The sequence below is a fragment of the Bradyrhizobium sp. LTSP885 genome, assembly GCF_000938305.1.
Classification (GTDB): Bacteria; Pseudomonadota; Alphaproteobacteria; order Rhizobiales; family Xanthobacteraceae; genus Bradyrhizobium.
On the sequence record NZ_JYMT01000042.1, the window covers coordinates 53,159 to 109,849 of the forward strand.

General features: G+C 64.0%; 52 protein-coding genes. 22 read left to right on the forward strand and 30 right to left on the reverse strand.

The window, feature by feature from the left end:
- Nucleotides 1-270: 270 nt before the first annotated feature.
- Together UP09_RS29330 and UP09_RS29335 are read left to right on the forward strand one after the other, a co-directional pair.
- Nucleotides 271-840: a septal ring lytic transglycosylase RlpA family protein gene (locus UP09_RS29330; protein ID WP_052833247.1), complete on the forward strand. Its 570-nt coding sequence runs from the start codon at nucleotides 271-273 to the stop codon at nucleotides 838-840.
- A 418-nt stretch (nucleotides 841-1,258) separates the two neighbouring features.
- Nucleotides 1,259-1,438: a hypothetical protein gene (locus UP09_RS29335; protein ID WP_044541853.1), complete on the forward strand. Its 180-nt coding sequence runs from the start codon at nucleotides 1,259-1,261 to the stop codon at nucleotides 1,436-1,438.
- A gap of 13 nt (nucleotides 1,439-1,451) precedes the next feature.
- On the opposite strand, the gene UP09_RS29340 is transcribed toward UP09_RS29335, so the two are convergent.
- Nucleotides 1,452-2,180, reverse strand: a complete 729-nt coding sequence (locus tag UP09_RS29340; protein ID WP_044541854.1) for a class I SAM-dependent methyltransferase — start codon at nucleotides 2,178-2,180, stop codon at nucleotides 1,452-1,454.
- 197 nt (nucleotides 2,181-2,377) lie between these two features.
- On the opposite strand from UP09_RS29340, the gene UP09_RS29345 reads away from it, so the two are divergent.
- From UP09_RS29345 to UP09_RS29355, 3 genes are all read left to right on the forward strand, one after another.
- Entirely contained in the window at nucleotides 2,378-2,899 is a 522-nt protein-coding gene (locus UP09_RS29345) for a DUF1993 domain-containing protein (protein ID WP_044541855.1), read from the forward strand.
- Nucleotides 2,900-2,924: 25 nt separating this feature from the next.
- Nucleotides 2,925-3,812: an SDR family oxidoreductase gene (locus UP09_RS29350; RefSeq protein ID WP_044541856.1), complete on the forward strand. Its 888-nt coding sequence runs from the start codon at nucleotides 2,925-2,927 to the stop codon at nucleotides 3,810-3,812.
- Between the two features lie 254 nt (nucleotides 3,813-4,066).
- Entirely contained in the window at nucleotides 4,067-5,659 is a 1,593-nt protein-coding gene (locus UP09_RS29355; protein ID WP_052833248.1) for a hypothetical protein, read from the forward strand.
- Nucleotides 5,660-5,679: 20 nt separating this feature from the next.
- Here UP09_RS29355 and UP09_RS29360 read toward each other — a convergent pair whose 3' ends face one another.
- The 7 genes from UP09_RS29360 to UP09_RS38235 all read right to left on the reverse strand — a co-directional run bounded on the left by UP09_RS29360 (nucleotide 5,680) and on the right by UP09_RS38235 (nucleotide 8,670).
- The gene (locus tag UP09_RS29360; protein ID WP_044541857.1) at nucleotides 5,680-5,925 is read right to left on the reverse strand and encodes a DUF6894 family protein; all 246 of its coding nucleotides are present in this window, start codon (nucleotides 5,923-5,925) and stop codon (nucleotides 5,680-5,682) included.
- 192 nt (nucleotides 5,926-6,117) lie between these two features.
- The gene (locus UP09_RS38230; RefSeq protein ID WP_197082759.1) at nucleotides 6,118-6,258 is read right to left on the reverse strand and encodes a hypothetical protein; all 141 of its coding nucleotides are present in this window, start codon (nucleotides 6,256-6,258) and stop codon (nucleotides 6,118-6,120) included.
- Nucleotides 6,259-6,267: 9 nt separating this feature from the next.
- Entirely contained in the window at nucleotides 6,268-6,498 is a 231-nt protein-coding gene (locus tag UP09_RS29365; RefSeq protein ID WP_044541858.1) for a DUF6894 family protein, read from the reverse strand.
- Between the two features lie 137 nt (nucleotides 6,499-6,635).
- The gene (locus UP09_RS29370; RefSeq protein ID WP_044541859.1) at nucleotides 6,636-6,980 is read right to left on the reverse strand and encodes a tRNA-binding protein; all 345 of its coding nucleotides are present in this window, start codon (nucleotides 6,978-6,980) and stop codon (nucleotides 6,636-6,638) included.
- A 2-nt stretch (nucleotides 6,981-6,982) separates the two neighbouring features.
- On the reverse strand, nucleotides 6,983-7,609 hold the full coding sequence (locus UP09_RS29375) for a LysE family translocator (protein ID WP_044541860.1): 627 nt from the start codon (nucleotides 7,607-7,609) through the stop codon (nucleotides 6,983-6,985).
- Complete coding sequence (pdxY, locus tag UP09_RS29380) at nucleotides 7,606-8,484, reverse strand: pyridoxal kinase PdxY (protein ID WP_044541861.1); 879 nt, start codon at nucleotides 8,482-8,484, stop codon at nucleotides 7,606-7,608. Before pdxY ends, UP09_RS29375 begins: the two co-directional genes overlap by 4 nt.
- 12 nt (nucleotides 8,485-8,496) lie before the next feature.
- Nucleotides 8,497-8,670: a hypothetical protein gene (locus UP09_RS38235; RefSeq protein WP_197082760.1), complete on the reverse strand. Its 174-nt coding sequence runs from the start codon at nucleotides 8,668-8,670 to the stop codon at nucleotides 8,497-8,499.
- A 139-nt stretch (nucleotides 8,671-8,809) separates the two neighbouring features.
- On the opposite strand from UP09_RS38235, the gene UP09_RS29385 reads away from it, so the two are divergent.
- The 6 genes from UP09_RS29385 to UP09_RS29410 all read left to right on the forward strand — a co-directional run bounded on the left by UP09_RS29385 (nucleotide 8,810) and on the right by UP09_RS29410 (nucleotide 14,880).
- Nucleotides 8,810-9,727, forward strand: a complete 918-nt coding sequence (locus UP09_RS29385; RefSeq protein WP_044541862.1) for a DMT family transporter — start codon at nucleotides 8,810-8,812, stop codon at nucleotides 9,725-9,727.
- Between the two features lie 136 nt (nucleotides 9,728-9,863).
- Nucleotides 9,864-11,270: an adenylate/guanylate cyclase domain-containing protein gene (locus UP09_RS29390; protein ID WP_044541863.1), complete on the forward strand. Its 1,407-nt coding sequence runs from the start codon at nucleotides 9,864-9,866 to the stop codon at nucleotides 11,268-11,270.
- A gap of 20 nt (nucleotides 11,271-11,290) precedes the next feature.
- Nucleotides 11,291-11,941: an FMN-binding negative transcriptional regulator gene (locus UP09_RS29395; RefSeq protein ID WP_044541864.1), complete on the forward strand. Its 651-nt coding sequence runs from the start codon at nucleotides 11,291-11,293 to the stop codon at nucleotides 11,939-11,941.
- 489 nt (nucleotides 11,942-12,430) lie between these two features.
- Complete coding sequence (locus UP09_RS29400; RefSeq protein WP_044541865.1) at nucleotides 12,431-12,691, forward strand: PepSY domain-containing protein; 261 nt, start codon at nucleotides 12,431-12,433, stop codon at nucleotides 12,689-12,691.
- 85 nt (nucleotides 12,692-12,776) lie between these two features.
- Nucleotides 12,777-13,499, forward strand: a complete 723-nt coding sequence (locus UP09_RS29405; protein WP_044542627.1) for an ROK family protein — start codon at nucleotides 12,777-12,779, stop codon at nucleotides 13,497-13,499.
- Nucleotides 13,500-13,596: 97 nt separating this feature from the next.
- Nucleotides 13,597-14,880: a cystathionine gamma-synthase family protein gene (locus tag UP09_RS29410; protein WP_044541866.1), complete on the forward strand. Its 1,284-nt coding sequence runs from the start codon at nucleotides 13,597-13,599 to the stop codon at nucleotides 14,878-14,880.
- 500 nt (nucleotides 14,881-15,380) lie between these two features.
- On the opposite strand, the gene UP09_RS38860 is transcribed toward UP09_RS29410, so the two are convergent.
- From UP09_RS38860 to UP09_RS29430, 4 genes are all read right to left on the reverse strand, one after another.
- On the reverse strand, nucleotides 15,381-15,530 hold the full coding sequence (locus tag UP09_RS38860; RefSeq protein WP_156164836.1) for a hypothetical protein: 150 nt from the start codon (nucleotides 15,528-15,530) through the stop codon (nucleotides 15,381-15,383).
- Nucleotides 15,531-15,884: 354 nt separating this feature from the next.
- On the reverse strand, nucleotides 15,885-16,790 hold the full coding sequence (locus tag UP09_RS29420; RefSeq protein WP_156164837.1) for a DUF2971 domain-containing protein: 906 nt from the start codon (nucleotides 16,788-16,790) through the stop codon (nucleotides 15,885-15,887).
- Between the two features lie 275 nt (nucleotides 16,791-17,065).
- Nucleotides 17,066-17,836, reverse strand: coding sequence for a DUF4145 domain-containing protein (locus UP09_RS29425; protein WP_044542628.1), 771 nt, complete (start codon nucleotides 17,834-17,836; stop codon nucleotides 17,066-17,068).
- A gap of 114 nt (nucleotides 17,837-17,950) precedes the next feature.
- On the reverse strand, nucleotides 17,951-21,718 hold the full coding sequence (locus UP09_RS29430) for a vitamin B12-dependent ribonucleotide reductase (RefSeq protein ID WP_044541869.1): 3,768 nt from the start codon (nucleotides 21,716-21,718) through the stop codon (nucleotides 17,951-17,953).
- A gap of 813 nt (nucleotides 21,719-22,531) precedes the next feature.
- Here UP09_RS29430 and UP09_RS29435 point away from each other — a divergent pair.
- Nucleotides 22,532-23,425 carry a DMT family transporter gene (locus UP09_RS29435; protein ID WP_044541870.1) on the forward strand — a complete coding sequence of 298 codons (894 nt, stop codon included), beginning with the start codon at nucleotides 22,532-22,534 and terminating at the stop codon, nucleotides 23,423-23,425.
- Nucleotides 23,426-23,641: 216 nt separating this feature from the next.
- Here the strand turns inward: UP09_RS29435 and UP09_RS29440 are convergent, their stop codons facing one another.
- The 3 genes from UP09_RS29440 to UP09_RS29450 form a co-directional block, all read right to left on the reverse strand.
- Nucleotides 23,642-25,879: a CHASE3 domain-containing protein gene (locus UP09_RS29440; RefSeq protein ID WP_044541871.1), complete on the reverse strand. Its 2,238-nt coding sequence runs from the start codon at nucleotides 25,877-25,879 to the stop codon at nucleotides 23,642-23,644.
- A gap of 17 nt (nucleotides 25,880-25,896) precedes the next feature.
- Nucleotides 25,897-26,301, reverse strand: coding sequence for a response regulator (locus UP09_RS29445; RefSeq protein WP_044541872.1), 405 nt, complete (start codon nucleotides 26,299-26,301; stop codon nucleotides 25,897-25,899).
- Between the two features lie 367 nt (nucleotides 26,302-26,668).
- Entirely contained in the window at nucleotides 26,669-27,205 is a 537-nt protein-coding gene (locus tag UP09_RS29450) for a BA14K family protein (RefSeq protein WP_044541873.1), read from the reverse strand.
- Between the two features lie 277 nt (nucleotides 27,206-27,482).
- On the opposite strand from UP09_RS29450, the gene UP09_RS29455 reads away from it, so the two are divergent.
- The gene (locus UP09_RS29455; RefSeq protein WP_044541874.1) at nucleotides 27,483-27,893 is read left to right on the forward strand and encodes an NADH:ubiquinone oxidoreductase subunit NDUFA12; all 411 of its coding nucleotides are present in this window, start codon (nucleotides 27,483-27,485) and stop codon (nucleotides 27,891-27,893) included.
- Between the two features lie 579 nt (nucleotides 27,894-28,472).
- Here the strand turns inward: UP09_RS29455 and UP09_RS29460 are convergent.
- Complete coding sequence (locus tag UP09_RS29460; protein WP_044541875.1) at nucleotides 28,473-29,162, reverse strand: DJ-1/PfpI family protein; 690 nt, start codon at nucleotides 29,160-29,162, stop codon at nucleotides 28,473-28,475.
- Nucleotides 29,163-29,274: 112 nt separating this feature from the next.
- On the opposite strand from UP09_RS29460, the gene UP09_RS29465 reads away from it, so the two are divergent.
- Entirely contained in the window at nucleotides 29,275-30,213 is a 939-nt protein-coding gene (locus UP09_RS29465; RefSeq protein WP_044542629.1) for a GlxA family transcriptional regulator, read from the forward strand.
- Between the two features lie 36 nt (nucleotides 30,214-30,249).
- Here UP09_RS29465 and UP09_RS29470 read toward each other — a convergent pair whose 3' ends face one another.
- The 4 genes from UP09_RS29470 to UP09_RS29485 all read right to left on the reverse strand — a co-directional run bounded on the left by UP09_RS29470 (nucleotide 30,250) and on the right by UP09_RS29485 (nucleotide 33,939).
- A complete protein-coding gene (locus UP09_RS29470) occupies nucleotides 30,250-30,843 on the reverse strand; it encodes an amino acid synthesis family protein (RefSeq protein ID WP_044541876.1) in 594 nt (197 codons plus the stop codon).
- 22 nt (nucleotides 30,844-30,865) lie between these two features.
- Nucleotides 30,866-32,101, reverse strand: a complete 1,236-nt coding sequence (locus UP09_RS29475) for a cation:proton antiporter (protein WP_044541877.1) — start codon at nucleotides 32,099-32,101, stop codon at nucleotides 30,866-30,868.
- A gap of 2 nt (nucleotides 32,102-32,103) precedes the next feature.
- Nucleotides 32,104-33,045, reverse strand: a complete 942-nt coding sequence (lipP1, locus tag UP09_RS29480; RefSeq protein ID WP_044541878.1) for a LipP1 family hormone-sensitive lipase — start codon at nucleotides 33,043-33,045, stop codon at nucleotides 32,104-32,106.
- Nucleotides 33,046-33,159: 114 nt separating this feature from the next.
- Nucleotides 33,160-33,939: an SDR family NAD(P)-dependent oxidoreductase gene (locus UP09_RS29485; protein ID WP_044541879.1), complete on the reverse strand. Its 780-nt coding sequence runs from the start codon at nucleotides 33,937-33,939 to the stop codon at nucleotides 33,160-33,162.
- Between the two features lie 234 nt (nucleotides 33,940-34,173).
- On the opposite strand from UP09_RS29485, the gene UP09_RS29490 reads away from it, so the two are divergent.
- Nucleotides 34,174-35,187, forward strand: a complete 1,014-nt coding sequence (locus UP09_RS29490; RefSeq protein WP_044541880.1) for a DUF2155 domain-containing protein — start codon at nucleotides 34,174-34,176, stop codon at nucleotides 35,185-35,187.
- Here UP09_RS29490 and aat read toward each other — a convergent pair.
- Nucleotides 35,184-35,864: a leucyl/phenylalanyl-tRNA--protein transferase gene (gene aat / locus UP09_RS29495; protein ID WP_044542630.1), complete on the reverse strand. Its 681-nt coding sequence runs from the start codon at nucleotides 35,862-35,864 to the stop codon at nucleotides 35,184-35,186. The genes UP09_RS29490 and aat overlap by 4 nt on opposite strands.
- Before the next feature lie 231 nt (nucleotides 35,865-36,095).
- Here aat and UP09_RS29500 point away from each other — a divergent pair, with 231 nt between their 5' ends.
- The 7 genes from UP09_RS29500 (at nucleotide 36,096) to UP09_RS29530 (ending at nucleotide 47,575) form a co-directional block, all read left to right on the forward strand.
- A complete protein-coding gene (locus UP09_RS29500; protein ID WP_044541881.1) occupies nucleotides 36,096-37,541 on the forward strand; it encodes a DASS family sodium-coupled anion symporter in 1,446 nt (481 codons plus the stop codon).
- Between the two features lie 191 nt (nucleotides 37,542-37,732).
- On the forward strand, nucleotides 37,733-39,034 hold the full coding sequence (locus UP09_RS29505; RefSeq protein WP_044541882.1) for an efflux RND transporter periplasmic adaptor subunit: 1,302 nt from the start codon (nucleotides 37,733-37,735) through the stop codon (nucleotides 39,032-39,034).
- Nucleotides 39,031-42,138, forward strand: coding sequence for an MdtB/MuxB family multidrug efflux RND transporter permease subunit (locus UP09_RS29510; protein WP_044541883.1), 3,108 nt, complete (start codon nucleotides 39,031-39,033; stop codon nucleotides 42,136-42,138). The genes UP09_RS29505 and UP09_RS29510 overlap by 4 nt, the downstream gene beginning before the upstream one ends.
- A gap of 3 nt (nucleotides 42,139-42,141) precedes the next feature.
- Nucleotides 42,142-45,426, forward strand: coding sequence for an efflux RND transporter permease subunit (locus UP09_RS29515; protein ID WP_044541884.1), 3,285 nt, complete (start codon nucleotides 42,142-42,144; stop codon nucleotides 45,424-45,426).
- Between the two features lie 33 nt (nucleotides 45,427-45,459).
- Complete coding sequence (locus UP09_RS29520; protein ID WP_082070336.1) at nucleotides 45,460-46,914, forward strand: efflux transporter outer membrane subunit; 1,455 nt, start codon at nucleotides 45,460-45,462, stop codon at nucleotides 46,912-46,914.
- Between the two features lie 8 nt (nucleotides 46,915-46,922).
- Nucleotides 46,923-47,237, forward strand: coding sequence for a hypothetical protein (locus UP09_RS29525; protein WP_044541885.1), 315 nt, complete (start codon nucleotides 46,923-46,925; stop codon nucleotides 47,235-47,237).
- Nucleotides 47,238-47,248: 11 nt separating this feature from the next.
- Nucleotides 47,249-47,575, forward strand: a complete 327-nt coding sequence (locus UP09_RS29530; protein ID WP_245302266.1) for a BA14K family protein — start codon at nucleotides 47,249-47,251, stop codon at nucleotides 47,573-47,575.
- A 22-nt stretch (nucleotides 47,576-47,597) separates the two neighbouring features.
- Here the strand turns inward: UP09_RS29530 and UP09_RS29535 are convergent, their stop codons facing one another.
- The 9 genes from UP09_RS29535 to UP09_RS29575 all read right to left on the reverse strand — a co-directional run bounded on the left by UP09_RS29535 (nucleotide 47,598) and on the right by UP09_RS29575 (nucleotide 56,683).
- Nucleotides 47,598-48,683, reverse strand: a complete 1,086-nt coding sequence (locus tag UP09_RS29535) for a sensor histidine kinase (RefSeq protein WP_044541887.1) — start codon at nucleotides 48,681-48,683, stop codon at nucleotides 47,598-47,600.
- Nucleotides 48,680-49,120 (reverse strand): response regulator, encoded by a 441-nt coding sequence (locus tag UP09_RS29540; protein ID WP_044541888.1) that lies wholly within the window; start codon nucleotides 49,118-49,120, stop codon nucleotides 48,680-48,682. Before UP09_RS29540 ends, UP09_RS29535 begins: the two co-directional genes overlap by 4 nt.
- Entirely contained in the window at nucleotides 49,117-50,646 is a 1,530-nt protein-coding gene (locus UP09_RS29545; protein ID WP_044541889.1) for a sensor histidine kinase, read from the reverse strand. Before UP09_RS29545 ends, UP09_RS29540 begins: the two co-directional genes overlap by 4 nt.
- Nucleotides 50,647-50,746: 100 nt before the next feature.
- On the reverse strand, nucleotides 50,747-52,105 hold the full coding sequence (accC, locus tag UP09_RS29550; RefSeq protein ID WP_044541890.1) for an acetyl-CoA carboxylase biotin carboxylase subunit: 1,359 nt from the start codon (nucleotides 52,103-52,105) through the stop codon (nucleotides 50,747-50,749).
- 24 nt (nucleotides 52,106-52,129) lie between these two features.
- Entirely contained in the window at nucleotides 52,130-52,636 is a 507-nt protein-coding gene (gene accB / locus UP09_RS29555) for an acetyl-CoA carboxylase biotin carboxyl carrier protein (RefSeq protein ID WP_044541891.1), read from the reverse strand.
- Between the two features lie 51 nt (nucleotides 52,637-52,687).
- Nucleotides 52,688-53,161: a type II 3-dehydroquinate dehydratase gene (gene aroQ, locus UP09_RS29560; protein WP_044541892.1), complete on the reverse strand. Its 474-nt coding sequence runs from the start codon at nucleotides 53,159-53,161 to the stop codon at nucleotides 52,688-52,690.
- Nucleotides 53,162-53,458: 297 nt separating this feature from the next.
- The gene (locus UP09_RS29565) at nucleotides 53,459-54,196 is read right to left on the reverse strand and encodes a DUF1236 domain-containing protein (protein ID WP_044542632.1); all 738 of its coding nucleotides are present in this window, start codon (nucleotides 54,194-54,196) and stop codon (nucleotides 53,459-53,461) included.
- A gap of 225 nt (nucleotides 54,197-54,421) precedes the next feature.
- The gene (locus UP09_RS29570) at nucleotides 54,422-55,189 is read right to left on the reverse strand and encodes a DsbA family protein (RefSeq protein ID WP_044541893.1); all 768 of its coding nucleotides are present in this window, start codon (nucleotides 55,187-55,189) and stop codon (nucleotides 54,422-54,424) included.
- Nucleotides 55,190-55,276: 87 nt separating this feature from the next.
- A complete protein-coding gene (locus UP09_RS29575) occupies nucleotides 55,277-56,683 on the reverse strand; it encodes a M48 family metalloprotease (protein ID WP_044541894.1) in 1,407 nt (468 codons plus the stop codon).
- Between the last annotated feature and the right edge of the window lie 8 nt (nucleotides 56,684-56,691).

The following is a 56,691-nucleotide window of genomic DNA, read 5'->3' on the forward strand; positions in this document are numbered from 1 at the left end:
CCAGTCCGGTTTGACCAAAGCATGGCGAGAGGGTGGAGAGCTTGCGGTGTTTCGGGAACCCGATTTGGAGCGAGGGGGCATCTTTCGGCCCCGGAAGGGCGAGGCGGATGACCCGTGGTGGTTGTGGCCCAATCAACACACCCGAACGGAAATCAGACCGCCCGAACTGCGTCTTGCCGCATCACGCCTCCGTTCCGCCCCGATTGGATTCAGCTGATAGGCGGACGTTGGATTTTCGGCTTGGGCTGGGGCGCGAGTTGGGGATGCAACATGTCACGCGACGGTACTGTTTCTTTGGACGTCGGCGTCAAACACAGCGCATACAGCGCTGCAGCTCATGCGCGAACAGCGCTCCGCCTGTTCGCCATCGCGATCGGCGCCGCCTCGCTTGCGGCCTGCGCACAATCCTCCGTTGTCAGCCAGCGCTCGCAGGCGTTCGCGAGCCGCCCAGCGTTGATCGAGCCGACACGAACCGCGGCATCGCCGGCCCGCACGCGCGTCGCGGTCGCGCGCACGCACACGCCTTACGCGTCGCGCAAGAAGCCGGATGACAGCAAGATTGCATCTCAGGGGCTCGCGAGCTTCTACAGTGAGGGGCAGCAGACCGCGAGTGGTGAAAAATTCGACGGCCGTGAACTGACTGCCGCGCATCCGACATTGCCATTCGGGACCAGGCTGCGGGTCACGGACGTCAAGACCGGCCGTTCGGTGACGGTGCGCGTCAATGACCGCGGACCCTACGTGCCCGGGCGGATCGTCGACGTCTCCTATTCGGCGGCGCAATCGCTCGGCATGGTCGGCAAGGGCGTCGCAAACGTCAGGCTTGATGTCGTCGAGTAACCGACAAGGCGATTGCAGGCGGCGGTACCACACTATGGCAAGAGTTCCGGATTCGGGATTTTTGCCGGTGCGATCGGGAAAAAGTCCCGGATCATGCGCGCTTTAATCCTGTTGGTCCGCGCGACCGGCACAAATAGGATGGTCGTCGCTACTTCCCCGCGCTCTCCTTTTACAGGCGCGTGGATTTCTACCCAATGAACCTTTCCCCGCCTTCGCTGTCAGCAGAAGGCGGGGTTTTTCTTTTGGGCGGCAAGTGCCCACCTTGATGAGAAAGACAGCGCAGGCGCGACCGCACGTTGCGCTTTGCTGCATCTCGAACAAACGCTTCCACCAAATTGTCACGCTCCTGGCGAATTGCGGCCCAACGCCGCTGCCAACAGACGGCAGGGATGGGTGCACGTCTGGAGGGGATGCAGCGTTGGCTTACAAGATGGTCGCAGAACGCGACAACGAGACGGTCAGGGTCGAGCGGGAGAGTACCTGGCTCATCGTCGCCAAGGCGAGGGTTTGGGCAAGCGAGGGATGGCAGGTCGTGATCACCGACAAGGACGGCAAATCCTACCCGCCGGAGGAATTCGACAAGCTGCTGGCGGCGTGACGACGATCAGGCGCTAGCGCTGTACCGAGATCAGCATCATCATCGGGCGCTCGAGTTCCTCGGCCAGTTCAGGCACTGCTGCGATCTGCTCCTCGGTCGGCGAGAATTCCTCGACATGACGGATTGAAAAGCTGGCAGCCATCAGCGTGTTGAGCGTCGTGCCGATCGTGCGGTGATATTTGAGAACGCCCTTGACGTACCAATCGGTCTGGCGTTCGCCTTCGCTGAAGTAGCGGTTGACCGGCCAGGTCTTGCGGCCGTCTTCGTCGTGCGACCAACGCGGATGCGCGGCCGCCATGTAGAGGGGATGTTCGATGGTGAACACCAGGAGCGAGCCCGGGGCGAGCGCGCGATACAGCGTGCGCACCAGGCGATCGAAATCCTTGATGTAGTGGAATGCGAGGGCGCTGTAGGCGAGATCGAACGAGGCTTGCGGCAGTTCGAGCGTTTCGAGGTCGGCGATCTCGTATCTGATTGCCGGATCGCGCGTCATGGCAGTTGCGCGGGCGATCATGTTCTGTGAGAGGTCGATGCCGAGCACGGCCGATGCGCCTTGCTCCCGCATCCAGCGCGACGCCCAGCCGAAGCCGCAGCCGAGATCGACCACGCGCTTGCCTGAGACGTCCGGGAACATGGCACGGATCGCGGGCCATTCGGGGGCGCCGACGAGCCCGCGGACCTGCCGCGGTAGCTGGCTGTAGCCGGCAAAGAAGCCGGGATCGTCATAGATGTTTTGCGCCATGGTCGCGGTGTTTGAAGCAGACGGTTGATCCCGCTGTGTGTAGCCCGCCAGCGCGGCAGGTGGAACGGTCGATTTGCGCCGGCGGCAGGAACCAAACATCCCGGCGATGTCTCCAGCGTGGCGGCTTGCGTTCGTCGGAGATTCCGGGAACTCTCCCGCGACAGGCACCAGACAAATTTCATTTGGGAGAATTCGCCATGGCCTTTTCACTCTACGACGCGACCGTCGCGAACTATCTACAGATCCTTGGCGCGGTCTCGACTTTCCTCGACAAGAGTCTTGCGCATTTCAAGGAGAATGGCGTCGATCCTGCCGAGATCGTCGAAACGCGGCTGTTTCCGGACATGCTGCCGTTCCGCTTCCAGGTCATGTCGCTCGCGCATCATTCGCGCGGCGCGATCGAGGCCGCGCGGAACGGCGTGTTTGTGCCACCCTCGGGCCCACGGGACCTCGACTATGCCGCGCTGCAGGCGTTGGTGACGGATGCCCGCAATGAACTTGCTGCATTGGCGCCTGATACGGTCAACGCACTGGTCGGCCGCGACGTCACGTTCAAGGTCGGCGAACGGTCGATGCCGTTCACGGCGGAAGGCTTCCTGATGTCGTTTTCGCTGCCAAACTTCTTCTTCCACTCGACCACGGCCTACGACATCCTCCGCCACAAGGGCGCGCCGCTGGGCAAGCGCGACTTCATGGGCCGGTTGAACCTGAAGAAGTGAGCCCCGCGGGACATCAGCGATTCCGATGAAGCTTCTGATTTTCGGCTTCGGCTATTCGGCGCAGGCAATCGCCGAGCGCTTGCGCGGATCGGGCACCGAGATTGCAGCGACCGTGCGGACGCAAGCAAAGGCCGACCTGCTGGCTCGGAGCGGCATCCGCACAAGGCTGTTGTCGGACGCGCAGCAGGATCCCGCGATCGCGGATGAGATCATCGCGAGCGACGCGATCCTGGTGTCGATCCGGCCGGATCAGGGCGGGGATCGTGTGCTCGCGGCCGTTGGCGAGGCGATCGCCGCGGCGCCGCAGCTGCGCTGGATCGGCTATCTCTCCACCGTCGGCGTCTATGGCGACCACGCCGGCGGCTGGGTCGATGAAACGACGCCGGTTGCGCCACGCGAGGGCCGCTCGCGGATCAGGGCGGAGGCAGAGCAGGCCTGGCTCGGCTTCGGTGCGGCGCACGGCAAGGCCGTGCATCTGTTTCGACTGGCCGGAATCTATGGCCCCGGCCGTAACCAGCTCGTGCAATTGGCAGCGCGCACCGCGCGTCGGATCGTCAAGCCAGGCCAGGTCTTCAACCGCATCCATGTCGCGGACATTGCCGCCGTGATCGAGGCCTCGCTGAAGCGCCCGCGCGCCGGCGCCATCTACAATGTCAGCGACGACGAGCCCGCGCCGCCCCAGGATGTCGTCGGCTTCGCCGCGCAGCTCAGCGGCGTTGCTCCGCCACCCGAGATTCCGTTCGAGCAAGCCGACCTCACGCCGATGGGACGGAGCTTCTATGGCGAGAACAAGCGCGTTCGCAACGGGCTGATCAAGCGCGAGCTCGGTGTTGTGCTGCGCTACCCGAATTATCGGGAGGGGCTGACGGCACTGCGGGCGAGCGGCGAGGGGCCAAGTGGTGCCCTCGGATAGGGGCAACGGTCGCGCGTCAATGATGTTAGGCGCCGGGCGATTCGTTGTCTTCGCGAATCGTCTCGAAGACAATTCAATCATAAATAGAATTATCCCATAGCGGTTGTGAAGCGCGTGGAACGATGGTAGAAAACCTGAAGTAGTTTTTTATTTTTAACGCAACTCAATTGCTGCTGATCGGCGGTGTTGGTCTCGGCCGCGCGTCTCGCTCTTGATGCCTGAATGCATGCGGTCGGGCCTGTTCGGGGGCTCGCATGAAAACCTTGCTGTCTGCAATCCTGCTGCCGCTGTTGATCGCAGTGGCGATCGTGGCGGCACCGCTGCGGCCATTCGCGCAGACAAAGCCGCAATATCAGCCGCAGGCGGTGTTCTGCGCGGACGGGACCGGCACGCTGTGTTCGAATATCCCCGGCTATATCGGTCCGGATTCGCGATTGGGGCTGACCCTCGGCTACGATGGCCTGTTCGGCAAGCTGCCGGGGAATGTATCCGAGGACGTGCAGACGCCGTTCGACAATATGGCCTGGCAGATGTTTGTGGCGCTCAATTGGGCGGCGGACGCGACCTTGAAGCCGGCGGCGCAGGGGCTGACGCAGCCCGGCCCGCGGGTCTGGCAGACCTATCGCAAGGTCAGCGCGCTGTTCGGCAACTCCAAGGTCAGGGCGCCCTGCGCCCAACAGATTGCGCTGCCGACCTTCTATATCGGCTCGGACGGCAAGGGCACGCCGGCGCCGAACAACGAAGAGTATCTGCAGGCTTCGACCAAGCTGCCGCTGATCGACGTCAACGGCAACTGGACGCTGTTCGAACGGCGCGTCAATGAGATCGAGGCGGACTACCTGCGCGCTCCCGGCGGATTGCATGCGGAAACGCTGACCACGCGGAAGGGCCAGCTTGCCTTTATCAAGAACCACCCGCAGGGCGCCGAGTTCACCTCGTCGGGCACGATTCCCGATGGCAAGAACGGATCGATCGAGATCAAGGCGGCCTGGCGCATTCTCGACATTGCCAGCGGCGACGATCCATCGAAGTTTCTGACGCAGAATATCTTGCTCGCGGTCTCCGGAGATCTCGTCGGCAACGGCCGCCCGTTCTGCCGCAGCGAGAAGGTCGCGCTGGTGGGCATGCACATCCTGCAGCGCAATCCGAAGGATCCGAAGAACCCGGCGCTGCTGCCGCAATGGATCTGGGCCACCTTCGAGCATGTCGACAACGCGCCGCAGGCCGCATCGCCCTGCAATGTTGCGAACGGCTGCGGTACCAACAAGGCAACGGACTGGATCAACCAGCCGAGCTGTGGACCAGCCGCAACAGCCCCAGGCGCGCACTATTCGTTCTATGCCTCTCCGCAAGCCGGTCAGGGCACCAACATCGGGCCTCAGGGGCCAAGCGGTGCGAAGACGAAGTTTCCCTGGAATTCGGCCAAGCCCTACGCGCGCGGCGGAACGACGCCGGCATCGGCGATGCCGCAGGTGGTGCGCTGCTGGCAAATCTATCCAACGACGACAGTGCTGAACGAGCAATGGCGGATGGCGCTCGGCTCGCTCAAGAGCGTATTCCAGAACTATATGCTGATCGGCACGCAATGGGGTGGCACTGTCGAGCCCCCCACGCCGCCAAATCCGATGCCGGCCGCTGCGGTGCCGGGCATGCTCTCGAACCTCACGCTGGAAACCTACATCCAGAACTACACCGGCAGCGACAGCAAGCTGCCGGGTCCGGGCACGTGCGTCGGTTGCCACAACTTCGCGACGCTGGTCGACAAGAAGACCAAGGCGAATTTCAGCTTCCTGCCGGGCCTGGCGAACCCGGACACCGCGCGCAGCGAAATCAAGACAGCCGATTGAGGCGGCCTCAGCCGGAAGGCCTAGGCGCGCTCGGGCAATTTGCTCCAGCGCGGTGCTGGATCGAGCGGCGTGCGATAGAGTTCCCTGTTGTCGGCATCGGTGACGCGCACCGCGCAGCCGCGCGCCTTCAGCTCGGGCTTCACCTGCGACAGCTCGTCGGCCAGCTGATCGGCGCGATCGGAGGCGACGCTGATGTCTTCGAGGATGATGGTCCCCTGATTGCGGAACTCTTGTCCCACCACGAGATCGAATTTGTAGTACGGCATTCCGAAATTCTCCGCCGAAGGTCCCTTACTTTCGGTATGCAGCACAGGGTAACACTGAGTCGACGGTTCCCTAAGGCACATCGCGCACAATCATCGGGCGATCGGCGCAAAATCGATGTGCAGCGGGTCGTGTGTGATGCGTGAATGCGCAGCGTGTCCGTAGTTCACCGGAGATTCGCTGCACGCCAAGCGTTAATCCGCCTTGCCCAGTGCGTGCCTGGCGCGCCATTTCGGGCCGGGGCCGCGCATGTAATGCCGCTCGGGCCGGTAGGGATTGCAGACGCTTTCGATCAGCGCGAGCAGTGCATTCAAGCGGCGGCGCAGCGGCGTCATGTCTGCGCCTTAGTGCAGCTGGCCGAGCACGGCCGCAAACGGCAGCTCGAAAACTTCGTCGCCGAGATCGTCGGTGACATGCAGGATCCAGTTGCGCCAATCTTCCGCGCTCGGGATCATGACGTAAGTGCGCACCAGCCGCTCGGCATGCTCGCGCGCTTCCGAAAGGTTCATGGCAGCGCCGGTCCGGTCCACCAGGACGTGTTCGTCGTCGGAGCAGTGGAAATAGAGGGCGGTCATGTTCTGATTCCCATGTGGCGATTCTCGCGCTTGAGATAGCAGCGCGCAGCCTTGCCGAGAATCCGGGTGATACCCCATCGGTAAACTACGGGGAATACAGCACATTTGAATCAACTGGCCGTGATGACACCGTGACGTCAGAAAATCGCCTCACCGATCGCAACCTCGCTGCGCGGGCCGAGCACGATCACCTGTCCCTCTGCATTCTTCGCACCGAGGATCAGGAGTTCCGAGGTGAAACCCGCGATATTCTTCGGACCAAAATTGCAGACGCAGACGACCAGCGAGCCGAGCAGCGCCGCCGGCTCGTAATTGGTGATCTGCGCACTGGACCACATGATCCTGTCAGCGCCGACATCGACGCCGACCTTCCAGGACGGATTGCGCGCGCGCGGAAACGGCTGCACGTCGACGACCTTGCCGATGCGAATATCGAGCCGGGCGAAATCGTCGTAGGCGGCGAGTGGTTTCAGGGGAGACATCCTCACCGCTCCTGAAAGGCGAGGCGGACGCCGAGCGCGATGTAGATCGTGCCGACCACGCGGCCCTGCCATCGCCCGATGCTTCGATTCCGCCTGATCCAGGGGCTGATCTGGCCGGCCGCCAGCGCCAGCAGCGAGGTGTAGGCGGCGCTCATCGCGACGAAGATCAGGCCGAGCGTTGCGAACTGCACGACCGCGGAGCCGTGACCGGGGTGGACGAACTGCGGCAGGAAGGCCAGGAAGAACAGGGCGGTCTTCGGATTGAGCATCTCCGCCAAGATCGCCTGGCGGAACGCGCGCCGCGCATCAACCGGCTGCGCGGCGGGAAGCGACAGGTCGTCGCTCTTCGCGAACAGCGCGCGGATGCCAAGCACTATCAAATAGGCCACGCCGGCATACTTTACGATTGAGAACGCCAACGCCGAGGTCATCAGCACGGCCGACAGGCCGAATGTCGCCATCGCGGTGTGGACGAGATCGCCAAGCGCAATGCCGAACCCGGTCGCGACGCCAACGCGCGGCCCGCCGGTCACGGAGCGCGCGAGCACCAGCAGCACGGCCGGGCCGGGGATCAGGAACAGGCCGAGCACGACCGCGGCGTAGGTGAGCAGAGTAGTAATGTCGATCATGACGTTTGTCCCTGATGTTGAGCTGCGGTGATGGCCTCTGCCTCGAAGCGGCGCGTCGGATGAACCAATTCCGCGGCGCTTTCGACAATGCGCATTTCCTCGGTCCCCCTCAGCGCGGTGCGCTCCAGCACCGCGAAGACGGCTGACGCGGCGTGGCTGAGCGCATCTGGTGTCTCCGATCCCCGAACACGTGCTGAGACGAACAGCGCGGCGAAGAGATCGCCGGTGCCGTTCGGGCTGATCGGCAGTCTTGGCGTGCGCACGCGCCAGGCCTTGGTGCGTTCGATCGCGAGCGTCTCGATCGCGTCGTCAGGCGTGCCGGCGAGCTCGGCGCTGGTGACGATGACCGTCGACGGACCGCGCGCGATCAGCGTGCGGGCCTGCGCGATCACACCATCGATCGTCGTGGCCGGCGTACCGCAGAGCCATTCGAGCTCGAAATGATTGGGAGTGATGATGTCGGCGAGCGGGCACAGCCCGTCGCGCACCAGCGGCGGGATGTCCGGTCGCACGAACAGGCCGCCGTCGCGATCGCCGAGCACGGGATCGCAGCAATAGAGCAGGGCTGGATTAGTCGCCTTGGCGCGGGCGACGAACTCGGCCACTTCAGCGCCGATGTCGGCCGAGCCGAGATAGCCCGACAGGATCACCTTCGCGCCGTCGACCGCGCCGCGCTCCTCGATTCCGCGCAAGAGGTCGGCGACCAGTTGCACATCGAGCACCCGGCCACGGATGGTCTCGTAGCCCGGCCGGTTGCTGAGCAGCGTGGTCGGCACCGCTGTTACGTTGATGCCGTGCGCCTGCATCGGGAACACGGCGGCGCTGTTGCCGACATGGCCCCACGCGACTTGCGACTGGATGGAGATGACGGTCATGCGGCGGCTGCGTCAGCCGAACAGTGCGGCATAGATCACGTAGATCCAGCTCAGGATACCGTGGATGATCGCCCACAGGATCGAGTGGTTCTTGGTGTAGGAAATCGCGATCGCCAGCGCCGAGCCGAACCCCACGCCATATTTCGCGCCCTCGACGCGAACGCCGTAATATCTGCTGCCGTTCATGGTGACCCCTTCGGTTCGTGGCGTACCGTAACCCACCGACCCCTGCGAGTGAACGGCGGATTGCGGCCTGCTCATACGCCCTGCGAGCCCTGCATGCCCGTGGGTTGATCGGTGCCGGGCGCTGACGTAAGCGTCCGTCATGACCAAGCCGGCCGGCGCCGCGATCCCAGCCCAGACATCGGAGACCAAGCCGGCCCTGCTCGGGGTCGCCTGCGGCCTTGGCGCGGCGCTGTTCTGGGCGCTCGGTTTCGTGGCGACGCGGCACGCCCTGAAGGTCGGCTTCACGCCCGCCGACCTCCTGATGCACCGCTTCCTGTGGTCGGGCCTCGCGTTCCTGCCGGTGGTGCTGCGCGCCGGGTTCGGCAATCTCTGCGGCATCGGATGGGGCCGGGGACTGGCGCTGATGGTGCTGGGCGGGCCCGTGATGGCCATCATCAGCTACTCCGGCTTCCTGTTCGTGCCGCTGGGGCACGGCAGCGTCATCCAGCCGTCCTGCGCGACGCTCGGCGGCCTGTTGCTGGCAGCAGTGTTCCTCAAGGAACGCATCTCGCCGTCGCGCCTGATCGGCGCACTCGTCATCATCGGCGGCCTCGTGGTGATCGGGGCCGACTCGATCAGCCATATCGGGGCGAGCGGCGTGCTCGGTGACTTGATCTTCGTGCTGACCGGACTGATGTTCGCGGGCTTCGGCACGCTGCTGCGCTTCTGGCGTGTCTCTCCGTTCTCCGCGGCCGCCGTCATCAACGTGCTGTCGCTCGCGCTGCTGCCGATCTATTTGGCGACCGGCGGGCTCGCCAGGCTGGCAGCGATCGGCTGGCCAGAGAACGCGCTGCAGGCGCTGGCGCAGGGGATCCTTGCCGGCCCCGGGGCGCTCTATCTGTTCGCGGCGTCGATCCAGATCCTCGGCGTCGCGCGTGCCGCGGTCGTTCCTGCGATCGTGCCAGCGCTGACGCTGCTGATCGGCTGGCTTGTGCTCGGCGAGCCGCCAACCGGCTTGCAGGCGGCGGGATTGATCACAGTGCTGGCGGGGTTCTATCTCGCGCAACGGCAGCGATAACAGCCCGGATATACGTCCCATGGCGAGAGCGAAGCATCTTACAAGCGCATGGCGGCAGGTGGCAGCTTGGCGGCGCTACGCATAGTTGATGGCCGCGCAGACTTCCGCCACGTGTTCTTTCATGTCACATTGCTGCATGAGCGAAATCGAAACCTTGTTTGGCGCGCTACGCCAGTCGGCCGACGATGGTGTCGTCGACATGCTCGAGCGCATGGTGCGGGATGCGCCGGATCATGCCCTCAACAGGATGAACGCGCTCGATCTCGCAGGCAAAACCGGCCTCGACGAGGAGCGAGTTATCGCCGGGCTGCTGCATGCCGTCGGGCTCGGCATGCTGGAGATGACGTGGAGCGTGATGTGCCCGAGTTGCGCCGGCGTGCTCTCCGCCAACAAGAGCCTGAAGACGCTCAACAGCGCGCAATACACCTGCGGGTTTTGCGCCGCGGGTTATGAGACGACGCTCGATAATCTGGTTGAGGTGACCTTCACGGTCAGCCCGCGCCTGCGCAAGATCGCGGCGCATCGTCCCGACCTGTTGTCTGTCGCCGACTATTATCGTCAGGTGTTCTGGAGTTCGGCGATCGATCTTCCCGATGATCTGGAGAAGGTGCTGCGCGACGTCACGCTCGAGACCGTCGACCTGCCGCCGGGGGAAAGGGCCATCCTGTCCCTGAACGTGCCTGTTGGCACGCTGATCCTGTTCGACCCGGTGACGCATGCGGCGCAATTCCTTGACGTCAAAGGCGAGGAGGCGCGCGAGCGCCAGAACCTCGCCGTGACCTTCAACAAGATCCAGCTTGCCGTCGACACCGTCGCCTTACGCCCCGGGCCGCTGCGGCTGACCCTGGAAAACCGCACCGACAATCGGGTGTTGCCGGCGGTGTGGGTGGCGAGCCAGGCGCTGGACGACCTGCTGACGCGGCGCAAGCCCTTCCTCACCGCAAAACGCCTGCTCACCAACCAGACCTTCCGCGACCTCTACCGGACCGACACGCTCGCGATCGGCCAGCGGCTCAAGATCCTGAGCCTGACGTTTCTGTTCAGCGACCTCAAGGACTCCACCGCGCTCTATGAGCATGTCGGCGACCTCGTCGCCTTCGATCTCGTCAACGAGCATTTCCGGCTGCTGCAGGAGATCATCGCCTCCGAACGCGGCGCCGTCGTCAAGACCATCGGCGATGCCGTGATGGCGACCTTCGAGACCCCCGACCGTGCCATCGCCGCGGCAATCCGCATGCGCGAGGCGATGAGCGATCTCGGCGCCGAGCGCCAGCATCAAAGCCTGCGGCTGAAGATGGGTATCCACGAAGGCTCATGCCTTGCGGTCACCCTCAACGGCCAGCAGGACTACTTTGGTCAGACCGTCAACGTCGCCTCGCGCGTCCAGGGCCTCGCTGCCTCGCGCTCGATCGTGGTGACGGAATCCGTGGTGGAGAATGCCGAGACCAGGACGCTGCTCGAGGCCAACGGGCTGACACCGACGCGCCGGACTGTGGCGTTGAGCGGCATCGCGGACAAGGTGTCGGTGTACGAAATATCCTGAACCGGTCCGAGCGCCCCGCCATGCACATCCTCCGTCCCCAGTTTCGCATCGAGGAGCAACGCGCACTGGCGTTTGCAGCGGAACGCGGCTTCGGCGTCATCGTCGCTACGGATGTGCGCGGCCCGCGTGCCTCGCATGTGCCGTTCGTGATCGAGCGGCGCGACAGCAGCGTGATCGTGCAGATCCATCTCACCGCCAGGAATCCACTGGTCGAGCTCGCCGACGGCATTAGGCGATTCCTGCTGATCGTCTCCGGTGACGACGCCTATGTCTCCAACGACTGGTACGCCTCGCGCGACAACGTCTCGACCTGGCTCTACGAAGCCGTGCATCTAAACGGCGTCGCGCATCTGCGCGAGCGCGACGAAAACCGTGGCCACGGCGACGCGCTGCTCAGCGCCTCCGAGGCGCGGCTGCCGAAGCAACCCTGGGATCTCGCGCAGATGGAGCCGGAAAAACGCGAGAGCATGCTGTCGGCGATCCGGGTGATCGATCTCGTCGTCGACGAGATCGAGGGGCAGTCAAAACTCAATCAGCACAAGAGCGATGCGGATCACGTCGCGGTCGCCGATCAATTGGCCCGCGCGGTGGAGACGGGACACCGGCGGCTCGCGGACAAGATGCGGGCGCTGCGGCCGGGGCTTGGGTATGAGTCGCGGCGCGATGACTAGGTCGATGAGTCCTATGCAAACGCGCTGTTAAGAATTGCCTCGCGCTGATTTTCTCGATTCCGATTCGTTCTTTGCGAACAAAATGGAGTCGTATGGAGAACGTGTCGTGCTCCGCAATCAGAATCCTGTAGCCCGGATGCAGCCAACGGGTCGCGCGAATGCGCGCCCGATGACAGGCTCCACGAAATCCGGGACCCTCAACGCGTGGTGTCCCCGGATTGCGCTGCGCTCCATCCGGGCTACGAACCTCGTCCGTGTTAAGAACTGCGCGACATCAGAACGTGCGCAAACTTGTTGTTAAGAATCAATCCGCGCCGATTTGTCCGATTCCGATTCGTTCTTTGCGAACAAAGTGGAGTCGGACGGGGAACAAAGCTGCGGCGATACCGCGTCAGGATCGCCACCAAATCGCCGCAACATCCGATCTGCTTTGCCGGAACGGATTGCCCCGCTCGCTCGTTCTTTACGGCTGACAGACAGGAGTGATCCATGCGAAAATTCATCCTTCCCATCGTCGCAGTGCTGGCGTTTGGCGCGGCGACGCCGGCCATGGCGTATGATTCCGGTGACCAGATGTCGATGCAGGCTGCGATCGGCGTTGCCAACCAGCTCGGCATCATGACGGTGTCCCACACCGAGTTCCTTGGCGACGAATGGGAGATCGAGGGCCGCGACGGCCTCGGCCGCTGGATGAAGGTCGATGTCGACGCGCAGACCGGTGAGGTGCGCAATGTCGATCGCAGCTGGTAATCGCGTTCGTTAAGCCCGCGTTTTTCGCTTGCTATGACGAGGGGGCGCATCTTTGATGCGCTCCCTCGATCAGCGGCGTGAAACCATGGCCAAGAAAACGAAGAAGACCAGGAAGCGGACATCCCGGCGAACCGTCCTGTCGATCGACATCGGCGGCTCCCACGTCAAGGTCATGACCGACAAGGAGCGTGTCAGGCGCGAGTTCGAGTCCGGCCCGGATCTCACGGCCAAGGCGATGGTGAAGAAGGTCCAGGAACTCACAAAAGACTGGTCCTACGACGTCATCTCGATCGGCTATCCCGGGCCTGTGGTCCACAACCGTCCCTTAAGGGAGCCCTATAATCTGGGCCGCGGCTGGGCTGGCTTCGACTTCGAGGAGGCGTTCGGCCGCCCGACCAAGGCCGTCAACGACGCGCTGATGCAGGCGATCGGCAGCTACCAGGGCGGCCGCATGCTGTTCCTCGGCCTCGGCACTGGCCTCGGATCAGCGATGATCGTGGACGGCATCTTCGAGCCGATGGAACTCGGCCATCTGCCGTACCGCAAGGGCAAGACATTCGAGGATGATGTCGGCGCCGCCGGCCTCAAGCGCCTCGGCAAGACAAAATGGCGCAAGGTGGTCGACGACGTCATTGCGCGCCTGTTCGCCGCACTGGAGCCCGACTACGTCGTGCTCGGCGGCGGCAATGCCGAGAAGGTCGACAAGCCGCCGAAGAAGGTGCGGTTTGGCGACAATGCGAACGCGTTCGAAGGCGGGTTTCGGTTGTGGGCGAGGGAAGGGACTAAATCGACCCGCCTGCGCCAATAACGCGTCAAGCGGATCGGACAAAGCTGGACTATGCTTGCGCTGACGAGTCCGGGAATCGCCGCGCATGCGGTGGTCCCTCAAGCCAAGGAGACCAGCCGTGGTGAAACCGTTTCCATCAAAGACCCACATCGGCAATCACACGCTGCATCCGGAAACCCTGATGCTGAACTACGGCTACGATCCGCAATTGTCTGAAGGAGCCGTCAAGCCGCCGGTGTTCCTGACCTCGACCTTCGTGTTCCGGACCGCGGAGGACGGCAAGGACTTCTTCGACTTCGTCTCGGGCCGTCGCGAGCCTCCGGAAGGGATGGGGGCTGGCCTGGTCTATTCGCGCTTCAATCATCCCAATAGCGAGATCGTCGAGGATCGGCTCGCGATCTATGAGCGCACCGAGAGCTGCGCATTGTTCTCCTCAGGCATGTCGGCGATCTCGACGGCAGTGCTGGCGTTTGTGCGGCCGGGCGACGTGATCCTGCATTCCCAGCCGCTCTACGGCGGAACCGAAACGCTGTTCGCCAGGACGCTCGCGGGTTTCTCGATTGGCGCGGTGGGCTTTGCCGACGGCATTGACGAGGCCGTCATTCGCGCGGCCGCGGAGGAGGCGATGGGCAAGGGCCGTGTTGCGATGATCTTCATCGAAACGCCGGCCAATCCGACCAACGGCCTGGTCGATATCGCGCTGGTCAGGCGCGTCGCCGACATGATCGGCAAGGCGCAAGGGCATACGCCTGTGATCGCCTGCGACAACACGCTGCTCGGGCCGGTGTTTCAGCGGCCGATCGAACATGGCGCCGATCTGTCGCTGTACTCGCTCACAAAGTATGTCGGCGGCCATTCCGACCTGATTGCCGGCGCCGCGCTCGGCTCGAAGAAGCTGATGAAGGACGTCAAGGCCCTGCGCGGCGCGATCGGCACGCAGCTCGATCCGCATACCTGCTGGATGATCAGCCGTTCGCTCGAAACGCTCAGCCTGCGCATGGAACGGGCCGATCGCAACGCGCGGATCGTGGCCGACTATCTGCGCGACCATCCCAAGGTGGCGAAGGTCCATGATCTGGCCCACCACGACCCGGCGTCCCCCGCCGGCCGCGTGTTCGCGAGCCAATGCAGCGGCGCCGGCTCGACCTTCTCGTTCGACATCGTCGGCGGTCAGCCTGCCGCCGAAAAATTCCTCAACAGCTTGCAGATCTTCAAGTTGGCGGTGAGCCTCGGTGGCACCGAATCGCTCGCGAGCCTGCCCGCGACGATGACGCATTCCGGCGTGCCTGCGGATATCCGGCAGCGGATTGGCGTGCTCGACACCACGATCCGGCTGTCGATCGGCATCGAGCATCCGTCGGATCTGGTGGCCGATATCGCGCAGGCGTTGAGCGCGGTGTAGGCAAATGCGTAGGGCGGGTTAGCGCAGCGTAACCCGCCGGCTGGATCGCGAAGAACGGCGGATTACGCCTTCGGCTAATTCGCCCTACGCTCGCTATTTTGATACGATCTGTATCTGACGCTGAAACAGCAACAGACTGAAAACATCGGATGCCGGCCGGGAAGGTTTGGTTAACGTGACTCACCTCCACTCCTCGCGGGGCTTAAAATCGCGAAGGGGCATCAGATGAGCATCTCATCAGCCACAACGGCATCTAATTCTTATTCACCGCTCGACCGACTCCAGCAGGAGCTTGCAAAGGAAGTCTCGAGCGGCCAGATCTCCTCGACCGACGCAACCGCGTTGTCGTCGGCACTCGACGATATCGACTCTGCGATGAAGAGTGGCGCGAGCAGCGCGTCGTCGGGCAGCGGCGGAAGCCCTCCGTCGCCCGACGCCATGCAGTCCAAGATCGATGACCTGATTCAGAATGAAGTTTCGAGCGGGAAGCTGACGTCCGATCAGGCCAGCGAGTTGAAGAACGTCTTTGCCAACGCCTTCTCCGGCGGCCCCGGATCGTCGGCAGACAGCAGCGGCAGCTCAAGCAGCAGCGGCACGTCAACCAGCAGCGATTCCTCGTCAAGCACGTCATCGTCGGCGTCGTCAGACACCGACAAATTGCTTCAGGAGCTTCTCCAGGCCCTCCAGAGCTCGATGGGCCAGGGTGCTTCGTCGTACAACGGGAGCGGGTCCTCGTCGTCGTCAAGTGCGGCGAATACGTCGCTTGTGGTCAATTACACGACGTAGGCTCAGTGAGTAGGGCGGGTTAGCGTAGCGTAACCCACCGACTCGCGGAGTTGGCGGATTACGCCTTCGGCTAATCCGCCGTACGCTTGCTGACCACACGAGGTAAGTAGCCCGCATGAGCGAAGCGACATGCGGGGGAGTTATGGTCAGCTGGCGGAGCAATCCCGGATATCGCTGCGCTCATCCGGGCTACGCTCGCTTGCCAACGTCATTTGCGATCAAAAGCGGAGCGACGACTTAGTTTCCCCAACCAGAATTTCAAAGCCATTGTGAGCGAAGAGTTCGTACGTATGAGACGAACGCGTCAACTCGTCGGTTTCATTGCCGGGGCCGATGGTAACTCTAGGAATGAGGGGGTTGGAGCCCGGTTTGCTCGGCGCTTCGCCATCCAAGCGAGGAGCCAGGTTGAACTTACAATAGGCAACCAATCCAAAAGGGCTCTTTGAACGAAATTCCATTTGCCCATCGCCTTCAATGCCAGTTGCTCGAACCAACCGCCATTCTCGCTCAAGCTGGAACGAGCCGGACTTGAAGAACGGGGCGTAGCTAAGAATCAGTCGACAGAGGAAGTTGACGACATTTCTCAAATCGTCTTGGTTCAGAGGTTTCCGGAGAGTGCTCAGTTTGTGAAGGTTATCCCTCAGCACTGCGGTCGCGATCGCTAATGTTCGCTCCTCGCCGTATAGTACCGGGCCGAGTGTGAAACCTTGAGCGAGGGCAATTTCCCGAAGTTTGCGGGTGTCAAACCCTAGCGAATAGCCGGCTCTACCAGCGTATTGAAACCAATGCTCGTTCCGATCTTCGTCGACGCAAAACGAACAGATGAAGACATTCCATGTATTATAAAGGCCTGACACAAGGTCGGCTATTCGATCGCTCTCATCCTGCCCGAAGAGCTGTTTAAGTTCCTCGCGCATACGCGCGATCAAATGGGTCGCGAAAGTAGATATCTCCCGCTTATCGTTAAGGTATCTGTATTCGGTACACCAAATGGCCTTGTTTTTCACGATCCCAATTACAGACTCGGCGTTAGTGTAATGCCATAGAAAATCGGGGGGAGCTGTCTCTTCCCACATAAAGTCAGGGATTGGGCTCGTCTTGATGCCTGAATCCGTCCTCGCCACGATTTCTATCCCCCGGGGCGTTGAGTGTTTGGTGCCGACCGATCTTTACGTTGCTTGGATAACACGCGCATTGGTTGTGGATGGTCCCCGAATAGCCAAAGTGCAACAGTAATAGCAAGTAGCGCGCATGAGTGATGTGCGAATGTCATTCGGCGCTATCCCGCCTAGCAGCCCCGGATATCGCTACGCTCATCCGGACTTCGCTCATCCCGACTACGCTAGTTAGTCTGCCTCATGGGCTCAGTCTTTATGACAGACTAGCCGTTCCGGATGGCTTACTCTCGCGTAGGTTCTCTTGCGGCGTTCTTAGTTAGCTCTGCCTTCCCCTCCGCAATCTTGGCTTTCTTGTCGGCAGCTATCGCAGCTATTTTGGCCAATCTGTGCCGTCTATTGTGCCGAGCGACATACCATTCCTCGAACAGCATCTCGATCAACTCGATCAAAGCTTGCGCCTCACCGGGATCAACTTCAACGATTAGGTTGATATCCCTTTCCATGTGAGCACCGATATTGCCGATCGATCTTACCTGGTCGATGGCTTCTGCGCTTTCGTGAGTTACTCCCGCGGGTGCTTGGCCAGAATCTATCTTTGTTCTGAGCTCCTTGATCTCAGCGTCCAACGTGCCCTTGGCTATGCCGCAGAAATCTCGAATCATCCCCTGCAAGCAACGACGTGCGAGTGTAGCGCTTGCTTTCGGACTCAGGTCCCGGATTCGGCAAGCTTCGTAATAGTCTGCGACCAGTGGCCGCGGAATGCAGTCGGGCTGTGGGATAGCGCTAGACTCGGGAAGGAGGCGCCACTCCCTAATCTGGTCTCCGAACTTGTTTTGACCTGGGCCGGCGCGATTTATCCACTCGTGAAGATAAGCGTACAGCGTAAGCTTTTTGCAATTGTTGTTGAGACAAGAGTAGGCGACGAGTTTGACACCGACGTCGCCAAGATCAAGTGGTGTCAAATAGAGGTAGTTTAGATCGGCATGGCGATTGGCTTCCGTAGCGATTTGACGTCGCGAGCAATGAGGGCATGTCCAATTAAACTGGGTCATGAAACAGCCGCCAATAACGGACGCCAAGGCTAGCGCACTGCTGAAGAACGGTAAGGGCAGCCATTTGGGCCGCCCCTCCGCGCCATTGTCGCTCCTTCAAACAAACCGAAGGGCTCACGAACACCCCGTCGTGCTTCCACACGTATCGCACTTCATGCACGTCCCATTCCGCACGAGCGTGAAGTTGCCGCACTCTGAGCACATCTCGCCTTCGTAGCCCTTGGCTTTCGCCTCGGCGCGACGTTCGGCCTTGCTGGGTGCGGCGGCGGCCGCGGCTCCCGCCTTGCTCCACTGTAGCGCCTCGAGCTTCTCGGTCGGCGAGAGGTCGTGGTTGGCTTCCTGCTTCAGCGCGACTGCCCCTTCCAATGTGTCGGAGACCCGCGAGGTGGCGCTGTGCGAGGCCAGCGACGTGACGCGGGAGCCGCCGGCAGGGGCACTGTCGGAGTTCGCGCTCACTGCCGTCGAGCCGCCGCGCATCACCACGAGGTTGTCGGTGCGCGAGCGGGTCAGGCCCTTCGACAGATACTTCGTCGCCTGGTGGTTCTGGGTCTCCGGGTCCTTGCCTTCCTCGACGCCCTTGCCGAGCGCGTCGAAATTGCTCTCGCGGGGATCGACATGGGCGAGGTCGAAGCGGCTCATGTAGCTGACCGCGAGCTCGCGGAAGACATAGTCGAGGATCGAGGTCGCGTACTTGATCGAGTCGTTGCCCTGCACCGGGCCCGCCGGCTCGAAGCGGGTGAAGGTGAAGGCGTCGACATATTCCTCCAGCGGCACGCCGTACTGGAGGCCGAGCGAGACCGCGATCGCAAAGTTGTTGATGAAGGAGCGCAGTGCGGCGCCTTCCTTGTGCATGTCGATGAAGATCTCGCCGATCCGGCCGTCGTCATATTCGCCGGTTCGCAGATACACCTTGTGGCCGCCGACAACCGCCTTCTGGGTGTAGCCCTTGCGTCTATCAGGCATCTTCTCGCGTTCGCGCATCACGACGATGCGCTCGACCAGCTTCTCGACGATCTTCTCCGAGACCTGGGCGGTACGCGCCGCCATCGGCTTCTCGTAGAACGCATCCACCGCATCGTCCTCGTCCTCATCGTCGGAGATGAGCTGCGAGTTGAGTGGCTGCGACAGCTTTGAGCCGTCACGATAGAGTGCGTTGGCCTTCAGCGCGAGCTTCCACGACAGCAGATAGGCGGACTTGCAGTCCTCCACCGTGGCGTCGTTCGGCATGTTGATGGTCTTCGAGATCGCGCCCGAGATGAACGGTTGCGACGCCGCCATCATGCGGATGTGGCTCTCGACCGAGAGGTAGCGCTTGCCAATTTTGCCGCAGGGATTGGCGCAGTCGAATACCGCATAATGTTCTGGTTTGAGGTGCGGCGCTGATTCCACCGTCATCGCGCCGCAGATGTGGACGTTGGCGGCCTCGATCTCGCGCTTGGAGAAGCCGACGGCCGCGAGCAGGTCGAAGCCGGGGGCGGCGATCGCCTCGGCTGAGATGCCGAGCGTGTTGCGGATGAAGTCCTCGCCAAAGGTCCATTTGTTGAAGGCGAACTTGATGTCGAACGCGGTCGGCAGCGCCTTCTCGACTTTTGCGATGGCTTCGTCGGTGAAGCCTTTTGTCTTCAGGGTCGTGGCGTTGATGCCGGGGGCGTTCGACAGCGAGCCGTGGCCGACGGCGTAGGCCTCGATCTCCGCGATCTCGCTCTCGCGATAGCCGAGTACGCGGAGCGCTGCCGGCACCGCCTGGTTGATGATCTTCCAGTAGCCGCCGCCGGCGAGCTTCTTGAACTTGACCAGCGCGAAATCAGGCTCGATGCCGGTGGTGTCGCAATCCATCACGAGGCCGATGGTGCCGGTCGGCGCCACCACGGTGGTCTGGGCGTTGCGATAGCCGTTGACTTCGCCGAGCGCGAGCGCGTCGTCCCAGGCGAGCTTGGCGTGCGCGACGATGTCGGCCTGCGGGCAGGAGGCATGGTCGAGCGCCACCGGATTGACGGCGAGCCCCTCATAGCCGCGGCTTTCACCGTGCGCGGCGCGGCGGTGGTTGCGGATCACGCGCAGCATATGGCCGGCGTTCTTCTTGTAGCCGGGGAAGGTGCCCAATTCCGCGGCCATCTCCGCCGAGGTCTTGTAGGCGATGCCGGTCATCACGGCGGTCAGTGCGCCGCAGAGCGAACGGCCTTCCTTCGAGTCATACGGCAGGCCCATGGTCATCAGGAGGCCACCGATGTTTGCAAAGCCGAGGCCGAGGGTACGGAACTCGTAGGAGAGTTCGGCGATCGCCTTCGACGGGAACTGGGCCATCATGACCGAGATTTCCAGCACGATGGTCCAGAGCCGGCACAGATGCTCGTAGGATTCGATGTCGAAGCGCTTGGCTTCGACATTGTAGAAGGTGAGCAGGTTGGCGGAGGCGAGGTTGCACGCCGTGTCGTCCAGGAACATGTATTCCGAGCACGGATTGGACGCGCGGATGTCGCCTGACGATTTGCAGGTGTGCCAGTCGTTCATCGTGGTGTTGAAGTGCAGGCCCGGATCGGCGGAGGCCCAGGCGGCGTGGCCGATCTTTTCCCAGAGGTCGCGCGCCTTGAGCGTTTTCGTGACCTTCTTGGTGGTGCGGCCGATCAGGTTCCAGTCGCCGTCGGTCTCGACAGCGCGCAGGAAATCGTCCTTCAGCGAGACCGAGTTGTTGGAGTTCTGGCCGGAGACGGTCAGATACGCCTCCGAATCCCAGTCGGTGTCGTAGATGTCGAACTGGATGTCCTTGTAGCCCTGCTTGGCGAACTGGATGACACGCTTGATGTAATTGTCGGGCACGAGGCTGCGGCGCGCGAGTTTGATCTCGCGGCGGAGCGCAGGATTCTTCTCGGGATCGAAGCAGTCGTCGCCACTGCCTTCGCAGTTGACGCAGGCCTTCATCACGGCCTTGAGGTGCTTCTGGTTGATCTTGGATCCCGTGACGAGCGCTGCAACCTTCTGCTCCTCCTTCACCTTCCAGTCGATATAGGTCTCGATGTCGGGGTGATCGACGTCGACCACCACCATCTTGGCGGCGCGGCGCGTGGTGCCGCCACTCTTGATGGCGCCCGCCGCGCGGTCGCCGATCTTGAGGAAGCTCATCAGGCCGCTCGAGCGGCCGCCGCCGGACAGGCGCTCGCCTTCGCCGCGCAGGCGGGAGAAGTTGGAGCCGGTGCCGGAGCCGTATTTGAACAGGCGCGCCTCACGGACCCAGAGGTCCATGATGCCGCCCTCGTTGACGAGGTCGTCACTGACGCCCTGGATGAAGCAGGCGTGCGGCTGCGGATGCTCATAGGCCGACTTGGACTTCGTGAGCTTGCCCGTGAAGGGATCGACGTAATAGTGGCCCTGGCCGGGACCATCGACGCCGTAGGCCCAGTGGAGACCGGTGTTGAACCATTGCGGCGAGTTCGGCGCGACCATCTGTTTTGCCAGCTGGAAGCGGATCTCGTCGAAGAAGGCGAGGGCATCTTCTTCGTTCGAGAAGTATTTGCCCTTCCAGCCCCAATAGGTCCAGCAGCCGGCGAGGCGGTCGAACACCTGCCTGGCGGAGGTCTCGCCGACGATGCGCTCGTTCTCGGGCAGCAGGCTCAGCGCCTCGGTGTCGGGCACCGAGCGCCACAGCCAGGACGGCACGGTCTCTTCCTCGACCTTCTTCAGCTTTGCTGCGACGCCGGCCTTGCGAAAGTACTTCTGCGCCAGCACGTCGGAGGCGACCTGCGACCAGAAGTCGGGAACCTCGACATTCTCGGCCCGGAACACGACCGAGCCGTCGGGATTGCGGATTTCCGATGTCGTCAGCCTGAAATTGATCCCGGCATAGGGAGATTGTCCGCTGGTGGTGTTGCGTCGTTCAATGCGCATGGTCGGCCCCGTCTCTTCTTCTGACCGGTCCCGCGTTTCCCGCAGGTTTGCCGGTAATGTTATCCTTGAGCGAACTTTCGGAACACGCGAGATCGACCCGCTCTCCCGTCATTCGCAGCTCAGCCGGTAGACCCGGCCTGTTTCTCTCATCCGCGGGGAAGCCGGCTTTCACCGGCCCTGCGGCGGCACGTCCTCGGTCGGTCCGGAGATCCGGGCCTGCCAGGCCATGCATTCAACGCCCCAACACGTCACACGACACGCCACTTGCACGCATCTTTGCGGGCCGGTTCCGGCCTCTGATTTTTCGAGCCTTGCGGCCCGTCTAGGCGCCCCTGAGATGGTCCAAAATCAGGGCAGACAAACCCTTCACCCGCGGCCCAAAGGGCCTGGCGGAGTGGTCATTTTGGAACCCTTGTGGGAGCGACCGGCGGGGACCCAAACACACTCGCGCCGAACAGGCAGAAAGCTAGGCCATGTCTGTTGCGCCCGTCAAGGACTAGTACGAGTTTCTGAATCAAACACTAAATATGGTGGACAGTGGGGGATAACAGGGGGCAATGCCGCGCCTGTGATGGCTCCAAGTATCGGTGAGTCCTCAGGGATTCCCAAGCCAAAAAAATCTCATTTGGGCTGTGGATCGGAGCTTCGCCCCGCTGTTCACAGGCGAACTATTTATCGGCGCCTGCGGATTGATTTTTAGGGACTCACGTAAGCCTACGGGCAAAGCATGGATCAGGCATGTCAGGCGCGTGATGGTCGGGCGACAAAATCGCAGGCAAGGTGACCTCTGATTCCACACCCCTGCCGGGTCCCATGACAGTTCCGACACCGCCTGCGCGGGCGCGCCTTGCGCCCGCTGGCCTGATGTTCCTCGCCATCACCTCGGTGGGCTGGGGCTTCAACTGGCCGGTCACAAAATTCCTGATCGGCGAGCTGCCGCCGCTCACCTTGCGCGGGGCGACCGGCGTGATCGGCGCCGCACTTCTCGCACTCCTGGCGCTGCTTCGGTCGCAGAGCCTTAAGGTCGAGGCACGGCTCTGGCCGCGGCTCGTGCTGTATGCGGTGCTCAACGTCACCGGCTGGATGGTGCTGATGGGGCTCGCGCTGCTTTGGCTGCCGGCGAGCGAGGCCGCGCTGATCGCCTACACGATGCCGGTCTGGGCCTCGCTGCTGGCCTGGCCGGTGCTCGGCGAGCGGCCGACGCTGTTGCGCACGATTGCGCTGGTGATGGCATTCGCCGGGCTCGCCGCGATCATGGGCGGCAACGGCGTCAGCGCCAGCGAGGAGAAGCTGCCCGGCATCATCATGGCGCTGTGCGGCGCCATCGCCTTTGCGCTCGGCACGGTGCTGGCGAAGAAATATCCGCTCTCGATGCCGCCGATCCCGGCCGCAGCCTGGCAGATCGGGCTCGGCTGCGTCCCGATCGCGATCGTGGGCGCGTTGATGGAGACCACACATCTCGATCGGGTGACAACGCTGGGCTGGTGGCTGCTGGTTTACTCGACCGTGATCCAGTTCTGCGTCGCCTATGTCGCCTGGTTTGCCGCGCTCGCCCGCCTGCCGGCCTCGGTGGCGGCGATCGGCACCATGGCGGTGCCGGTCATCGGCGTGGTGGCGTCAGCGATCGCGCTGCACGAGCCGCTCGGCCCGACCCAGATCGTGGCGTTGGTCTTCACGCTGTTCGGCGTGGTGCTGGCGACGCGCTAGACTAGCGGCGCGCGAGCTGGGGCGAGGGGCGCTTGCGTGATTTCGGAATAATGGAATAATGCCGCTGAGTTGCCCGACATGTCAAGGTGTCGTGTCGCGCGCCGGCAGCCGCCGGCTACTTTGCATGGGGTTGTTTTCGATATTTTGGCAGTACGCTCCTGCGGCAGGCGGGCTCCGCAGGCGGGGAGAGGTTAAGCAAGCGAGGCTCGAGACCAATCATTCCGTCAGCGCCTGCTGGATCATCCGCGCGAGCTGCGACTTGCGATAGGGCTTGGCCAGCAGCAGCACGCCGGCATCGAGCCGGCCGTGATGCACGATCGCGTTCTCGGTATAGCCTGACGTGTAGAGCACTTTCATGCCGGGGCGCCGTTTGGCGACCTCGTCGGCGAGCTGCCGGCCGTTCATGCCGCCGGGCATGATGACGTCGGTGAACAAAAGATCGAATGTCTCTCCCTTGTCGACCAGCGCGAGCGCGGCGCGGCTGTCGGGGGCCGCGATCGTCTTGTAGCCGAGGCTTGCGAGCTGCGTGGTGACGTAATTGCGCACCAGCGCGTCGTCCTCCACGATCAGGATGGTCTCGCTGCCGCGTGGCACCGGCGCCAGCGCTGATGGCTCCACCGCGATCTGGCCGCGGGCGGGCTGCAGATAGAGCTTGATCGTGGTGCCGTGGCCTTGCTCGCTGTAGATCTTGATGTGGCCGCCGGATTGCTTGACGAAGCCGTAGACCATGCTCATGCCGAGGCCGGAGCCCTTGCCGACCTCCTTGGTGGTGAAGAACGGATCGAACACCTTGTCCTGCACCGCCTGCGACATGCCGGTGCCGGTGTCGCTGACCGCAAGCAGCACATAGCGGCCCGGCGCGACGTCGGGATTGGCCGTCGCGTAAGCCTCGTCCAGCACGATGTTGCTGGTCTCGAACAACAGCTTGCCGCCCTCGGGCATCGCGTCGCGCGCGTTGATCGCCATGTTGAGCAGCGAGTTGGCGAGCTGCGACGGATCGATATGGGCGTTGGCGACGTCGGGGGCCAGCACCGAATTGATCTCGATCTGCTCGCCGAGCGTCGGGCGCAGCAGCTTGGCGATGTCCTGCACGGTGCCGTTGATGTCGACGGTGCGCGGCTCCAGCGGCTGGCGGCGGGCAAAGGCGAGCAGATGCTGGATCAGCTCGCGGCAGCGCTCGGCGGCGCGGTCGATCAGCTCGGCGGTCCTTGCGAGCGTCGGCTGGCCGCGCAGGCTTTCGACCAGCGTCTCGGTGGTGCCGGTGATGATCGTCAGCATGTTGTTGAAGTCGTGCGCGACGCCGCCGGTCAGCTTGCCGATGGCGTCGAGCTTCTGCGACTGTTGCAGCTTGTGCTCGGTTTCGCGCGAGGCGGTGATGTCGTGATAGACCAGCGCCGCACCGGTGATCTGACCTTCGCCATCGCGCAGCGGACGGCCGGAGACCACGAGGTGGATCTGCGGTGCGCCGCGGACGGGACGGGCAATGAACTCCAATCCGTCGAATTCCTCGCCGCGCAGCGCCTTGGCCGACGGCATGTCCTCGACCTTCATGGTTGTGACGCCGTCGGACTGGAACACGTTGCTGAGCGCGCGCAGCAGTTGGACTGTCATGCCCGGCTTGTAGCGCAGCATCTTCGAGGCGGCCGGGTTGGCGAGCAGCACAGTGCCTGATGTGTCGATCACCAGCACCGCCTCGGCCATGCTGCGGAAGGTGGTTTCCATGACAGCGGTGGAGCGGCGAAGCTCTTCGAGGGCGGCGGCGAGATCCTTGGTGCGTTCGGCGACCTTGGCCTCGAGCGACAGGTTGGTCGCCTGCGTCGCGGTCAGCGAGTCCTGGAGCACGCGCCGCGAGCGCCGGGTCGTCAGCGTCAGCACGGTCGCCAATAACAGGATCAGCGCGACGCCGGCGAGGTCGATCGCCAGCAGCAGGCGGCCATAGGTCTTCGATTGCTCGGTGCGGACCGCGAGCAGGCGGCGCTCTTCGGTGACCAGACGCTCGAGCTCCGCACCGACCTTGTCCATCAGCGCGCGGCTCTCGCCCGCGGAGATCAGCGCTGCAGCGCCGGCGGTGTCCCCGGCGCTGCGCAGCCTGATCAGTTCGGCGCCGAGCGCAATGCCGTGGTCGACTTGCGTCTTGGCTTCCGCGAGCAGTTGCGTTTCCTCGGGCGCTGCCTTCACCGCCGCGATCAGGCTGTCGAATGCGGAGGTGAGAGCTTTGCTCTGTTCGCGAAATTCGTCGGCGAAGGACGGGTCTCCGGTCAGCGCGTAGGCGCGCGCCGCGCTCTCCACGCCGCGTGGCAATGGCCGCGTGTCCGATATCCGCTTGAGGATGCTGAGCGTGCGATCGGCCGATTCGATCTCGCTGCGTGACTTGACGTCGAGCCCGATCGACGCCGCACTGATGACGAGGAGGATCGCGAGGCCGCTGCCGAGGATGAGACGCTGGGAAGCCATGACGCCGGGATGAGCGGTTATTTCGAGAGGCGAGCGGACGAGGGCGACTTCGCGAGGCAATCGTTGATGGCGGCGATCAGCGCCTGCGGCGTGAACGGCTTGCGCAGGCAGGCCGCCGCGCCGAGCTCGATCGTCATCCGCAGGAAATCCGGCGCCCGGTCGGCATTGGCGAAAGCATAGCCAGACATCGCGATGATGGGGATATCGGGCGCACGTTCATGGAACACGCGGACCGCCTCGAAGCCACGCATATGCGGCATGAAGACGTCGACCAGCATCACATCGAAGGTCGCACTTTCCAGCGCGCGCATGCCGGTCTCACCGCCATCGGCGACGGTGACCTCGAAGCCCTGGCGCTGCAGGCAGACCTCGATGGCAACGCAGACCATCGGGTCGTCATCGACCACGAGAATGCGCGGCACGGTGCTTCCTCTTCAGTGGGCTTCGCGTGCCGGCGACTCGCTTGGCCCGTTGCGTGATTAAGTCGGAACGGAGACGGGTAGTCTGTATGATAGAGTGCATATGTCGTTTGATGACAAGCATAATCCCAGCTAGTCGTGACACATCACCTGCATTTGTCCACCCGTTGATTGCAGGCCCGGATTACAATTCCATGACCGCAGTTCCCGTCGCCGGCCGCGCCCCGATGTTGCCGCTCGGCGTCACACTCGCCGTGATCGACAATTGATTCTGCCGCACGCGTCTCGCGCCCCCGCGTCAGCCGACTCGCACGCATGAAAAAGGGCGGCGTTGCCGCCGCCCTTTGATCATCACGAATTCAGGCCGGCATTACGGGCAGGGATGCCGCAGGCCGTCATTGCCGAGATACGTGCCCGAAGCCGGGTCGTAGGACCTGAAGCGCTGCACGCAGTAGCTCGCATCGCCGTCCGGCGCCGCTTCGACTGCGACAGGGGCGCTGTCGTCATCGTAGTAGCCGTTGCTGTTGTCATAGTAACCGGGGCCGTAGCCATAGCCGGGGCCGTAATAGCCGTTGGCAGCGATCGCGCCGCCGACCACTCCGCCGACAACCGCACCGGGCCAGAAGCCGCCGCCGCCATGACGATAGCCGCCACCGCCGCCGTTCCAGCCGACCCGGCCACCGCCTCCGCCGCCCATCCGCTGGCCGCCGCCGATCGCTCCGCCGCCCGGACGCGCGCCGACACCGGGCCGAAGATAGGCGCCCGCGCCAGCGCCGCCGCCCGGCCTGGCGACAGCGCCACCGCCGTGGCCGGCTCCGCGAGCCGGGGCTTGGGCAAAGCTTTGAGTTGGCAGCACCAGCGGCAGCGCAAGCGCCGCGGCAGTGCCCAGAACCTTCAGATTGATCATTTCAGACTCCATGAAACCAGATGATGTCTAACCTTTGCTGAGGTCAGACGTTCCCGCGCGGCACATTGATTGTCCGTTATCTTTGCTTCGCAGCCGGCGCATGTATGGTGCGTGAATGCGAAAGCCTCCTGCCGCGTCATTTGGTCGCCGTCAGGGGTATCCTGGCCCGGTCCGACCGGGCGGCAGGCCGGCCGGCGGCTGGACATTTGGGGGTTCAGGTGGCATCAGAGCCTGACTGTCTCGAACCCAAGACTTGTCTCGAACCGACCGGCCGCGCATGAAACAATTCCTGCTCAAAGTCTTCACCTGGTGGAACGGCCAGACCTTTGGCACGCAATTGTGGACCTCGCGCTACGGCGAGCTGGTCGGCACCGACGAGCAGGGCAATCGCTACTATCGCACCAAGGGCGGCAAGATCGACCCGACGCTGCTCTTTGAGCGCCGCTGGGTGGTCTACAACGGCTATGCCGAAGCAACACGGGTACCGCCCGGCTGGCACGGCTGGATGCATCACACTGTCGACGTCCCGCCGACCGAGCAGAACTACACGGCGCGGGAATGGGAGAAGCCGCACGTGCCGAACATGACCGGCACGCCGCAGGCCTACCGCCCGTCCGGCTCGACGCTGGCGAGCGGCCGCCGTCCCAAGGCGACTGGCGACTACCAAGCCTGGACGCCCGGTAACTGATTCATCTTCCTGGAAGATTTTCACGAACGCGTCTGGGTGCAACGCAAGCGTGCCTGTGAACAGCGGTAACAGCGGGGACAGCCGCGCCCGGGCGAGCTTCTGCGCTTGCGCCAGTCCCGGGTTAGCGGCTCAATAAGGACATCTTACGGAGATGGGAGACCATCGCGTCGGATCGGGCTCCAGATCGCGACTGTCCCGATGAGCAGCGGCTTCCGAGTAGGACACGGCCAGGAGATAGGCCCTTGGTGCAGATGTTCTGAAATCGCCCGCTAATGTGAGGCCACCGTGAGACAGGAAAGGCCGCCCGGGAAACCAGGCGGCCTTTTTCTGTTGGCGATGACTGCCGACTTTTGCTTCGAGCGGTCTGTCCAGGAGCTCGGTTCACCACTCCCGCTTGCGGGCAGGGCTATCACTGCCAAAATATCGAAAACAACCCCATGCAAAGTAGCCGGCCGGTGCCAGCGCTCGACATGACAACTTGACATGTCGGGCAACTCAGCGGCATAATTCCATTATTCCGAAGTCGCGCAAGCGCCCCTTGCTCCCGACGATCGCATATGGCGTTTGCGGACTTCCTTGCTACTGCGCGAGCCGCGCCGCGGCACGCTCCATCTGTTCCGTGCGGCGCACCTGCGAAGGCGCGATCCGCTCTTTCACCGAAGCGAGCACCTCCGCCGGCGCGGTGTCGGGCGAGCCCGCATTGAATGGGGGTGCCGGATTGTATTCGATCCCGAGCTGGATCGCTTCCGCCATCCTGCGGTCGACCAGCTCCGACACCAACGTCAGCGCAAAATCGATTCCGGCGGTGACGCCGCCACCGGTGAAACGGTTGCGGTCGACACAAACGCGCGTCTTGGTCGGGATCGCGCCGAAGCCTGCGAGGAAATCGATCGCGCTCCAATGCGTGGTGGCACGATAGCCCTTCAAGAGACCGGCGGCGCCGAGCACCAGCGATCCCGTGCAGACCGAGGTGATGTACTTCGCGCCGGCGGCCTGTTTGCGCAGGAAGGCGAGCATCTCCTCGTCGCCCACCATGTCGTTGGTGCCAGCCCCGCCGGGCACGCAGATCACGTCGAGCTGCGGGCAATCGGCAAAGGTCGTGGTCGGTGTCAGCACCATCACGGAATCGGTCGGGACGGGCTCGATGCGCTTCCAGATCAGATGTACCTTGGCACCGGGAACTGCGGAGAACACCTGCAGCGGACCGGTAAGGTCGAGCTGGGTCACCTTGGGGAATACGAGCAGTCCGATCTGCAGCGACGTCGACATCGATAGCCTCCAAATTGCGCTTGACGGGACCACCATGGCATGGTGGCCTTTCGTCCAAAATGCCATATATCCCTCATTTCAGGACATGGCACTTCTGCGAAAGGATTTGACGATGATCGGCGTCCTGATCTTTCCCGACTTTCAGTTGCTCGACGCGGCCGGTCCGATCGCAGCATTCGAGATCGCCGCGCGCTTTGCCAACGATACGCCCGCGATCCGAACGCTCGCGGTGAAGGCCGGGCCGGTGCGCAGCTCATCCGGCGTCGAGATGCTGGCGCGCGGGCTGAAGCCATCGGCGGCGATCACGACGCTGATCATCGCCGGCGGCAATGGCGTGCGGACGCCGGCCACATGTCCGACCACGCTTTCGTTCGTGCGGCGCCTGGCAGGGCGCGGCGTTCGTATCGCCAGCGTCTGCTCGGGCGCCTATGTGCTGGCGGAAGCGGGTCTGCTTGACGGCCGCCGCGCCACCACGCACTGGCAGCGCACGCCGCATTTCGTGAAGGCCTATCCGAACATCAAGCTCGAGCCCGACCAGATCTACGTCCGCGACGGCAACATATGGAGTTCGGCCGGCATCTCTGCCGGAATCGACCTGTCGCTGGCGATGATCGCGGAGGATTATGGCGAAGAGGTCGCGCAGAACACCGCGCGGCAGCTCGTGCTGTATCATCGGCGCAGTGGCGGGCAGTCGCAATTCTCCTCGCTCTTGGAATTGAAGGCGCCGAACGGCCGCTTCGGGCCGCTGCTCGCCTGGGCGCGCGAAAACCTCGATGCGCCGCTGACGGTCGAGGACCTCGCCGACAAGGCCGGCATGAGCTCGCGGCATTTCACCCGGGCCTTCATCGCCGAGACCGGCACCACGCCGTCGAAGGCGGTGGAGCGGCTGCGGATCGAGGTGGCGCGACAGCGCGTGCAATCGTCGGGCGAAGCGATCGAGCGCGTCGCCGAGATCACCGGCTTTCGCGATCCCGAACGGATGCGCCGGGCCTTCATCCGCGCCTTCGGCCAGCCGCCGCAATCGCTGCGCCGCGCGGCGCGGGCCGGATAGGGCGGCGATCCATAGTCCCGATTTGCGGGAGTCGCTTTACTTGCCGCTGGCGAAGGACGCGACGAGTGCATCGACTTCCTTCTGATCTGGACCCTTGCAGCGGGCGTTGACGCGCGGACCGGTGGCGTAGCCGATCCATAGGACGATCTCGTGCGGCCGCGGCGCGTCGTGGATCTGCGCCGGGGTCGAATCAAAGGCATCGAGATCCCAACCCTCGTCGAGGGGCCCATAGATCAGATCGACCGTCGTGCCCGGCGGGCCCACCTTGGCGTGGCCCGGAATGATAACGCGACCACGCTTGATCGCGCTGCGCATCGCCATGCCCAGTCTCGGATGGATCATCGCAGCGCCATGCTCGAGGTCGCCTCCGATGCCTACCACCGCCGCCTTGGTGTAGGCGCGCAGCTGCGCCGGGCTCGCGCCAAGCGTCGCCAGCGCCGTCTTGGTGAGCGAAGCCCCGAGCTCGAGCGAATAGTCGATCAGGGGCTTGAGGTCGGTACCGGCGGCCTTACCGGCGAGCGGGTTCTCGAACACCGCGGCAATTGCGATGCGTCGCAGCGGGGGGCTGGCGGCCGCGCCGTACTCGCTATTGATCTCTTCGACGAGAGCAACGGTCTTGCGGATGATCATGATGTGTTTCCTCCTCTAGCGTTTAGTGCGGCTTCGTCTCAAGCAGGCCCAACCGTTGCGCGAGCCAGCGCGTGGTGGAAGCCTGGATCAGGATCGTCATCAGGATCGCGATGAAGGTGACGGAGGCGATCATCTCGGCGCCCGGCGCCTTCATGCCGAGCAGCAATCCGGCGAGGGCGGCCGGAATGACGCCGGTTTCGCGGGTCCAGCACATGAACAGCATTTCGGCAAAGCTCCAGCGCGCGCGGCGATCCGGCAGCGCGCAGAGGAACACGGTGGCGGGCCGCGCCACGAACATCAGCACCAGCGTGACCGCGACGCCGTCGAGCCAGTATTGCTTCATCAGCGCGAAATCGACCTGTGCACCAAGCAGGATGAAGATGAACAGGCGCAGGATGAACGCCGTGGTGAGTACGAACTCGTCGAGCCTCTCGGCTTCGCCGGGTTCCATCCTGAAGCCGAAGCTTTCCTTGTTGCCGAGCACGATGCCGAACACGAACACCGCCATGAAGCCGGAGGCATGCATGCCTTCGGCAGCAAAGTACGCACCGATCACCGCGACGACGGTGACGACGGGGGCGTATTCGGCGAGGAAGGCCCATTTCTCGTGCGCGATCAGCAGCGCCGCGAGAGTGCCGAGCACGATGCCGGCGACGATGCCGATGACGGAATGCTCGATCAGTCCGAACAGCGAGGCGGAGAGCGAGAACGTGCTACCGGTTGCCACGCCGAGGATGCTGAAGGTGATGATCGCGCCCATGGCGTCGTTGAAGGCGGACTCGCTCATCACGGTCTGCGCGACGCGATCACGGATATGGACCTGGCGGAAGATCGGCACCAGCGTCGCGGGGTCGGTGGAGGCGATGGTCGCCGCGAGCAGGAAAGCCACGATAAGGGGAATGCCGAGGATGACATGCGCGGCAAATCCCGTGATCGCGGCTGTTATCACGATGCCAACGGTTGCGATAACCAGGATGGTGATCCAGACCTGCTTCAACACCGCAAGCCGCAGCGTCGCGCCGCCGTCGAACAGGATGTAGCTTGCACCGAACAGCAGGATGATCTGGTTCAGCGCGGAATCAGCGCCGATCTGCACGAAGCCGAGCGCATGCGGGCCGATCGCGATGCCCGTGACCAGGAACACCGCGACATCGGGAATCCTGATCTTCTGCGCGACGAACGCAGCAATCGTGCCGATCGCCAGGATCAGGCCGCAGGAAAGCAGCGTGTGTCTGGCGATCTCGATCGAGGAGGACACGTCTAGCCCAGCGCCTTCAGCCAGGCGCTGATTTCTGACACCGCGACATTGGCCTGGTTGAGCAATTTGCCCATGGTGAAGAAGCCGTGGAACTGGCCGGGGAAATGGCGGTAGGTGACGGGTATGCCGACATCCGCGAGGAATTTTGCGTATTCGTCGCCTTCGTCGCGCAGCGGATCGGCGCCGGCGGTCAACACATAGGCCGGCGGTAGTCCGGCGAAGTCTTTCGCGCGCGCGGGCGAGGCGCGCCAGTCGCTGCTATCGGCGCCACCGAGATAATGGTTGGCGCACCAGCCGATCACCGTATGGGTCAGCAGGACGCTGGTCTCGGGCTCCCGGTGCGAGGGATGCTGTCGCGCGAAATCGGTCGCGGGATAGATGAGCAACTGTCCGGCAAGCTTCGGTCCGCCATCGCGTGCCGTGAGCGCAACCACGGCTGCGAGATTGCCCCCCGCGCTGTCGCCCCCGACGATCAGGTGCGACGCGTCGACGCCGAGGTCCTTTGCGTTGGTGGCGACCCATCGGGTCGCTGTGACGACGTCATCAACCGCGGCGGGGAAGCGATGCTCGGGCGCCAGCCGGTAGTCGACCGAGATCACGATCAGTTCGCCCTCATGTGCGAGCTTCTGGCAAACCACCTCATGGGTATCAAGATCGCCGAACACCCAGCCGCCGCCGTGGAAGAACACCAGGCACGGCGCCAGCCCGGCCGTCTTGCGCAGCGTCGTCGGCGCATAGATGCGCGCCGGGATCGTGCCGTGTGACGCTGGGATCGCGAGCGGCTTGCTCGATTCGAGCGCGGGAGGTTCGGGATTACTGACATGGCGCGCGGCCCGATAATATTCGCGCGCTTCCGGTGCGGAGAGCGTTTCATAGGCGGGGCGGCCGGCTTCCTGGACCGCCTTGTAGACGGCGGCGGCATCGGGATCGAGAACGACGGGCATTGCGAGGACCTTCTATTTTGGTGACGTCATTCCGGGATGGTGCGCTAGCACCAGACCCGGAATCTCGAGATTCCGGGTTCGATGCTGCGCATCGCCCCGGAATGACAGCGGACCCTAGGCAGCGGTGCGGCCGCCGTCGACGGTGTAGGCGGAGCCGGAGACATAGCTGGCTTCGTCGGAGGCGAGGAAGGCGACGATGGAGGCGACCTCGGTTGCAAGCCCAAGCCGGCGCGCCGGGATGCGGTCGACGATCTTCTCGACAGGCGGCGGCGCGTTGCCGCCGGAGCGGCCCTGCAGGATCGTGCTCAGCATCCGGCTGTCGATCATGCCGGGGCAGACGCAATTGACGCGGACGCCGGTGCCGGTGCATTCCCAGGCCGCGCTCTTGGTCAGGCCGATCACCGCGTGCTTGCTCGCGCTGTAGACCGCGATCATCGGCGACCCCATCAGGCCGGCGATCGAGGCGGTGTTGATGATGCTGCCCTTGTTCTGCTTCAGCATCACAGGCAGCACATGCTTCATGCCGAGGAAGACGCCGACCACATTGACGTCGAGCACGCGGCGAAAGCTCTCCAGCGAATAGTCCTGGATCGGCTTGATGTCGCCCTCGATGCCGGCGTTGTTGTAGAAGGCGTCGATGGCGCCGAACCGGTCGACGGCGGATCGGACATACTCCTTGACCTCGTCTTCACTTGTGACGTCGGCGGCCACGGCGAGGGCCTCCGCCGAGGCCGGCAGAGCCTTGATCGCGGCCTTGAGGTCAGCCTCGCGGCGGTCGACTGCGACAATCCGCGCACCGCGCGCGGCAAACAGATGCAGCGTCGCGGTTCCGATGACGCCGGCAGCCCCGGTGACGACGGCGACCCGGCCATCGAGACGGATACGATCGGGCATGGTTGGTTTCCTCTGGCTGGTCCGGTTGCGTGCCGGATTTTCCTGGTTTTCGCGCGCGGCCGCGCGGCTTCAGCCCGCGAACTATCCCACGTGTCCCGGAGGCTGACCAGTGCTGGGGAGGGGTGGCAAACCGCCCTTTCCCCGCCGTATTCGGCGTGTTAACCGGTGGTCCTGCGAGCGGCTGATAAAGGTACACTTGTGACGAGCCCGATTCGCCTGATTAAGCCGCACGAGATGTTCCGAACCATTGCCCTGACTGGCTTCGCGGCCATTGTCGCCGCCTCAACCGTCGCGCTTGCGCCGCCCGCGCGCGCGCAGATCGGCACGATTTTCTCCGATCCCGCGCCGCGCCCGCCGGGTTCGATTCCGCGTGGCGGACAGGTGCAGCCGCCCAACGACGACGACGAGGAAGTGCCGGAACTGCCGCGCGGCCGGTTGTTGCCGCCGCCGACCCGGCCGCTGCCGCCGGCCCAGGCCGTGCCGCCGCCCGGCAGTGTGCAATCGCAGCCGTTGGCGCCGCCGCCCGGCGTTCCCCAGAACACCCAGCCCGGGGTTGCGGTTCAGCCGCCGCAGCCCGGCGGCCCCGCCGTCGCCAACACGCCGCCCGGCCAGAACCCGCTGCCGGGCCTGCCGCCAGGGCAGCGCCAGCCCAAGGGCACGCCGCAGCCGTCAGGCGCGCCGCCGGCCGCCGCGACGCTGCAGCCTGGCGATGAGGTCGTGACCGAGCCGCCGTCGACCAAGATCACCAACAAGAAGGCGAGCTTCTCCGGCCTCGACAAGATCACCGGGCGCATCATCAATTTCGACGAGGATATCGGCGAGACCGTGCAGTTCGGCGCGCTGCGGGTGAAGACCGATGCCTGCTACACGCGGCCCTCGACCGAAGCCGCCAACACCGATGCCTTCGTCGAGGTCGACGAGATCACGCTGCAGGGCGAGGTGAAGCGGATTTTCTCGGGCTGGATGTACGCGGCAAGCCCCGGCCTGCACGGCGTCGAGCATCCGATCTACGACATCTGGTTGACCGACTGCAAAGGGCCGGACCAGACCATCGTGACCGCCGCGCCCGATCCGCCGAAGCAGCCGACGACACCGCCGCCGCCAGTGGCGCAGAAGCGCCCGGCTGCGCCGAAGCAGGCGGCGCCGCGGCCGCCGCCGCAACCGCAATTCCAGCAGCAGCCGCCACCTCCGCCGCCCCCGCAACAGCAGCGGCCGGGTGGATTGTTCGGCGGACTGTTCGGGAATTAATTTCGTTGAGCGATGATCGCGAGGGCGTCGGCGCCTTTGACCGGCTGCGTGGCGTCGAGCGTGCGGAACTCGGCCGGTGCGCCCGGGACTGCGCGGTCGAGCAGCGCACGATAGCGCCGCCGCGGGATTTCGATCGCGCCAAAAGTCTTCAGATGCTCGGTGACATATTGCGTGTCGAGTAGTTCGAACCCGCCTGCGATCAGGCGCGCCACGAGATGCACCAGCGCGACCTTCGAGGCGTCGCGCGCGGTGTGGAACATGCTTTCCCCGAAGAAGGCACGGCCGAGGCTGACGCCGTAGAGCCCGCCGACCAGTTCGCCGTCTTGCCAAACCTCGACGCTGTGGCAGTGGCCAAGCGCGTTCAACCCGACATAGAGATCGCGGATGCGCTTGTTGATCCAGGTGTCGTCGCGGCCCGGATGCGGCGCCGCGCAGCCTGCGATCACGGCCTTGAACGCGGTGTCGACGGTGACTGTGAACAGATCGGAGCGCACGGTGCGCGCCAGCCGCGAGGCGACGCGGAAGCCGTCGAGCGGAATCACGCCGCGCAGCTCCGGCTCGACCCAGAACAAGGTCGGATCGTCGGCGCTCTCCGCCATCGGGAAGATGCCGCAGGCATAGGCGCGCAGCAGCACTTCTGGCGTGATCTCGGAAGAGACGGAGTCGCGTGACGTCATGCGGCCGAGGATAGCAAACCGCGGGCGTCCTTGCGATGGGCCGTGTTCGACCATCGCGCGGTGTTGACGGGACGCTCAGGTTCCTCCACAAGCCGCGCCGTTAGGTCGCAGGCGGTCGATCCATGCTGCGACGCTATGCTACGTTGCAACGAAATGGCGGTGGCACCGGGGGCATGGCGGCCGCACGCCCGACAATCAATAATCAAGAAAGATACGTGAGGGGGACGCTGCATGAAGATGTCATGGAGGACGTTTGCACCGCTGGTGGTCTGGCTGGCGATCTATCTGATCCCGGTGCCGGCGGGGCTGAACGTCGATCAGTGGCACTATTTTGCAGTGTTCGCCGCCGTGATCGTTGGCCTGATCCTGGAATCGATGCCGGTCGGCGCGGTCGGCCTGATCGGGCTGACGGTCGCCGGCGTCGGCGGCTATGTCGAGCACGATCCGAACAAGTCGCTGCGCTGGATGCTCAGCGGTTTCTCGGAAAGCACGGTGTGGCTGATCGTCGGCGCGTTCGTGTTCTCGATCGGCTATCGCAAGAGCGGGCTCGGCCGTCGTCTCGCGCTGCTCTTGGTGCGGACGCTCGGCCGCCGCACCATCGGGCTCGGCTATGCGGTGGCGTTCTCCGATCTGCTGCTGGCGCCGGCGACGCCGTCCAATACGGCGCGCTCGGGCGGCACGATCTACCCGATCGTCAGCAACATCCCGCGCATCTATGGGTCCGAACCCGGTCCGACCGCGGGCAAGATCGGCACCTTCGTGATGTGGACGGCGTTTGCCACCACGGCGGTGACGAGTTCGCTGTTCCTCACGGCGCTGGCGCCGAACGCGGCCGCGCTCGCGATCGCCAAGAAGCTCGTCAATGTCGACGTCGGCTGGTCGCAATGGTTCATCGGCTTCGCGCCGCTCGGCCTGCTGTTGCTGCTGCTGGTGCCGCTGCTGAGCTATGCGATCTGCCGGCCCGAGATCAAAGAGAGCCCGGAGATCGTGACGTGGAGCCGGGGCGAGCTCGCCGCGATGGGGCCGCCGTCGCGCCAGGAATGGATCATGGCCGCGCTGGTGCTGCTGGCGATGTTCTTCTGGATCTGCGGCTCCAATCCCAACATCAGCCTGCCGCTGTTCGGCTCCAACTTCATCAACGCGACCACGGTCGTGTTCGTGGTGATCTCGCTGATGCTGGTCACCGGCGTGATCGCGTTCGAGGACATTGTTGCCGAGAAGAGCGCGTGGGAGGTGTTCTTCTACTTCACCTCGCTGCTCACGCTGTCGTCGGGCCTGAACGAGATCGGCTTCATCAAATGGGTGGCGGAGGGTTACGCCAGGCCGCTTGCCGGATTGTCGCCGCTCGCAGGTATGATCCTGCTCGTCTCATTCTTCTTCTGGGTCCACTATTTCTTCTCGAGCATCACCTCGCATGCGGCAGCGGTGCTGCCGGTCGTGCTCGCGGTCGGCTCCAGCATTCCCGGCCTGTCGGTGCCGACTCTGACGTTACTGTGCGTCTATTCGCTCGGGCTGATGGGCGTGATCTCGCCTTACGCGACCGGACCGGCGCCGATGTATTACGGCAGCGGCTATATCGGGAAAGGCGACTTCTGGAGATTCGGGCTGATCTTTGGCGTGATCTACTTTGTCGGATTGTTGCTGATTGTGTTGCCCTGGCTACAGGCGATCGGGTAAACTCCGAACCAATCTGGCGTGAAGAGCGACAGTGGAGTAGGACCTTCGTTTGGAGTAGGACCATCCTTTCCGATTGTTAACGCGCTTTGTGTGCCGGAAGCGTTCAAAATGCTCCCTCGAGTGTGGCGCGCGCGGGTTCAGGGGACACACGGAACCGCGCGAGCTCATTCGTCTTTCTTTGTGGGCAGCTTATGGACCAGCAGACAAAACACCCGTCGATCCTCGTGCCTGAACAGACCAGGCGGTCGTCGCGCGGCCGGGTCATTCTGACCACGCTTGTCGTGTTGCTGTTGCTCGCCGGCATCGTCTGGTGGACGCGGCAGCAGGCTGCGCCGCAGCCGGCCGGCGGCGGGCGCAATTCTGGACCGATGTCGATCGTGCCGGAGACCGTCGGCAAGGGTGACATCGGCATCAATCTCAACGCGCTCGGCACCGTGACGTCGCTCGCGACGGTGACGATCAGAAGCCAGATCAGCGGCTATCTGATGAAGATCGATTTCAAGGAGGGCGACGAGGTCAAGAAAGGCGACCTGATCGCCGAGATCGATTCGCGCCCCTATGAGGCGACGCTGGCGCAGGCCAAGGGAAACCTCGCGCGCGACGAAGCGATCCTGAAGGGCGCCCAGGTCGATCTCACGCGCTACCAGGGCCTCGCCGCGCAGAACGCGGTGCCGCATCAGCAGCTCGACACCCAGATCGCGCTGGTGGCGCAGGACCAAGGCACCGTCGAAGCTGATCGTGCCACTGTGAAATCGGCCGAAGTGAATCTGCAATATTGCCGCATCCTGTCGCCGCTCGACGGGCGGGTCGGGCTGCGCCAGGTCGACCAGGGCAACTACGTCACGCCTGGAGACACCAACGGCCTCGTCGTGATCACGCAGTTGCACCCGATCAGCGTGCTGTTCACCTTGCCGGAGGACAATCTGCAGGCGGTTGCCAAGCGGCTGCGCGACGGCGCGGTGCTGCCGGCGTCGGCCCTCGACCGCAGCGGCAGCAACAAGATCGCAGACGGAACGTTGCAGACCTTCGACAGCTCGATCGATCCGACCACCGGCACGATCAAGCTGCGCGCCCAGTTCGAGAACGACACGCGCACGCTCTATCCGAACCAGTTCGTCAACATCCGTCTGCTGCTCGACACCCACAAGGATGTCACGACGATGTCGACGGCTGGAATCCAGCGCGGCGTTCCCGGCACCTTCGTCTATCTCGTAAATGACGACAGCACCGTCACGGTCAAGCCCGTCAAGCTCGGCGTCACCGACGGCGACCGGGTCGAGGTGGTTTCGGGGATTGCGCCCGGCGATCGCATCGTGATCGATGGAGCCGACAAGCTGCGCGAGGGAGCCAAGGTGATCGTTCGTTCCGCCGCGGACGCTGCAAATCCGGGCGCTGCGGCCAAGGGGACAGTGAACGGGGCAGCGAAGGGGGCTGATCCCGACAAGGCGGGAGGCGGCAAGCGCAAACGCTCCGAGGACGGGCAGAAGCAATGAACCCGTCGCGGCCATTCATCCTGCGGCCGGTGGCGACGACCCTGCTGATGATCGCCATCATGCTGTCCGGCATGCTGGCGTTCAGATTCCTGCCTGTCGCGGCGCTGCCGGAGGTCGATTATCCCACCATCCAGGTGCAGACCTTCTATCCGGGCGCCAGCCCTGACGTGATGACGTCGTCGGTGACGGCGCCGCTTGAGGTGCAGTTCGGCCAGATGCCGAATTTGAACCAGATGAGCTCGGTGAGCTCGGCCGGCTCCTCCGTGATCACGCTGCAGTTCGGACTGTCGATCTCGCTCGATGTCGCCGAGCAGGAGGTGCAGGCCGCGATCAACGCCGCGGGCAATCTGTTGCCGTCGGACCTGCCGGCGCCGCCGATCTACGCCAAGGTCAATCCGGCAGACGCGCCGATCCTGACGCTCGGCCTGACGTCGAAGACCATGCCGCTGACGCAGGTCGAGGATTTCGTCGATACAAGGCTGGCGCAGAAGATCTCGCAGCTTCCCGGCGTCGGCCTCGTCAGCATCAGCGGCGGCCAGCGCCCCGCGGTGCGTATCCAGGCCGACATCCGCAAGCTCGCGGCCTATGGCCTCAACATCGACGATCTCCGCACCACGCTCGGCAACGCGAACGTCAACACGCCGAAGGGCAATTTCGACGGCGCGATGCGCGCCTACACCATCAACGCCAACGACCAGATCCGTAACGCCAGCGACTACAAATCGTTGATCGTCGCCTACAAGAACGGCTCGCCGGTCCGCCTCAGCGACGTCGGCAACGTCACCGACGGCGCGCAGAACGACAAGCTCGGCGCCTGGATGAACCAGACGCAGGCGATCATCCTCAACATCCAGCGTCAGCCCGGCGCCAACGTTATCTCGGTGGTCGAGGGCATCAAGGCGCTGCTGCCGCAGCTGCAGGCCACGTTGCCGGCCGCGATCGATCTCGACATCCTGACCGACCGGACTGTGACGATCCGGGCCTCGGTCCGCGATGTCGAATACGAGCTATCGCTCGCGGTGATGCTGGTGGTGCTGGTGATCTTCGTGTTCCTGCGCAACGCCCGCGCCACCCTGATCCCGAGCCTGTCGGTGCCGTTGTCGCTGGTCGGCACGCTGGGGGCGATGTATCTGTTCGGCTTCAGCCTGAACAATCTGTCGCTGATGGCGCTCACGATCGCGACCGGGTTCGTGGTCGACGACGCCATCGTCGTGATCGAGAACATCTCGCGCTATATCGAGGAGGGTGAGTCGCCACTGCAGGCTGCGCTGCGCGGCTCCGAGCAGATCGGCTTCACCATCATCTCGCTGACGGTGTCGCTGATCGCGGTGCTGATTCCGCTGTTGTTCATGGGCGATGTGGTCGGCCGCCTGTTCCGTGAATTCGCCATCACGCTGTCGGTCACGATCCTGATCTCGGCCGTGGTGTCGCTGACCTTGGTGCCGATGGCCTGCGCCAAGCTGTTGAAGCCGGAGAGCGCATCGCACGAGAACACGTTCCAGCGGCTTGCCCGCGAAGGCTTCGACCATGTCATCGCGATCTATGGCCGGATGCTCAATTGGGTGCTGGACCGCCAGACCCTGGTGCTGCTGATCGCGCTGGCCACTTTCGGCGTGACTGCGTGGCTCTACATCGTCATCCCCAAGGGGTTCTTCCCGTTGCAGGACACCGGCGTGATCCAGGCGATTTCGGAGGCGCCGCAATCGGTGTCCTATGCCGCGATGGCCGAGCGCCAGCAGCAACTCGCGAGCGCGATCCTGAAGGATCCTGATGTCGACAGCCTGTCGTCCTTCATCGGCGTCGACGGCACCAACACCACGCTGAACAGCGGCCGCATCCTGATCAACCTGAAGCCGCATGAGGAGCGCAAGGCCGACATTGCGACGGTCATGAACAGGATCAAGGCGAGCACGGCTTCGTTGACCGGCGTTACGCTCTATATGCAGCCGGTCCAGGACTTGACCATCGAAGGCACGGTGAGCAAGACGCAGTACCAGTTCATCCTGCAGGACGCCGATCCGGCCCAGCTCGCCGAGTGGACGCCGAAGCTGGTCGACAGGCTGGCGCAACTGCCCGAATTCAGCGACGTCGCGAGCGACATCTCCGCGCAGGGGCTGTCGGTCTTTGTCGAGATCGACCGCGACCAGGCGGCCCGGTTCGGAATCACGCCGGCGACGATCGACAACGCGCTCTATGACTCCTATGGCCAGCGCATCGTCTCGACCATCTTCACCAACTCGAACCAGTACCGCGTGATCCTGGAGGCCGATCCGTCGCTGCAAAACTCGCTGCAAGCGCTGTCGGCGATCTACCTGCCGTCATCGGTCGGCTCGACGCCGGTGCCGTTATCGGTGATGGCGAAGATGCGGGAGGAGACCGCACCGTTGCAGGTCTCCCATCTCGGACAATTCCCGTCCGCGACGGTGTCGTTCAACCTCGCGCCCGGCGCCGCACTGGGCGACGCGGTGACCGCGATCAAGCAGGCCCAGATCGATATCGGCCAACCGCTCGGTGTCATCACGAGCTTCCAGGGCGCGGCACTGGCGTTCCAGTCGTCACTCTCCAACCAGCTGTTCCTGATCCTGGCGGCGATCATCACGGTCTATATCGTGCTTGGTGTGCTCTATGAGAGCTTCATCCATCCTCTCACCATCCTCTCGACACTGCCTTCGGCCGGCATCGGAGCGTTGCTGGCGCTGATCGTGGCGGGGCAGGACCTGACCATCGTCGCGATCATCGGCATCATCCTGTTGATCGGTATCGTGAAGAAGAACGCGATCATGATGATCGACTTCGCGCTCGATGCCGAGCGCAACGAGGGCAAGCCGCCACGCGAGGCGATCTACCAGGCCTGCCTGCTACGCTTCCGGCCGATCATCATGACGACCATGGCCGCGGTGCTCGGTGCGCTGCCGTTGATGATCGGCACCGGCGCGGGCTCCGAATTGCGGCATCCGCTCGGCATCTCCATCGTCGGCGGCCTGTTGGTGAGCCAGTTGCTGACCCTGTTCACGACGCCGGTGATCTATCTCTGGTTCGATCGGCTCGCGATCAGATTTGCCGGGGGCGCCGGCGAGGTCGGCGAGGCAAGCGGGTCGCATTGAGCCATGGGCCCGTCAACACCCTTCATCCGCCGGCCGGTCGCAACGACGCTGCTGACCTTCGGCCTCGCGGCGGCCGGTGCCATCGCCTTCTTCAAGCTGCCGGTGTCACCGCTGCCGCAGGTGGATTATCCGACCATCTCGGTGCAGGCGACGCTGCCCGGCGCCAGTCCACAGGACGTCGCGACGACGGTCGCTAGCCCGCTGGAGCGGCATCTCGGCCAGATTGCCGATGTCACCGAGATGACGTCGTCGAGCTCGGTCGGCTCGACCCGCATCACGCTGCAGTTCGGGCTCAACCGCGACATCAACGGCGCCGCGCGCGACGTGCAGGCCGCGATCAATGCGGCGCGGGCCGATCTGCCGACCAGCCTGCGCAGCAATCCGACTTACCGGAAGGTCAACCCGGCCGACGCGCCGATCCTGATCCTGACCTTGACGTCGGATACGCTGACGCGCGGCGATCTCTATGATGCGGCTTCCACGGTGCTGGCGCAGAAGCTGTCGCAGGTCGAGGGGATCGGCGAGGTGGTGGTGGGCGGCAGCTCGCTGCCGGCGGTGCGGGTCGATCTGATTCCGCAGGCGCTCTACAAATACGGTATCGGGCTCGAGGATGTCCGTGCGGCGCTGTCGAGTGCCAATGCGCACAGCCCAAAGGGCGGGATCGACGTCGGCGAGCAACGCTTCCAGATCTACGCCAACGATCAGGCCAGCAAGGCGGACGATTACAAATCGCTGATCGTGGCCTACCGCAACGGCGCCGGCGTGCATCTTTCCGACGTCGGGGAAGTGACCGACGGGGTCGAGAACCTGCGCAATGCCGGCCTTGCCAACGGCAAGCCTGCGGTGCTGATCATCCTCTACCGGCAGCCGAACGCCAATATCATCTCGACCGTCGATCTGGTGAAGGGGCTGATGCCGCAGCTGCGCGCCTCGGTGTCACCGGCGATCGATATCGGGCTCGCGGTCGACCGCTCGACGACCATCCGCACCTCGCTGCGGGACGTCGAACGGACCCTCATCCTTGCCGTGCTGCTGGTCATCTTCGTGGTGTTCGCATTCCTTCGCAGCGCACGGGCCACCCTCATTCCGGTGGTTGCGGTCTCGGTGTCGCTGGTCGCGACGTTCGGGGCGATGTACCTGATCGGCTACAGCCTCGACAATCTGTCCCTGATGGCGCTGACGGTGGCGACCGGCTTCGTGGTCGACGACGCCATCGTCGTGCTGGAAAACATTACCCGTTACATCGAGGAGGGGCTGAGCCCGCTTCAGGCCGCGCTCAAGGGCGCCAACGAGGTCGGTTTCACAGTGCTGTCGATGAGCGTCTCGCTGATCGCGGTGTTCATCCCGATCCTGCTGATGGAGGGAATTGTCGGCCGGCTGTTCCGCGAATTCGCGATGACGATCTCGATCTCGATTCTGATCTCGCTCGCGGTCTCGCTGGCGACCACCCCGATGATGTGCGCCGTCCTGCTCAAACCCGAAACCGGGGAGGGCCATGGGCGGCTCTATTGGGCGAGCGAGCGCTTCTTCGAGGCGATGCTGAGCTTCTACCGCAGGACGCTGACGGCCGCATTGGAGCATCCTGCGTCCGTGATGCTGGTCCTGGCGGCGGTGTTCGGCCTGAACTTCTACCTTTACAGCGTCATCCCGAAGGGCTTCTTCCCGCAGCAGGATACGGGGCGGCTGACGGGCTCGATCCAGGCCGATCAGAGCATTTCCTTTCAACTGATGCAGCAGAAGCTGACGCAGTTCGTCACCATCGTCAAAAACGATCCCGCCGTCGAAACGGCGGTCGGATTCACCGGCGGCGGTCAAACCAATTCCGGCTTCATGTTCGTGTCCTTGAAGCCGCTTGGCGAGCGCGTGTCGGCCGATCAGGTCATTGCACGGCTGCGGCGTTCGCTGGCGGTCGTTCCAGGGGCAACCCTGTTCCTGCAGGCGGTGCAGGATATCCGGGTCGGCGGCCGGTCCTCCAACGCGCAGTATCAGTACACGCTGCAGGGCTCGACGTTCGAGGAGCTCAATGAATGGACGCCGAAGATCGCGGCGGCCTTGCAGCAGGATCCGATCCTGACCGACGTCAACAGCGACCAGCAGAACAAGGGCCTGGAGTCCGATCTCGTGATCGACCGCGATGCGGCGGCCCGGCTCGGCGTGACCGTCAGCCAGGTCGACAACACGCTCTATGACGCATTCGGCCAGCGTCAGGTTTCGACGATCTATGTCGCGCGCAACCAGTACCACGTCATCATGGAGGTCGCGCCGCGCTACTGGCAAAACCCGGAGACGCTCAAGGACGTCTATATCAGCACGTCGGGCGGCTCGGTCGGCGGGTCGCAAGCGACCAACGCCGTGGCGGGTACCGTGGTGGCGCCTGGAACCTCGGGCGCGGCCAGCGCGGCCAATGCCCAGGCCGCGCGCAATCTCGCCACCAACTCGATCGGCGCGACAGGGAAGGGCGTTGCCTCGACCGGATCGGCCGTCGCGACCAGCAGCGAGACCATGATCCCGCTCTCGGCGGTCGCCAGTTTCAAGCAGGGGTCGACGCCTTTGGCGGTCAATCATCAGGGCCTTCTGGTCGCCAGCACCATCTCGTTCAACCTGCCGCCGAACGTAGCGCTGAGCACCGCGGTCAGCAGCATCGAGGCTACCATGAACCGGATCGGTGTTCCGGCCACGATCCGCGGCACCTTCCAGGGCACCGCGAAGGCGTTCCAGGATTCCCTCAACGGCCAGCCGTTCCTGATCCTGGCGGCGCTGGTGACCATCTACATCGTGCTGGGCGTGCTCTACGAGAGCTACATCCACCCGCTGACGATCTTGTCCACATTGCCCTCAGCAGGTGTGGGCGCCTTGCTGGCGCTGATGGTATTCAAGACCGACTTCAGTATCATGGCGCTGATCGGCGTCATCCTGCTGATCGGCATTGTGAAGAAGAACGCCATCATGATGATCGACTTTGCCCTCGAGGCGGAACGCGGGCGCGGGCTGGAGCCGCTCGATGCCATCAGAGAGGCATGCCTGCTGCGCTTCCGTCCGATCATGATGACGACCATGGCAGCACTGCTCGGCGCCGTGCCGCTGGCGCTCGGCATGGGCGACGGTGGCGAGCTGCGTCAGCCGCTCGGCATCGCCATTGTCGGCGGCCTGATCCTGAGCCAGGTTTTGACGCTCTATACGACGCCGGTCATCTACCTCTATCTCGACCGGTTCCGCTTGTGGGTCCAGCGCGCGCGCCGTGGTGGCGCACCGCGGGTGCCGGGGTCTTCACTTCAACCGGGCGAGTAAATGCCGATAGTTGCTGCGTTGCGAAGCTTTCAGATGGCGCGGAAATCCGTCCGTGCGCGAGCGTTTCTGTTCGGCAGTCGGCCCGCGCTCGCCGTGGTCGTTGGTCTCGGCTTCGGCTTGTCCGGGTGCATTCCGGGATCGGAACGTCCCGAGCTCAATCTCGAAGTGCCCGCAAGCTATCGGACTGCCATCAAGGGTGACGCCGATGCGGCCGTTCCGGCGCTTGCCTGGTGGCGCGGCTTCCGCTCCGGCGAACTGACCGGGCTGATGGAATCCGCGCAGCTCTACAACCTCGATATCGCGGTGGCGATCGCCCAGATCGTGCAGGCCGACGCGCAGGCCGGCGTCTCAGGTGCCGCGCTATTGCCGTCGGTGAGCGGGACGGCCAACGCGGAGCGCGAGCGCGTGGCATCAGGCTCATCGACCGGCGGCAGCGGGACATTCTCACAATACAGCGTCGGGTTGACCGCAAGCTACATCGTGGACTTCTGGGGCAAGAACCGCTCGACGCTGGCGGCGTCCGAGGAGAGCGCGACGGCCTCACGTTACAACCGCGAGGTGGTCGCGCTGACCACGATGGCGACGGTCGCCAATACCTATTTCCAGATTCTGGCGGCGCAGGACCAGATCAAGGTCACCCGCCGCAATCTGGCTGCGGCGGACCGGGTTCTCGCGCTGATCAAATCGCAATTCAATGGCGGCACCGCCTCGCAGCTCGACCTGTCGCAGCAGGAGGCGCTGGCTGCGACCCAGCGCGCGGCGATCCCGCCGCTCGAGGTGACGCTGGGACAGAATATCGCCGCGCTCGCCGTGCTGGTGGCGCGCGCGCCGGCCAATTTCTCGGTGCGCGGCGGCAGCACCACGCAGATCGCGGTGCCGCGCGTCACCCCGGGGCTGCCGTCGGAATTGCTCTACCAGCGACCCGACGTCCGCGAGGCCGAGGCACAACTTGCATCGTCCAATTTCAGCGTCGAGGCGGCGCGCGCGGCGTTCTTCCCGCAGATCCAGCTCACCGGCTCGACCGGTTTCCAGAGCGCGGCGCTCGCGACGCTGTTCGGGCCGGGCGCCTGGTACTACACGCTCGCCGCCGGGCTGACGCAGCCGCTGTTCGACGGCTTCCTGCTGGAGAGCCAGCTCAAGCAAGCCAAGGGCGTGCAGTTGCAGAATCTGCAGGCCTATCGCAAGGCCGTGCTGTCGGCTTTCGCCGACGTCGAGAAGGCGCTGATCGCGCTGCAGAAGTATACGTTGCAGGAGCGCCTGCAGACCGACGTGGTGACCAGTTCGCGGAAAGCCTTCGAGGTCGCGGAAACCCAGTTGCGCGGCGGCACGGTCAATCTCATCACGGTGCTGCAGACCCAGCAGACGCTGTTCACGGCTGAAAACAATCTGGTCACGGTCAGGCTCAACAAATTGCTGGCCGCGAGCAGCCTGTTCCAGGCGCTTGGTGGCGGCTGGACGCCGGCCGGCACCCTGGCGGCGCTGCAATGAGGTCGGTCATGCAACGGTTCACGGCAGGTGTGGTCGCAGGCCTCGTCATCGCGCTGGGCATTCCGTCGGGGGCGAGCCGCGCGCAGCAGCAGCTGGCGCCCAACAGCATTCCGCTGGCGTTCGGCATGACGGCCGACCAGGCCACGCAGGTGCTCGGGGTGCCCTTGAAGTACGTCCGCGGCCGCCCCGGCGACGAGCTGTTTGTCGCGCTGCCCAATGTCAGGGGCAGCATATTGTCGAACCGCAGCGACGCGCTCTATCTGCAATTCGGCAGAGGACATTTGATCGCCTGGAAGGGCGACTGGGGAACCATCCGGCCATGAGGATCGCAACCATGACCGCAGCGAAGATCCTGCTCGCCGGCATCGCCATCGTGCTCTCGGTGAATGCGTCGTCGGCGCAGGAGCGCCCGTTGCGTTACGGAAACACCAGCGGCTGGTCTTTCGATGGCAGGGACGACGATCGCGATTTTCCAACCAACGGCTATTTCCCCGGCAATTTCGCCGCCGATCCCTTCAGCGCCGGCTTCGGCGCGGCGGGCCTGTTCGGGGTGACGCCGTGGCGCTCGGCGCGGCCCTATCCGTCGCAGGTGGTGTTCGGTGCGCCGTGTCGGGATTGCGGCCCGCACCGGACCCGGCGGCACCGGTCCCATCACGATTGAGCAAACATCGGAGGGAGGCGGGTTATTTCGCCGCCACGCTGCCCTGTGGTGCCGCGGCGACAAGGCGGAAGCGCACCAGCATCCTTGTGCCGGTGTGGCCGGGGTCGCGCTCGACGGTGGCGTCGAGCTTGACGGCCATCGCGGTCACGATGCGCTGGCCCATTCCGGTGCCGCGCGGATCGACCGTGTCGCCCAATCCGACGCCGTCATCGCTGATCGCCAGCAGGATGTCATTGCCTTCGGGCTTCAGCTCGACATGGATCGGGCCGGCGCCGTCGGGATAGGCGTATTTCACCGCGTTCATCACCAGTTCGTTGACGATGATCCCGATCGCAACCGCACGGTCGGGGTCGATCTCGATCGCCTTGGCCTTCAGGGTCAGCCGTGACATCCTGTTGCCTTCTGCCGATCGCCTGAGATCCTCGAGCAGCGCCCCGAGATACTGGTTGAGCATCACCGTCTTGAAATCCTGCGAGGTGTAGAGGCGGCGATGCACCTGCGCGACCGCGGCGACGCGGCCCATGGCGTTGGTCAGGGCCGCCTTCACATCGGCCTCGGTCGCGGAGTTGGCTTGCAGATGCAGCAGCGACGCGATGATCTGCAGCGAGTTGCCGACGCGGTGGTTGACCTCGCGCAGCAGCACCTCGCGTTCCGCGGCCAGCGCCGCGTAGCGGTCGCGCGAGGCGTGCACCTCGGCCTCCGCCTCGTCGCGCGCCTTCTGGATCTCCGCCCGCCGGATCGCGCCGTTGACCGCGACCTGGAGCAGGGGGATGAACTCGCCCCTGACATCCTTGACCAGGTAGTCCGCCGCACCGGCCTTGAGCGCGGTCACGGCGATCGCGGAATCCTGCGACGCCGTGACGAACACCACCGGCGGCGCGTCCGCTATCTTCAGGATCTGCTCCAGCGTCTCCAGCCCGTCGAGGCCCGGCATGTACTGGTCGAGCGCGATGACGTCGATGCCGCCCTGGGCGAGACGCGCAAGGCCGTCCTGGCCGCTTGCGGCATGCACGACCTTGAAGCCCGCGCGCGTCAGCCCGCGGTCGACCAGGCGGGCGAGCCCCGCGTCGTCCTCGATATAGAGCAGTGTCGGCGTTGCGCTGGTCATATGGCGGCTGGCGGAACCTGAATGACGGAGAAGAACAGGCCGAGCTGGCGTATTGCGTTGGCAAAGCTTTCGTAGTTCACCGGCTTGGTAATGTAGACGTTACAACCGAGTTCGTAGCAGCGCTTGATCTCCTGGGAGTCGTCCGTCGTGGTCAGCACCACCACCGGCGTCGCCTTCAGGTACTTGTTCTCCTTGACCCGCTTCAGAATATCGATGCCGGACGTGTCAGGCAGATTGAGATCGAGCAGGATGAGCAGGGCCTGGCCCTTGCGGTCGGCGCCGGTGCCATCCGTACCGAACAGGTACTTGATGGCCTCTGTACCGTTGGTGAATGGAACGATCTCATTGTTGACACCCGATCGCCGGATATTCCGCTCAATCAGGCGAGCATGGCCCTCATCGTCCTCGATCATGATGATGGTGACTGGATCGCTCATGAGTCTCTATCCCGGTTCTTGCCTGTCCAATTGACCGGCAGTGTTATCGTGAACGTGCTGCCGTTGTGAAGTTCCGATGCTACGGACATGGTGCCGCCCAGTCTGCGCACAAGTGCGCGGACATGGGCGAGGCCGATGCCCTGTCCGGGCTTGTCCTGGGTTCCCGCGCGGCGGAACAGGTCGAAAATGCGCTGATGGTCCTTCGCATCGATGCCGCGGCCGTTGTCCTTGACCTCGTAGATCGCAAAGCCGAGCTTGGTGCGGCCCCCGATCGTAACGGCGCCGGGAACGCCGTCCTTGAGGTATTTCAGCGCGTTGTCGATCAGATTGGAGAAAATCTGCTCCAGCGCGAGGCGGTCGCTGACCATGTTCGGCAGCGCACCGAGCTGGATCGTGGCGCTGCTCTCGGCGGCCTGATGGGCCACGGTCTTGACGATGCTCTCGATCAACTCGCGGACGTCGACGCGCTCCGGTTTGAACTCGCGGCGGCCTTCGCGGGTGAGATTGAGAATCGCGGTGATCAGCCGGTCCATCTTGGCGATCGATGATTTGATGAAGGCGAGCGATTCGGTGAAATCATCCGATAGCTGCTTGTCGGAGCCTTCGAGCTCGGGCTCCGCGGTATCGGTGGCGTCATCGGGCATTGCCAGCGCCATCGAGGCCGAGCGATTGAGCGTGGCGATGCGCTTGAAGATGTCGCCGCGCAGTTCCTCCAGTTCGCTGGTGAAGCCCATGATGTTGACCAGCGGCGACCGCAGATCGTGGCTGACGATATAGGCGAAGCGCTGGATCTCCTCATTGGCCTCGCGCAAATCGGCGGTCCGCTCGTCGACGGTCGCTTCGAGGTTGAGATTGTTGTCGAGCAGCCTGGCTTCGGCCTCGTCGCGGGCCTGCGAGGATCGCCGCAGCAGCACGATCGAGAAGCCGGCCAGCGCCAGTACCATGCAGGAGCCCGCGATGGTGACCGAGGACGCAAAAACCTGGGTCCTGTCAGCGGTCGCCGTGCGCAGCGCAAACAGGCGGTCTTCCTCGGCGCGCATGTCGCGGCCGATCTTCGCGATGGCCTCCAGCGCGTCGGTCGATGTGTTGTTGCGCAGGATGGCCACGCTGGTGGCCGCGTCGTTGTTCTTGACGCGGTCAATGCCGAGGGCGAATTCGGCCAGCCGTTGCTCGATCGCCGTTCTGAGTTTGGCGCTGTTGGCGACCTGCGCCGGATTGTCGGTGGTCAGATTCGAAAGATGGTCGAGGGCGACCGGAATACCCGCCGTCGCGGTCTGATATTCGGTCAAATATTGCGGTGCCGATGTCAGCAGATAGGCTCTGGTCGCACTCTCGGCGCGGCGGACCTCGACGAGCAGGTTCGCGATCTGGCTCTCGACCTCGACGGTATGGACGACCCAGGCATTGTCGTCGCGCGCCTTGTTGACCAGCAGGACTGATGCAACGCTGACTGCGATCAGCACCAGAAACCCCGCCGACAGCAGCAGGATTTGCAACGCCGTGCGCCGTCGTGAAACTGGCGTCACGACCGTCTCGTCAAATCAATGGAGTTCAATGCGTCCCCGCGGAAAGTCATCAACCCTAGCATACGCCTGAGCGGGGTTGCGGGTTCCAGGGGACCGCGATTTATTTCTTGATGTCGTCGGGCTGGCCGGCGAGGTACTGCTCCAGCCAATGGATGTGGTAGTCGCCTTCGATGATGTCGGGCTCGCGGACCAGCGCGCGGAACAGCGGCAGCGTCGTCTCGATCCCCTCGACCACCATTTCGTCCAGCGCCCGGCGCAGCCGCATCAGGCATTCGCCGCGGGTCTTGCCGTGTACGATCAGCTTGCCGACGAGCGAATCGTAATAGGGCGGGATCACGTAGTTCTGGTAGACGGCCGAATCGATCCGAACGCCGAGACCGCCCGGCGGATGGTATTGCGTGATCCGTCCGGGTGAGGGACGGAAGGTCTGCGGATTCTCCGCATTGATGCGGCATTCGATCGCGTGACCGATGATTGCGATCTCGTCCTGCCGCGCCGGCAGCTCGCCGCCGGCGGCGATCCGGATCTGCTCCAGCACGAGGTCGATATCGGTGATGCTCTCGGTGACGGGATGCTCGACCTGGATGCGGGTGTTCATTTCGATGAAGTAGAACTCGCCGTCCTCGTAGAGGAATTCGATGGTGCCGACGCCGAGATACTTCATGTCCCGCATCGCCTTGGCGCAGGTCTCGCCGATCCTGGCGCGCGCGGCGGCGGCGAGCACGGGCGAGGGGCCTTCCTCCCAGACCTTCTGGTGGCGGCGCTGCAGCGAGCAGTCGCGTTCGCCGAGATGGATGGCGCCGCCGCGGCCGTCGCCGAGAATCTGGATTTCGATGTGGCGCGGCTTCTGCAGGTATTTCTCCAAATAGACCGAGGCGTCGCCGAACGCCGACCTGGCTTCGTTGGCCGCGGTCGACAGCGCCAGCGCCAGGTCAGCCTCGGTCTGCGCGACCTTCATGCCGCGGCCACCGCCGCCGGCGGCCGCCTTGACCAGCACCGGGAATCCGATCGCCTTTGCGATCGCCATCGCGTCGTCGTCAGGTCCGACGCCGCCGTCAGAACCGGGGACGACGGGAATGCCGAGCCGCTTTGCGGTCTTCTTGGCCTCGATCTTGTCGCCCATCAGGCGGATGTGCTCGGCCTTCGGGCCAATGAAGTGCAGATTGTGATCGGCGAGGATCTCGGCGAAGCGCGCGTTCTCGGACAGGAAGCCGTAGCCGGGATGCACGGCATCCGCTCCGGTGATCTCGCATGCCGCAAGCAGTGCGGGCACGTTGAGATAGGAATCCTTCGAGGGCGGCGGGCCGATGCACACGCTCTCATCGGCGAGCCGCACATGCATGGCGTCGGCGTCGGCGGTGGAGTGCACCGCGACGGTGGAGATGCCGAGCTCCTTGCAGGCGCGCAGCACGCGAAGCGCGATCTCGCCGCGATTGGCTATCAGGATCTTGTCGAACATCGCAGCGCCTGACGTTGACGATTTCTACTCAATGATTACGAGCGGCTCGCCGAATTCGACCGGCTGGCCGTCCTCGATGAGGATCTGCGTCACCGTGCCGGCGCGCGGCGACGGAATCTGGTTCATCGTCTTCATCGCCTCGATGATCAGGAGCGTCTGGCCGGCCGTCACTTTCGAGCCGACTTCGATGAACGGCTTGGCGCCCGGTTCCGGCGACCAATAGGCGGTGCCGACCATCGGCGAGGGAACGACGCCCGGATGTTTGGCAAGATCGGCCGCAGCCGCCGGGGGCGCCGCAACAGCGGGCATGGCGACCGCCTGCACAGCGGCTGCCGGTACGGAGGCGGCGATGCTGATATTGCGCGCGACGCGCACGCGCAGGCCGGCGCGCTCGATCTCGATTTCCGTCAAATTGGTTTCGGCGAGCAGCAGCGCAAGCTCGCGAATGAGGGCGCTGTCGTCGCTCTTCGACTCGCTCTTGGACTCGCTCTTGGATTTTGCGGCTGATTTGTCGTCTGGCTGGCGCGCCATGATCTTGATCCGGAATCTATCTCTGGTGACGGGGAACGTCAGGATTGGCGATTAAGTCTTTGCCTTGGCATCGATCTTGGCACCGATCCTGGAGGCGAGGCCCATGATCGCGAGCCGGTAGCCGTCGATGCCAAAGCCGCAAAGCGACGCGAACGCGGCTTTAGCAGTGAACGAGTGATGCCGGAAGCTCTCGCGGGCGTGGATGTTGCTGACGTGGACCTCGACGGCGGGGATTTTCACCGCCACCAGCGCGTCGTGCAGCGCGATCGAGGTGTGGGAATAGCCGCCGGCGTTGATGATGATGCCGACCGCCTTCTTGGCATGGGCCTCATGGATGAAATCGATCAATTCACCCTCGCGGTTGGACTGCCGGCAATCGGCGGCGAGCCCGAACTGCCTGGCGGTGTCCGCGCACAGTTTCTCGACATCGGCGAGATTGGCGTGGCCGTAGGTCTCGGGCTCGCGAGTCCCCAACAGATTGAGGTTCGGGCCGTTCAGCACATAGATCGTTCCGGCAGCAGCCATTCCAGGTTCCGGCCAAGGGTTCCGACGAAGGGTGAAGTGGGCCGGGTTATAGGTAACAACCGGCCGCAGGGGAAGCCTTTAGGTGGTTTGGGCCAGTCTTCAACAGCCTCGTCTGGGCTGTCAGATAGCTGCCGTAACCTTCGGAAAATGCTGATTAACCACATTCTGTGGTAGGCGCCATCCGGCCGGTCCGGGCGGCCCACGGGCGGCATGGATTGATGGCAAAACCCCGCCCCAGGAGGGGGCGGGGTTGGTAACCGGGAAGGGGCCTCATGCCCCTTCGCCTCGAGGTCGAGACTAGTCCTCGATGATGTAGACGATCTCATGCGTCTCGGGCTGCACGATCACGTAACGCCCGCCGACCAGGATGAAGTCATAGCCGCGCCATTCCGGATAGATCGTCACGACCCGTTCCGGCACCGGATAGAAGTGAACATCAGCCGGCACCCGCGTGCCCATCGACACATTGAAGTTCACGTTGGTGACCTCGGTCACCTTCTCCGACCGGATCGCGGTCGAGATCTGGGTGCGTTTCTCCGCCGGCGGAGCCGCTTTTGCCGAGGTCGCCGCGTTGCCGGTGGTCTGCGCGCGGTTGGTGTCGGTCGGGGCCTTGGTCTGCGCGTTCTGGTTGGTCGGCGAGGTGGTGCCGCTCTTCTCGGCATTCATGTTGCCGTTCTTGTCGCGGCCCTCGGCCTTCAGGTCCTTCGGAGCGGTCTTGTCGCGCGCGCCTTCGTCAGAGCTCATGCTCTTCGACTTCTGGGTGTTGTCCTGCGCGCCCTTGGTGGCGGCACCGGCCTTGTCGTTGGATTCGGCCTTCATGCCCGAGGGACTGCTCTTGGTCGACTCGGCGCCCTTCTTGCCGCCGGGCTCGCGCTCCATCGTACCCGAAGCTGCGCCGCCGGACGGTGCACTGTGCTCCATCGCCGCGCCGCCGCCGGTTGCCGGTGAATCCTTAGCCGCGCCCTGTGCATTGGCGAAGCCTGTGCCAGCGATCAGGGCCGCAGCAGCGACCGAAATCAGAAAACGGTTAGACATCATATTTCTCCTCATTCATTAGCATTGCCCGCGCCGACAACGGGGCAGCATGTGCGATGTTCCTCGCGATATCCGGTTCCCCGCGGTTTGTTTCGTGAATGCGCGATGAACGCGCGCGTGCTCAATCGCGCTTGCGCGTGAGATTGTTCTGCGTTCGGGCCAACAAAAAATCCGGCTGCGCAGCAGCCGGATTTTGCAGGGAACGAAATCGCGTCGTAGCGTCGATCAGCAGGTCGCCTTGCCGCAGCGGGCGACGCCGATCTTCTCCTTGAGACTGTCGGCACCGACCGCGCCGATCACGACCTGCTTGCCGATCACGTAGCTCGGCGTGCCGTTCATGCCCATGGCTTCGGCGAGGCGGAAGTTCTCTTCGATGGTCGCCTTCGCTTCCGGGCTTGCCATGTCCTTTTCGAGCTTCGCCACGTCGAGACCGATGTCCTTGGCAACCGCAAGCGCGCGCGCCTTGTCGGCGGCGCCGCGGCCGCCCAGCAGCTTCTGGTGAAACTCGAGATACTTCTTGCCGGTCGGGTCCTGCATGCGGACGGCGACGGCGACCTGCGCGGCCTCGACCGAGCCCTGGCTCAGCACCGGGAATTCCTTCAGCACGACCTTCAGCTTCGGATCCGACTTCATCAGATCGAGCATGTCGCTCATCGCACGCTTGCAGTAGCCGCAATTGTAATCGAAGAACTCGACGAAGGTGACGTCGCCGTCCTTGTTGCCGAGCGTCACGCCGCGCGGCGAGTTGAAGATGGTGTCGGCATTCTTGGCGACGCTCTGCTCGTGCTTGTCGGCTTCAGCCGCGGCCTGGTGCTTGCTCAGCTCGTTCATCGCCTCCTCGAGCACCTCGGGGTGCGCGACCAAATAGTTGCGCACGATGGTCTCGATGTCGCCGCGCTGGGTGTCCGAGAAGCTCTGGGCGGACGCCGTCAGCGGCGCACCGCAAAGGGCGAGCGCGACCAGGGCAGGGGCAAGAAGGCGGAGCGTTCGCATAGGGATAATCCTTGTTCGGCGGAACTCTAAATACGGCAGGGCGGCGAGCCGGTTTCGATGATCGTTGTATGGAACTGAGGTTTATTTCTAGTTGTTTTTCTCGCCCGGCATAGGCTTGGCGCTCACAATGTCGTCAGCCTTGACCCAACCGGGGGGGCCGATCGCAAACCGGGTCTTGGCGCGCGACGCAAGGTCGCGGGCGGTCTTGTTGTCGCCGCGGAGATAGGCGGCCTGTGCTGATGCCAGATCGGCCTGCGCATAGTCGCCCTTGCGGCCATAGGCCATCGCGAGCTGGGTAAAGCCAATCGGCGCCTCGGACTCGCGCGCGATCGCGGCGCGCAGGATGTTGATGGCCTCGTCGGTGTAGGCCTTGTTGTCGGAGGCGACGAGCGCCTGGCCGAGCAGCATCTCGATCAGAGGCGCGCTGTTCGAGAGTTGTACGGCCCTGCGCAGCGGCGCGATCGCCTCTACGGGCCGGCCGCCCTCGAGCAGGGCCTGGCCGCGCAATTCATAAAAGTAGGGATTGTTGGGCTGCACTTGGATCAGGCCGTCGATCTGCGCGATCGCCGAGCGCAAATCGCCGTGCAGATAGGTCGTGATGGCCCGCGCATAGCGCGCCGGCATGCTGGTGTTGGTGAGCGGATAGCGGCGGTAGACCGTATCCTGCCGTTCCATGAATCCGGAGATCTTGGCGCGCATCATGTCGTGGCGGAGCTGCAGCGCGGGATCGTCCTTCTTGTCCCAATAAGGGCTGGCGTGCGCGAACACTTCCAGCGCCTGGACACGATCGATCGGCATCGGGTGCGACTGCAGGTACGGATCGGCGCCATGGGCCGCGAACAGGCTCTCGTCGGTGAAACGCTTGAACGTGTCGTACATGCCTTTGGGCGACTGGCCGGTGGCGGTCAGGAACTTGACGCCGGCGCGATCGGCGTTTTCTTCCTGCTGGCGCTGGTAGGACAATAGCGAGCGCATGATCACGGATTGCGGGGCCGAGATCGCGGCGGCGCCTGCACTGGAGAGACCATTTCCGGCGCCACTGCGCGCCCCTGCGGCGATCGCGCCGGCACCGAGCAGCATGGCGATGATCATCTGGGTCTGCGCCTGCGCCAGCTGCTCGTGCAGCTTGGCGAGGTGGCCGCCGGCCAGATGGCCGGTCTCGTGCGCCAGCACGCCGATGATCTGGTTCGGCGTTTCCGACTGCAGCAGCGCGCCATAGTTCACGAAGATGCGGCGACCGTCGGCGACAAACGCGTTGAACGCGCTCTCGTTGATGATCACGATCTGGATGTTCTGCTTCTCCAGGCCCGCCGCGCGCAGGACCGGGCGGGTGTATTCGCGCAGCAGCTGCTCGGACTCGGTATCGCGCAGCACCGGGGGGCCCTTGCCCTGTTGTGCCTGTGCGGTGGCTATGGGGCCGAGCGCAAGTGCAACCGCCGTGACGAGTGCGGTCAGTTTGAACGTCCCGGTGCGAAGCGGAGGGCGGAACAGCATGGGGCGAT

Excerpts from the sequence above, each read along its gene's own strand:
- UP09_RS29360 (WP_044541857.1), bottom strand. The coding sequence starts at position 5,925 with ATGCCGTACTACAAATTCGATCTCGTGGTGGGACAAGAGTTCCGCAAT.
- UP09_RS29510 (WP_044541883.1), top strand. The coding sequence starts at position 39,031 with ATGAACCCGTCGCGGCCATTCATCCTGCGGCCGGTGGCGACGACCCTG.
- UP09_RS29450 (WP_044541873.1), bottom strand. The coding sequence starts at position 27,205 with ATGATCAATCTGAAGGTTCTGGGCACTGCCGCGGCGCTTGCGCTGCCG.
- UP09_RS29470 (WP_044541876.1), bottom strand. The coding sequence starts at position 30,843 with ATGATCATCCGCAAGACCGTTGCTCTCGTCGAAGAGATCAATAGCGAG.
- UP09_RS29460 (WP_044541875.1), bottom strand. The coding sequence starts at position 29,162 with ATGTCGACGTCGCTGCAGATCGGACTGCTCGTATTCCCCAAGGTGACC.
- lipP1 (WP_044541878.1), bottom strand. The coding sequence starts at position 33,045 with ATGCCCGTCGTTCTCGATCCCGATGCCGCCGCCGTCTACAAGGCGGTC.
- UP09_RS29405 (WP_044542627.1), top strand. The coding sequence starts at position 12,777 with ATGGCCAAGAAAACGAAGAAGACCAGGAAGCGGACATCCCGGCGAACC.
- UP09_RS29535 (WP_044541887.1), bottom strand. The coding sequence starts at position 48,683 with ATGACCAGCGCAACGCCGACACTGCTCTATATCGAGGACGACGCGGGG.
- UP09_RS29330 (WP_052833247.1), top strand. The coding sequence starts at position 271 with ATGTCACGCGACGGTACTGTTTCTTTGGACGTCGGCGTCAAACACAGC.
- UP09_RS29465 (WP_044542629.1), top strand. The coding sequence starts at position 29,275 with ATGATCGGCGTCCTGATCTTTCCCGACTTTCAGTTGCTCGACGCGGCC.
- UP09_RS29455 (WP_044541874.1), top strand. The coding sequence starts at position 27,483 with ATGAAACAATTCCTGCTCAAAGTCTTCACCTGGTGGAACGGCCAGACC.
- UP09_RS29500 (WP_044541881.1), top strand. The coding sequence starts at position 36,096 with ATGAAGATGTCATGGAGGACGTTTGCACCGCTGGTGGTCTGGCTGGCG.
- UP09_RS29400 (WP_044541865.1), top strand. The coding sequence starts at position 12,431 with ATGCGAAAATTCATCCTTCCCATCGTCGCAGTGCTGGCGTTTGGCGCG.
- aat (WP_044542630.1), bottom strand. The coding sequence starts at position 35,864 with ATGACGTCACGCGACTCCGTCTCTTCCGAGATCACGCCAGAAGTGCTG.
- UP09_RS29485 (WP_044541879.1), bottom strand. The coding sequence starts at position 33,939 with ATGCCCGATCGTATCCGTCTCGATGGCCGGGTCGCCGTCGTCACCGGG.
- UP09_RS29575 (WP_044541894.1), bottom strand. The coding sequence starts at position 56,683 with ATGCTGTTCCGCCCTCCGCTTCGCACCGGGACGTTCAAACTGACCGCA.
- UP09_RS29340 (WP_044541854.1), bottom strand. The coding sequence starts at position 2,180 with ATGGCGCAAAACATCTATGACGATCCCGGCTTCTTTGCCGGCTACAGC.
- UP09_RS38235 (WP_197082760.1), bottom strand. The coding sequence starts at position 8,670 with ATGAACGGCAGCAGATATTACGGCGTTCGCGTCGAGGGCGCGAAATAT.
- UP09_RS29540 (WP_044541888.1), bottom strand. The coding sequence starts at position 49,120 with ATGAGCGATCCAGTCACCATCATCATGATCGAGGACGATGAGGGCCAT.
- UP09_RS29375 (WP_044541860.1), bottom strand. The coding sequence starts at position 7,609 with ATGATCGACATTACTACTCTGCTCACCTACGCCGCGGTCGTGCTCGGC.
- UP09_RS29505 (WP_044541882.1), top strand. The coding sequence starts at position 37,733 with ATGGACCAGCAGACAAAACACCCGTCGATCCTCGTGCCTGAACAGACC.
- UP09_RS29440 (WP_044541871.1), bottom strand. The coding sequence starts at position 25,879 with ATGGCTTCCCAGCGTCTCATCCTCGGCAGCGGCCTCGCGATCCTCCTC.
- UP09_RS29435 (WP_044541870.1), top strand. The coding sequence starts at position 22,532 with ATGACAGTTCCGACACCGCCTGCGCGGGCGCGCCTTGCGCCCGCTGGC.
- UP09_RS29355 (WP_052833248.1), top strand. The coding sequence starts at position 4,067 with ATGAAAACCTTGCTGTCTGCAATCCTGCTGCCGCTGTTGATCGCAGTG.
- UP09_RS29525 (WP_044541885.1), top strand. The coding sequence starts at position 46,923 with ATGCAACGGTTCACGGCAGGTGTGGTCGCAGGCCTCGTCATCGCGCTG.
- accC (WP_044541890.1), bottom strand. The coding sequence starts at position 52,105 with ATGTTCGACAAGATCCTGATAGCCAATCGCGGCGAGATCGCGCTTCGC.
- UP09_RS29515 (WP_044541884.1), top strand. The coding sequence starts at position 42,142 with ATGGGCCCGTCAACACCCTTCATCCGCCGGCCGGTCGCAACGACGCTG.
- aroQ (WP_044541892.1), bottom strand. The coding sequence starts at position 53,161 with ATGGCTGCTGCCGGAACGATCTATGTGCTGAACGGCCCGAACCTCAAT.
- pdxY (WP_044541861.1), bottom strand. The coding sequence starts at position 8,484 with ATGACCGTCATCTCCATCCAGTCGCAAGTCGCGTGGGGCCATGTCGGC.
- UP09_RS38230 (WP_197082759.1), bottom strand. The coding sequence starts at position 6,258 with ATGACGCCGCTGCGCCGCCGCTTGAATGCACTGCTCGCGCTGATCGAA.
- UP09_RS29345 (WP_044541855.1), top strand. The coding sequence starts at position 2,378 with ATGGCCTTTTCACTCTACGACGCGACCGTCGCGAACTATCTACAGATC.
- UP09_RS29385 (WP_044541862.1), top strand. The coding sequence starts at position 8,810 with ATGACCAAGCCGGCCGGCGCCGCGATCCCAGCCCAGACATCGGAGACC.
- UP09_RS29370 (WP_044541859.1), bottom strand. The coding sequence starts at position 6,980 with ATGTCTCCCCTGAAACCACTCGCCGCCTACGACGATTTCGCCCGGCTC.
- UP09_RS29365 (WP_044541858.1), bottom strand. The coding sequence starts at position 6,498 with ATGACCGCCCTCTATTTCCACTGCTCCGACGACGAACACGTCCTGGTG.
- UP09_RS29390 (WP_044541863.1), top strand. The coding sequence starts at position 9,864 with ATGAGCGAAATCGAAACCTTGTTTGGCGCGCTACGCCAGTCGGCCGAC.
- UP09_RS29425 (WP_044542628.1), bottom strand. The coding sequence starts at position 17,836 with ATGACCCAGTTTAATTGGACATGCCCTCATTGCTCGCGACGTCAAATC.
- UP09_RS29395 (WP_044541864.1), top strand. The coding sequence starts at position 11,291 with ATGCACATCCTCCGTCCCCAGTTTCGCATCGAGGAGCAACGCGCACTG.
- UP09_RS29570 (WP_044541893.1), bottom strand. The coding sequence starts at position 55,189 with ATGCGAACGCTCCGCCTTCTTGCCCCTGCCCTGGTCGCGCTCGCCCTT.
- UP09_RS29430 (WP_044541869.1), bottom strand. The coding sequence starts at position 21,718 with ATGCGCATTGAACGACGCAACACCACCAGCGGACAATCTCCCTATGCC.
- accB (WP_044541891.1), bottom strand. The coding sequence starts at position 52,636 with ATGGCGCGCCAGCCAGACGACAAATCAGCCGCAAAATCCAAGAGCGAG.
- UP09_RS29565 (WP_044542632.1), bottom strand. The coding sequence starts at position 54,196 with ATGTCTAACCGTTTTCTGATTTCGGTCGCTGCTGCGGCCCTGATCGCT.
- UP09_RS29350 (WP_044541856.1), top strand. The coding sequence starts at position 2,925 with ATGAAGCTTCTGATTTTCGGCTTCGGCTATTCGGCGCAGGCAATCGCC.
- UP09_RS29490 (WP_044541880.1), top strand. The coding sequence starts at position 34,174 with ATGTTCCGAACCATTGCCCTGACTGGCTTCGCGGCCATTGTCGCCGCC.
- UP09_RS29530 (WP_245302266.1), top strand. The coding sequence starts at position 47,249 with ATGACCGCAGCGAAGATCCTGCTCGCCGGCATCGCCATCGTGCTCTCG.
- UP09_RS29520 (WP_082070336.1), top strand. The coding sequence starts at position 45,460 with ATGGCGCGGAAATCCGTCCGTGCGCGAGCGTTTCTGTTCGGCAGTCGG.